Genomic DNA, 57,671 nt, shown 5'->3' with positions numbered 1-57,671 from the left:
CGGCTCATCTGGACAATTGTGAACAATGCGGCGCGACGATTTCGGCGGAAAACGGCCGTTACCTGGAAGGCCTGCTAGAAATGCCCACTGCCGGGACAGTGCGCCGCGAGCGGATTACCTGCGATGAGGAGGAGCGGCTGCGGCGCGGCTTCGACATCCAGACTTACTTCCGCTTTGCCCAGGTGCAAAATCGGCCGCGTCGGAAATTGGCCGCTGTCACCGCCGCCAATGGGGATGCTCTGCTCAGTCTGACCTATGCGCCTTCGCTAGACCTCTGGCGCATCAACCACCGCTGGAAGCGACAGGCGGAGGATATAGGCTATCGTCTAGACATGAAAACGGGACGATGGGTCAACCAGGCCGAGCCGGCTGGCGACGGCATGACACGAGAGATTAAGAGCAATGTGCGCCTGTACGTGCGAGACAATGCCAATGCGCTGCTCATACGGCCACCGTTGGAATTCAGCGAGAATGAATCTTTCCTGGCCTCGCTGCAACATGCGCTGGTAGAAGCCATCCAGGAAACGTATCAGGTTGAGGAGAGCGAGTTGGCTTCTGAGCGCCTGGGACGTGGCGGTCAACGCGCCATTCTCATTTGGGAAGCATCGGAGGGTAGTCTGGGCGTGTTGCATCACCTGGCTGAAGAGCGCACGGCCGTTGCCGCTATCGCCCGCGCAGCCTTGAAGCGGCTCCATTTTGATGCGCCGGGCAATGACTTGCGTCCTGGCGACGATGAAGCGGAAGGCTGCGCTCGCGCCTGCTATGACTGCCTGCTCTCTTATTACAATCAGATGGACCATTGGCAGTTGAACCGGCACGTTGTTCGTGACTTTTTGTTGCTGTTGGCCAACGGCCGTACCCACACCGGCAGTGACGAACGTGAACAGGAGGCGCATTACGACCACCTGCGGGGTCAGACTGATGTAGACAGTGACCTGGAGCGCCATTTCCTGGATTATCTGCAACAAACGGGGCGTCGCTTACCGGATGCCGCCCAGGTGAACCTGGCAGACGCCTACAGCGTGCCCGACTTTTTCTACGAACCCAACGTGTGCGTTTTTTGTGATGGCAGCGTCCATGATGAGCCGCAGCAAAAAGCCCATGATGAGCAAATTCGGCGGCAGTTACGCAGTCAGGGTTATCGGGTGGTGGTGTATCGTTATGACGCTGATCTGGAAGCGTTGTGCCAGCAATATGCGGATATATTTGGCTCCAGCCAACTAGGATAGAGATTCTTTATGAATGTCCAACCCGGTGCTCTGGTCAGTTACCGTGAACGGGAATGGGTGGTTCTGCCATCGGATGACGACAATTTAGTGCTGCTCCGACCGATTGGCGGCAGCAGCCGTGAGGTGTGTGGTGTTGTCAAGAGTGTTTCTGATTTAATGGGGTACAGTCTGCCTTATGAGCGGATTGCCTCTGCCTCTTTCCCCTTACCGAAGCCAGATGCCGCCCAAGACCACACGGCCGTTTCTCTTCTCCAACAAGCTGCCCGTCTGCTGCTGCGCGATGGGGCTGCCCCTTTTCGCTCATTAGGCCATCTATCCTTACGCCCGCGTCCGTATCAATACGTGCCTTTACTGATGGCGCTGCGGCTGGAGACAATCCGGCTGCTCATTGCGGACGACGTAGGTGTTGGCAAAACCATTGAAGCGGGTCTGATCGCCCGTGAATTGCTAGACCGGGGTGAAATCCGGCGTACGGCCGTTCTCTGCCCACCCTATCTCTGTGACCAATGGCAAAAGGAATTGTCGGAGAAATTCAACATTGACGCCGTTGTGGTTCGCTCGGGTACTATTGCTCGGCTGGAACGGCAGGCGCCGCAAGACACCAGCATTTTCGCCCACTATCCTCACCTGATCGCCAGCATTGATACCGTCAAAAGCGACCGCTACCGCGCCAGCTTTTTGCAGCACTGCCCGGAATTTCTCATCGTAGACGAGGTGCATGGCGCCGCTGCTCCGCCTGGCGAAAAACGCTCCCGATCACAGCAGCAGCGGCATGAACTCCTACTAGATTTGGCAGAGAAGCAAAGCCGTCACCTTGTTTTGCTCAGCGCCACGCCGCACAGCGGGATGGAAAGTTCCTTTTTATCCATTCTGGGGCTGTTGAACCCTGAATTCCGTGAACTGAATTTAACGGGGTTGACATCAGATGAGCGGATTGACCTGGCTCGCCATTTTGTACAGCGCCGCCGTGCCGATGTGCGCAGTTGGATGGGTACTGACACGCCATTCCCCGAACGAGATACCACAGGGGCCGAACAGGCGTACACTTTCTCCCGTGCCTATCGTTCGTTTTACACTGATGTCTACACCTTTGCCCGTGAGCTGGTGGAATCGGCGGAAACATTGAGCGGCACGCGGCAGCGGATGCGTTTCTGGTCGGCGCTGGCGCTGATGCGCTGCGTCACCTCTTCCCCGGCAGCAGCCGAAGTGGCCTTGCGCCGCCGCCTGGAGCGGTTGTCAGATGAGGACACGGCTGATTTACTGGATCAATCCACCAGCGACGACCTTGACGTGGCTTTTGCCCCACTCATTTATGACCCCAGTGATGCCGAAACGGCCGTTGACGCCCCACCCAGTAATATCTTTGACTTGCAAGACCAGGATCCTGATTGGAATGAACGAGATCGCCGCCGTTTGCGGGATTTTGCCCGCACGGCACGCACTCTTATGGGCAGCGAAGATGCCAAGCTAACCCGCCTGACCGAGATTGTGGGGGAGATGTTGACTAACAGCTACCAGCCTATCGTCTGGTGCCGTTATATTGCGACTGCCGATTACGTGGCCGCGGAACTACAAGCGGCGCTCAGTAAAAAACACAAGGGATTGAAGGTAACGGCCGTTACCGGCACGCTTTCTGACGATGAACGACGCTTGAAGGTAGACGAACTGGCAACCTTCTCCCAGCGCATTCTCGTGGCAACAGACTGTCTCAGCGAAGGCGTCAACTTGCAAGAGCATTTTAATGCCGTTATCCACTACGATTTACCCTGGAACCCCAACCGCCTGGAACAGCGCGAAGGGCGTGTAGACCGTTTCGGCCAACTGTCACCCACAATTAAGGCGGTGCTCATGTTTGGCCAGGATAACCCGGTAGACGGGGCGGTGCTGGACGTGCTGCTGCGCAAAGCCCGCGATATTTATCGCACTTTGGGCGTGCGCGTGCCCATTCCAGAAGAAAGCGAAAGCGTGATGAATGTGGTGCTGCATTCCCTCTTCAAGAATGTGCGTGCTGAGGATGCTGTACAGTTGAGCCTGTTCGACCAGTTTGACGACAGCGGCAAGATGATTCGCCGCGTCCATGAGGAATGGACGGCTGCGGCTGAACGGGAAAGGGAAAGCCGTACTCGCTTTGCGCAACGGGCCATTAAACCGGAAGAAGTTGAACAGGAATTGCAGGAAACAGATCGGGTGTTGGGTCATCCAGATGATGTTGCCCGCTTTCTGGTTGCGGCCAGCCAGCGGCTGGGCTTTGGCTTTCGTCAAGTGCGTTCGCCTCATGCCAGGGTGACTGTTTATCATCTGAACCCGGGCACGCTGCCGCAAACAGTGGCCCTGCGCCTGAACCACGTGCCGGATCCCTGGCCTATTACCTTTGCTTCGCCCACGCCGGAAGGATTGAGCTACATCGGCCGTAATCACCCGCTGGTGGAAGGGCTGGCTGAGTATCTGCTGGACATGGCTTTTTATCCGGTAGGTGACTCATCTCCAGCGGCGCGCACCGGCGTGATTCGCACGGATCAGGTAAGCACAATGACGACGCTTTTGCTGCTGCGACTGCGCTTTTTGCAGTACGAGCGCGGCAACGATACGCCAACATTGGCCGAAGAGACGGTGATCTGGGGCTTTACTGGCTGGTTCCCCGCCCTTGTCCCGTTATCACCTGAAGCAGCGCAGTCGCTGTTGGACACGGCCGTTCCCACTGGCAATGTCTCTCTGAACGAAAAGCAGGAAATCCTGACCGATCTATTAAACCAATGGCAGAACCTACAACCCCACTTGGACTTGCTGCTCTTTGAACGGGCTGAGGCCCTACAGGCTGCCCATCGACGGGTGCGGCGTATGGTGCAGCAAGGTACGGTGCGCATTGAACCGCAAACGCCACCAGATTTGCTTGGTGTGGTTGTGTTATTGCCGGTACCCAAAGGGGTGCGTTCGTAAGCGTACCGCAAGAAGAAACAGTATTTAAACACACGACAATATGATTTGGAGAAAGTCATGAATCAACCATTGCAAAGAAATTTAAATCTACTGCTTAACCAAGTCACCAATGAGTTGGGATTAGATCCGTTCGAAGCAAAAATATTTCTTCAGAAATACTTAATTGATATGAGTTTGCCATCCCAGAGTGGTTTTGATGAGACGGTAAAAATCGTTCGAGATTCCAAGAGCGACGTAGTGCTTGCCACATCTTTGAAAATCCCCAATCTACGTTTCAAATTAGGAGAAGTCCTTCTTGAAATATATCGTACAGGTGTATTATTTTTTGCCTCGAAAGACAATCATCATAAGCAGTTGTTAATCGGTTTGGATTTCCTTCGCAAAATTCGTCAGCTCAGCACTATCACTATCTCCGAACAGCATGCTAATCTTTTAGTCATGATTTTTAAGCTTGCGCAAACGGAAACAAAGGTAACTGTTGATGCTGTTCAAGAACTTTTGATCGATGTACAAGATGGGAGAATTGCTAGCGGTTTATCAGAACTCGAGAAGCTTGGATGCATAAATGTAACGATGGGAGAAATTAAATTAAATGAAACAATAGATGTGATTAGTCAAAGTAAGTAATTCAGTGTGAGGTATGAATTTTAAAATGGAGGATTTTGGCACCCGTCAGTATACTGAACAGACGATTGCTGCACAAGTTTGTTGCATTGAGCTTAACCTGCACCCGGATGGTATCCAACCTCAACAGGGTACAGGCTTCTTGATTGCGCCAGATTTAATTCTTACTAACTATCATGTGGTTCAGTATTTGTTTAACATCGAAGATAAGCAGGCTAAAGGCGAATCTTGGGCTTGGCCAGAGGATGTAACTATATACTTTGATCGGTTTACAAATCCAATCCAGGATAAGATATCCAATGGCCTTCCTTTCACATTAGCTAAAAATTGGGCTATTGAATGGAGCAAGCATAGCTTAATGGATACACATGGTGAATCAAAACTCAAACCCATAAGTGTCGAAGAACTAGATTATGCAATTCTTCGACTAGCGGATCCTGTCGGAATGCAAAACCTTATCATTGAAAACGAAAATAGAAGACGTGGGTGGATCGGAATATCAGAACTCAGCTATGCATATAAACAAGACGAAGAGTTATTAATATTTCAATATCCAATTGGGATGCCGTTGCAAATTGCACGCGGTAAGGTAACTCGCAGTTTGAATGAGACTCGCACCCGAATATATTACCAGGTTGATGCAAATTATGGTTCATCTGGAGCACCCTGCTTTAATTCAAATTGGGAGCTTATTGCCATTCATCGTAGGCGCATACATGAGGATGGACGTGAAAACGAACGTGAGGGAATTCCAATCAGTGCAGTTGCAAACAGACAAAAGTTGTTAGATAGACCCTTTAGGCTACTAGTTAGTGAATCAGAAAAACATGCGGCTGGTATTACTACAAAGAATCTTCTATTACCGACTACTTCTGAACTAATAGCAAAAGTTTACGATCGTTTTGAATACGTTCCACAACGGATTCTGCAAACTCTTTTGGATGAAGTAGGCCAAAGCTCTCTGGGCACAGATAAGATGGATTTTCGTATATGGCTGCAACAATTAGTACAGCTTCGTACTCAGCCCGATCGCCAAACATGGACATATATGTGTTTGGAATTTCATTTAGGAGTAAACAATATGAATTACGATTTGTCGGCTTTTAGAGATTGTTCACCTTTTCTAACGGTACGCTTTATATACAGTGTCAACGACTCTCTAATGTCTCATTTAGAGCGACTCCAAACGCTTGAGCCAGAAATCCGGTATGCACCCCCTGATGTTCAGCTCGACAGCATCAACGATGCACGGGCTACAGTGGACAGTATAAGGAAAGAGATACTACAAACCTTGGTGCTTTTCGCTAAATATGATTTGAGAATTGCAGGCAAGGTGGCTGAAAGTAACAAAGCACTTATTCAGTGTTTGAATCGACTGTCGAATGGCATGAGGAGATCGAGCAGATTCTCCTCAGGACAAAGATCTCGAGGAACCACTACCACTTTCCAGGTTTCAGACAATCTTCAACAACTAGAGATAATGATGAAGAATTATATTGATTGGCTTATAGACTTGACCTCTGAAGCTGAAATCAAGTTGCAAACAATTTTTTCGGATAACTAACGAAATCAGGAGACATTTAACGATGGTTTTTCCAAAACCAAACGATAAGAATGTTTGATTGATGATGATAAATGTGTTGTTTTAATTATGGATACCGACCAACTGCACAGTTTGAGTTTAGGAGAGCTCACCAGCAAGTTGGAAGCACAGGCAAATCGAATAGAACGTTTGTACCAAATATTGTCGTTTAGGCGGGAAGAAAAAATAACTTTAGATGATGTTGAAGAAATCTTTATTTGTTCTCAGATTCTGGGAAAAAAGCTTAAACGATTGCAAAGAAATATTTTCTCAGAGGAAGATTCAAACCTCTCTATTGATGAATTAAAAGATGTGGTTGACATATTGAGTTCCATTCAAATAAGTTGCCATACTGCCTCTGATGAATTGATTGATGAAGAAGATGAGGATAATTTACATAAATTCAACCGCACTGTGTTTAAGACGTTGAGAAAGGAATTGAAACGCTTTGTACAGTATTCTACAGATCTTAAGAAACTACCGGTCTCATGAATTTCAAATATAAAATGATAAGTACAAAAGATGAGCAATCTTGATGACTGTGATTTGAACAATAAAAGATAACCCATGAATTTGATTAGTATCCGTGTTGAAGGCGGGCTGCTCTCGCCTGATTTTTTAGAAACCATTCATGAAGCCAATGGTCAGAAACCGCAGGACTTTGGCCTGAAACCCCGTGATTCCCTGGTGGATGAAGTCTCGGCCATCTGGGGGGATGTGCTGACTTACTGGAACGCCTTCCAGCGGCGTAAAGCCCGCAGCACTGAATCTCTCACCACCATTACCCGCGAACAATGGCTGCTGCCCCTGCTGGAAGCGCTGGGTTACAACCTTGCTTTCCAGCGCAGTGCTGTTGAGCTAGACGGCCGTTCTTACCTCATCTCCCATCGTGCTGGCGCGGATGAAACAGCGCCACCCGTCCACATTGTGGCCTACGACCAGGCATTGGGCGACCGCCCGCCATCGGGCCGCGCCACTCTTTCGCCCCACGCCCTGGTGCAGGATTATCTGAACCGCACCGATGACCATTTGTGGGGCATCGTCAGCAACGGCCGTATCCTGCGCCTGCTGCGCGACTCCACCTACTTCACCCGTCCCGCCTATATCGAGTTTGATCTGGAACAGATGATTCTGGGCGAACGGCTGGACGAATTTTTCCTGCTTTACCGGCTGGCCCACCGCACGCGGCTGCCTCAGCCCGACGCTGCCCCCGCCGACTGCCTGCTGGAGCAGTACCATCTGGCGGCCATCGAACAAGGCGGGCGCATTCGGGATGGCTTACGCCAGGCGGTGGCTGAGGCCATCCTCACTTTTGGCAACAGTTTCTTACGCCACCCGCACAATGACAATTTGCGCCGCCGCCTGCATCGTGGCGACCTGACTGTTGATGCCTTCTACCAGCAGCTTCTTTATCTCATCTACCGCCTGCTGTTCCTGATGGTGGCCGAAGAGCGCAATTTATTGGCCAGTGATGGCCCCACATCGAACTACTTCCGCCACTACTTTTCTGTGACGCGGCTGCGGCAGTTGGCCGATACGCCGTTGAGCGCCCCGGAACGCTTTGACGATCTCTACCTGGGGCTGCGCACGCTGTTTTATGCTTTCCATGATGAGCAGATGGCCGCGCAGTTGGGCGTGCCGCCGCTGAACGGGGAACTTTTCAGCCAGGAGAAAGCGCCCGATCTGGATGCCGCCTATCTCAATAACCGCGATTTGCTGCACGCCATCCGCCTGTTGAGCTACTTTACCCCGCCCGATGAAAAGGTGCGCCGCCGTGTCAACTACGCCGCCCTCGATGTGGAAGAGCTGGGCAGCGTCTATGAGAGTTTGCTCGATGAACAGCCGGTTGTGGATGGGTTGCCAGTGGCAAGTGGCGAGTGGCCAGCAAACGACCAGACGCCAGCCACGAATCACCAACCGCTAACATTTTCCTTCATCAGCGGCACGACGCGCAAAACGACCGGTTCTTATTACACCCCGCGCGAACTGGTCAACGAGGTGATCAAATCCGCCCTCGTCCCCGTCATCGAAGCCCGCCTGACCGCTGCCAGCCAATCCTTCGACAAGCTCGGGACAAGTTCTCCAATCTCTAATCTCCAATCTCCCGATTCCCCATCTCCCCAAGAAGCCGCCCTGCTCTCCCTGCGCGTCTGCGACCCCGCCTGCGGCAGCGGCCATTTTTTATTGGCGGCGGCGCGGCGGCTGGGCTATGAACTGGCGAAGGTGCGCAGTGGCGCGGATGAACCATCACCCGACTTGACCCGCGAGGCGACACGGGACGCCATCACCCACTGTATTTATGGCGTGGACAGAAACCCGCTGGCGGTGGATTTGTGCAAAGTGGCGCTGTGGATTGAAGGGTTCAGCCGGGGCAAGCCGCTGACCTTCCTCGATTACCGCATCCGCTGCGGCGATTCGCTGGTGGGGGTGCAGGAGTGGGCGGTGCTGGACGACGGCATTCCCGATGCCGCCTTTGACGCGGTGAGCGGCGATGACAAGACCACAGCCAGCGGCCTGAAAAAGCAAAACAAGGAAGAACGGGCGGGACAGATGAGCCTGTTTGACCAGTTGGGCGGCACAACACGACTGCCGGACGCCGCCGACTGGCAGGCGCTGGAAGAGATGCCCGAAGATACCCCGGCGCAGGTAAACGCCAAGCAGGCGCGGCACCGTGAACTGCGGCAGCGCAGTGAGCAGGCGCGCACGGAGGCCAACCTGTGGACCAGCGCGTTTTTTAGCCAGTTGACGCCGCAGAATCTGCCCAACATACCGACTACCGATGTCTTGCGCCGCTACCGCAGCGGGCAGGCGGTGAGCGGGCAGGTGGTGGGGGCGGCCAACGGCATGGCGGCCGAAAACCGCTTTTTTCACTGGCCTTTGGAGTTTCCGCAGGTGTTCGCTACTTCTCTTGTCATTCCGAGGTCCTCCGAGGAATCCCATTCCCCTGGTCATTCCAGGCCGTCGGGATTCCTCGCTGCGAAGACTCCGCTCGGAATGACAAAGGGCACAGGCGGGTTTGACGTGGTGCTGGGCAACCCGCCGTGGGAGCGGATTAAGCTGCAAGAGCAGGAGTTTTTTGCCACCCGTGATCCAGAAATTGCCACCGCCGCCAACAAAGCGGCGCGGGAAAAGCTGATTGAACAACTGCCCCAAAACAAACCTCATTTAGCGCAAGCATTTGCCCAGGCCAAACACGATGCTGACGCCGCCAGTAAATTTTTGCGGCAAAGCGGCCGTTTTCCCCTGACGGCGCGGGGCGACATTAACACATATCCGCTCTTTACTGAACTCACTGAGAATCTGATTTCTAATCAAGGTCAAGCAGGAATCATCATTCCTACTGGACTGTCAACTGACAAAACATACGCTGATTTTTTCACCCACCTGTTGGATGCAAAAAAGCTTATAGGTCTCATAGGGTTTATAAACTCGCGCAAAATTTTCCCTGCTATCAAGGATTATATTAAGTTTGGAATCATCACTATCGGGAAAGCAGAACAATCGGAGTTTATGTTTTTATTAACTGATGTGTCTCAAATCAACGATAAACGAAAACGGTTCCAGCTATCCAAAGAGGATTTCAGCCTTCTAAATCCTAACACACAGAACTGCCCCATTTTCCGCACGAAGATGGATGCGGAACTGACAAAGAAAATTTACCGGCGCGTGCCGGTGCTGATTAACGAAAAGACGGGCGGCAATCCGTGGCAGGTGCGCTTTGCCACGATGTTCCATATGTCGAATGACAGTAATCTGTTTGTTACGGAGCCGCTGCCAGAGCATTTGCCTCTGTACGAAGCGAAGATGATATTCAATTTCGACCATCGTTTTGGTACCTATGAAAATGCCACTCAAGAAAACATCAATGAAGGTAATCTTCCTCAGTTCACCGATGAGATGCACGCCAATCCTCATCATTTTATATTACCCCGCTATTGGGTTTCTCAGGTAATTGTGGATGATCGACTTTCTGGTTTTACGACGAGAAAATGGCTGTTGGGTTTTCGCGATGTTACAGGTAATGCTGCTGAAAGAACCGCAATTTTTTCGGTCATTCCTCTGGCTGGTGTTGGCAATAGTATGCCCCTCATTTTGTTTGAAAAAAATGCTTCAAGTTGCCTCGTGCTTTGTGCCAATGCAAACTTTAGCAGCCTCGTATTTGACTTTGCGAGCAGACAAAAGGTTGGCGGAGCCCACATGAATTTCTTCATTTTGAAGCAACTTCCAGCAATTCCGCCTGAAAATTTTGGATTAACCGCTCAAAAATACATCGCACCCCGCGTCCTTGAACTTGTCTACACCGCCTGGGACATCGCCCCCTTTGCCGCCGACGTGTGGCATGAAGCCGACGAACCGCTGCGCCAGGCGCTCCGCGCCCAATGGGAAGCTAACCGCCAGGCCACCGGCGGGCATCAGTGGGCAGTGGACAATGAACCGTGGTCAGTAAACAGTGGGGAGAAGCCGCCGTTTCCGCCGTTCAAGTGGGACGATGCACGCCGCGCCCATATCCGCGCCGAACTGGACGCCTACTACGCCCGCCTCTACGGCCTCACCCGCGACGAACTGCGCTACATCCTCGACCCCGCCGACATCTACGGCCCCGATTTCCCCGGCGAAACCTTCCGCATCCTCAAAGAAAAAGAAATCAAAGCCTACGGCGAATACCGCACCCAACGCCTCGTCCTCGCCGCCTGGGATGCGCAGCAAACGGCAATAGATCGTGGCGAGTTGGTTTTTGAGGGAGTAGAGAGTAGGGAGGTAGGGAATAGGGAGGTTGCTACTCCCTACTCGCTGCTCCCTACTCCCTCTGCCAGGCTCAAAGAGGAAGCGGCGACGTTGGAGCTTAAGCCGCCGACCGCGCCGCCCAAAGCGAAGCCAAAAGAAGCGCGCAAGCCAGCGCTAGACGCGCAGCCCGCGCTCGTTACAGACTTCACCCCACTCCAGGGCAGCTACACCCAGCGCCTGAAGCGGGTCATGGCGCTCAGCCAGCCCAAAAATCAGGTCGAGCTAACCGAACTCATCGCCGCTCTGGGTGACGAAAATGACAACATCCGCTGGCTGGCCAGCTCCGCGCTGTCGCGGCTGGGCAGCCTGCCGGTGGTCAAGCTGCTCGCAGCGTATCTGCAAACCACTTCATCTCAAGCCGCCCGTCGGGAAGCGCTCAAAGTCCTAGCTTTGATTGGGGAGACGGATGAGGATACGGCCGTACGCCAAACAGCGCAAGCGTTAACCCACAAACGTTGATGAGGTAACAAACAACTGCCATGCCCAACTCAATGGCCCAACAAACTGACCTTACTTGCCCCAATTGTCAACAAACGTATACGGCTGCCATCTGGCTCATCATAGCCATGGGCGAACGGCCCAACCAACCACCAAACAGACAGGAGAGTAAGAATGGGCTTTTTTAAACGTCTTTTTGGCAAACCTTCCCAACCCGTCGACAAACCATCTCCGGCTTCCTCGTCACCCTCAACCAGCCTGCCCGCGCTAATTGACCCTATTTTGGCTCAATTACAGCAGCCACCCCGCAGCATTCTTGATATGCCCCAACGGGTTACGATGTGCAGGCAGGCATTGGCAATAATTACCAGAATGCAAAACGAGGCGTTGTGGGCCGCCCTGCAAAGTGAATTGGGCAGAAATCTGGCCTGGACACCACAAGGCGACCGGGCGGAGAACATCGAGCAGGCCATCGCTGCCTATCAAGACGCCCTCCAGGTCAGGACCCGCGCCGCCATGCCCGTCCAATGGGCGTCGACCATGAATAACCTGGCGACCGCTTACTTTTCCCGCATTCGCGGCGACCGGGCAGAGAACATCGAGCAGGCCATCGCCGCCTATCAAGAGGTCCTCCAGGTAACGACCCGCGCTGCCATGCCCGTCGAATGGGCGACGATCATGAATAACCTGGCGGCCGCTTATTCAGACCGCATTCGCGGCGACCGGGCGGAGAACATCGAGCAGTCTATCGCCGCCTATCAAGACGCTCTCCAGGTCAGGACCCGCGCCGCCATGCCCGTCGACTGGGCGCAAGCCATGAATAATCTTGCGCTCGCTTACGGCAACCGCATTCGCGGCGACCGGGCAGAGAACATCGAGCAGGCCATCGCTGCCTATCAAGACGCCCTCCAGGTCAGGACCCGCGCCACCATGCCCGTCGACTGGGCGACCACCATGAATAACCTGGCGATCGCTTACGGCAACCGCATTCGCGGCGACCGGGCGGAGAACATCGAGCAGGCCATCGCCGCCTATCAAGACGCCCTCCAGGTCATGACCCACGCCACCATGCCCGTTGACTGGGCGAACACCATGAATAACCTGGCGCTCGCTTACGCAGACCGCATTCGCGGTGACCGGGCAGAAAACATCGAGCAGGCCATCGCTGCCTATCAAGACGCCCTCCAGGTAAGGACCCGCGCCGCCATGCCCGTTGACTGGGCGATCACCATGAATAACCTGGCGCTCGCTTACGCAGACCGCATTCGCGGTGACCGGGCGAAGAACATCGAGCAGGCCATCGCCGCCTATCAAGACGCCCTCCAGGTCATGACCCGCGCCACCATGCCCGTCGACTGGGCGACAACCAGGAATAATCTGGCGCTCGCTTACGGCAACCGCATTCGCGGCGACCGGGCGGAGAACATCGAGCAGGCCATCACTGCCTATGAAGAGGTCCTTCAGGTCAGGACCCGCGCCACCATGCCCGTCGACTGGGCGACCACCATGAATAACCTGGCGATCGCTTATTCAGACCGCATTCGCGGTGATCGGGCGAAGAACATCGAGCAGGCCATCGCCGCCTATCAAGACGCCCTCCAGGTCATGACCCGCGCCACCATGCCCGTCGACTGGGCGACAACCAGGAATAATCTGGCGCTCGCTTACGGCAACCGCATTCGCGGCGACCGGGCAGAGAACATCGAGCAGGCCATCGCTGCCTATGAAGAGGTCCTTCAGGTCAGGACCCGCGCCACCATGCCCGTCGACTGGGCGACCACCATGAATAACCTGGCGATCGCTTACGGCAACCGCATTCGCGGTGACCGGGCGAAGAACATCGAGCAGGCCATCGCTGCCTATGAAGAGGCCCTCCAGGTCATGACCCGCGCCACCATGCCCGTCGAATGGGCTATGGTTACCATGGGCTTGGCGACCGCTTACGCAGACCGCATTCGCGGTGACCGGGCGAAGAACATCGAGCAGGCCATCGCTGCCTATGAAGAGGCCCTCGGCATCCAAACAGTGGAGCTGCTACCGGCCGATCATCAGAGAACGCAGCGCAATCTCGGAAATCTACTGTTTGGCGAACAACAATGGCTGGCAGCCAAAACTGCTTATGCCGGCGCGGTGCAAGCCGGGCAGTTCTTGCTAGACACTGCCTACACTGAGGCTGGCCGCCAGGCGGAAGTGCGCCAGGCAGCGCAGTTGTTTGCCCACTCCGCTTACTGTTTGTGGCAGTTGAGACAGCCCACCGCTGCCTTACAACAGTTGGAACAGGGCAAAACCCGCCTCCTCAACCAGACATTAGCTTTAGGAGATGTCAATTTGACCGACCTCTCGCCGGTCCAACAAAACACCATGCAAACCTTGCGCCAGGCTGTGCGCAATCTTGAGGGGGAGATGCGTCTACCGCCGGACACCCCGGCCCGCCGCGATGATCGCCAACTGGCCGATCTGCTCCGCGACGCCCGCGCTCGACTCAGCCAGCAGATTGAAGCCGTTCGCGCCGAGCATCCCGATTTCATGCCCACCGGTCTGGATGTGGCTGACATTTTCACCCTTATTCCCGCCAACGGCATCCTCATCGCTCCTTGTCTGACCTCTCAGGGCAGTTTTGTCTTCATTGTGCCATCTGGGGTTTGGGAACTCACTGCCGACCATATCCTGCCCTTACCAGGCTTAACCACCGATTACCTGACCGAACTGCTACAGGGGGCAGAGGATGAGGCTGCTTTGAGCGGTTGGCTGGGTGCCTATGGTGGTTTTCTGCGAAATGAGGACACCAGCGCTCAAGAAGCTTGGTTCCAGGCCATCAACGCTGTCGCCAGTCAATTATGGGATGCTTTGATGGGACCAATCCACCAACAGTTGCAAACATTGAACCCTCCTGACGGTGCGCCGATTCTGCTCATGCCCCAGGGCGGCCTGGGCTTGCTGCCCTTACACGCCGCCTGGCGTCAGGTTAGCAGCCAGCCCCGCTATTTTAGCGATGATTACACCGTTACCTACGCTCCCAGTGCCTACGCCGTACACATCAGCCGCCAGCACGCTGCCCAACCAGAACGACAAGCCCGCTCCCTCTTCGCCGCTATCAACCCTACCCGTGATTTAAAATATACCTCTATTGAAGGCGAAGCCATTTCTCAATTTTTCTCACCTACTAATCAGATAATTTTGCATGAAAACGATGCTACGGCTTCCGCTTTTCCCACAGCGGCGCAAGGCCATGCCTATATCCACTACTCTGGACACGGTTACTACCATTGGGACGACCCACAGCAATCCGGTTTGCAACTGGCCGACAAAGCGTACACCCTGGCCGATATCCTCAGCGGCCTGGACTTGAGCGCCTGTCGCCTCGTCACCCTCTCCGCTTGCGAAACGGGCATTACCGAATTCCAAAAAGCGCCGGATGAGTATGTGGGGCTGCCGGCCGGGTTCCTGCAAGCAGGCGCGCCGGCGGTGGTCAGTACACTATGGGCGGTGAATGACCTCTCGACCATGCTGCTGATGGAGCGTTTCTACCAGCTTCATTTGCAGGACGGCCTGGACTTCGCCTCAGCGCTCCGCCAGGCGCAGTTGTGGCTTCGGGACGTGACGGCCGGGGAGTTGGCGGAGCGCTTTGGCGAGGAGCGGATGAAGTTGAAGGGCAGTCGGTTGACGCTCGCGGAAGTGGGGGATTATTGGCGGCGGTTTGCGGCGGAGGAACCGGAGAGTCAACCATTTGAGCATCCTTATTATTGGGCGGCGTTCACGTTTACGGGCGCATGATGCTGGTGAACAAAATCTTGGCATGACCGATTCCTTACAAACTCTTTACGAGAAAGCCGCCAGAGCCGAGCGTGAATATCAAGCCGGTCACAATCCCGTATTGCTTGATCAAGCGCAGGAACGGTGGCAGGAGTTACTGAACCAACCTGATTTCGCCGCGCTGCCGCCAGTGACACAAGCGCATTGCCTCAACCGCCTGGGACTTGTTTGCTGGCGACAGTATTGGGATTGTGGGCAACGGGAAAGTTTACCGGCAGCATTGAGTTACTGGCACACGGCCGTGACCCTCACGCCAGCGACAACTGATGAATATCCCCTTCTTCATACCCATCTCAGCGTCGCTTATCAAGCTCGCTTTGATCAAGCGGGCGATGAAGTAGATTTAGATACGGCCGTTTTCCACGCTCAACAGGCTATCCAATCTGCTCCGCCTGAATATGTCCATCACCCGGCCATTTTTAACAACCTGGGGTCCGCGCTGCGGTCGCGTTATCAGCGAACAAACAACTTCGACGACCTCGACAACGCTTTGTCCGCCTGGACGGAGGCACTGGCATGCATTCCCGACGATCATCCCGAACGGCCGTCTATCCTGCATAATCGCTCCCTAGGACTGCTGGAACGATATGAACATACCGGCCAACTGGCTGATTTACAATCGGCCGTCACTGGTTGCCAGACGGCCGTCGCCCTCGCCGTTGCCCGGTCTAATGACAAACCCATCTATTGCAATACACTGGGAACCGCCCTCATCGCTCGTTACCGTCAGTTGGGAGAAATAGCTGACTTAGACGCCGCCTCGGCTGTCTGGCAAACGGCCGTTGATCTCACACCGCCCACATCCGCCGCTCGCCCGCAGCATCTGAACAATTTGGGCAATGGCTGGCGGGCTAAATTTGAACAGAGTGGGCAATTGAGCGATTTGGAGCAGGCATTGGTCCTGTGGCAAGAAGCTGTCGCTTTAACGCCGGCCACATCTCCAGAGCGAGCGCGTCATCTGCTTAACCTGGGCGCAGGTTACAAGATTCGGTACGGTCAAACCTACCGTCGTTCCGATTTAGATGCCGCCATTACCCATTACGAAACGGCCGTTTCACTAACGCCAGTCTCTTCACCCGCTTACTCTTTGCACCTGGCCAATTTAGCCACAAGCTACCTTACCCGTTTTGAACAGGAAGGTCAGGCAAAAGATTTGCAAGCCGCGCTGGACGCTTACGAAAAGGCCGTTGCTCGCACCCGGCCAGCGTCCCCTGAATATCCCCTGTTTCTCGCCATGCGCGGGCAGGGATTACAAAGCCGGTTCATCCACTGGGGGCGGATGGACGATCTCGATCAATCCATTGCTGATTTACAACAAGCGTGCGATTTAACGCCTACCACTGCCCTTAACCGCCCCTTATACTTGAGCAATCTGGCTGAGAGCTTACGTCGCCGCTGGCAGTTCTTAGGTAAAACGGCCGATTTGGAACGCGCTCTGTCCGCAGCGCGCGCCGCAGTCGCCCTATCCGCCGCCAAAGCGCCGCAGCGATCTGTCTACTTGAGCATCTTGGGCGCGTTATTACACGCCCAGTACCAGGAAACAGGAAACGCCGAGGAGCTACAAGCCGCTATTCACACTCTTCAAGAAGCGGTCAATCTTGCGTCGTCAGATAATTCTGACCGGGCGCGTTATCTCACCAGTTTGGGAAGTTGTTGGCAAGACCAGTACCGGCAAAGCGGCGATTTGGTGCATTTGGACACGGCCGTTGGGTTGCACCAACAAGCGATAGCTATGTTATCTCCTTCCGACATACTCTATCCCACCGTCGCCAACAACCTGGGCGCATCCCTCAATCAGCGACATCGCGCAATAGTGCAAGAGACCGGCGTCCAGAAGGGTTCCGCGCCAGATTTAGTTGCTCAAGCCGCGCGCGCCGCTTATGAAGACGCCTGCAAACGTGGCCTCGAACGAGATCCCTTCATCACATTACAATGCGCGCAAACGTGGGGCAATTGGGCCATGGAAAGAGGCACCTGGGCCGAGGCGTTAGACGCTTACGCTTATGGTGCACAAGTCATGACCGCACTCTATTCGCGCCAGACTAGCCAACAAAACCGGAACGCCTGGTTAAGGCAAGGGTGGCGCTTGTATCTGCAAATCGCCTACTCGTTGGCGCGGTGCGGCGCTTTTCAGGAAGCGGTTCTGACCCTGGAGTGGGAACGCGCCCGCTGGTTGCAAGCGGAATTGGGATCGGAAACGGCCGCCCCGGCAATGGCTGAAAGAATTAGTTGGGAGCAGATAACGGCCGTTAGCCAGGAACCGCTCATCTATTTACTGGTTAGTCACCTGGGCGGGTTGGCATTAATTGTTAATCAAGGCGCAGTCACGCCGCTCTGGTTTGCGGGCGATGAGACGACATGGAACCAACGTCTTCTGCATCGGGCAGAAGCGGATATGGCTGGCGGATATCTGGCCGCACAGTTGGGGATCATCCCACTCCAGCCCGCTTTGGACGCGCTGTGGCCATGGTTGGCGGAAACAGCGCTGCGCCCTATCCAACAAACATTACAGACTTTAGCGCCAATGCCGCCACAGACTATCACGCTCATCCCCACTGGCCGATTGGCGCTGTTGCCCTGGCACGCCGTACCGTTCCAGTCGCCTGAAAGTTGGCTTGTTGACTGCGCCATTTGTTATGCGCCATCAGCTTTGACTTTATGGCGCAGCCAGCAACGGCCGTCTCTGCCATCTCGCCCACGTCTTGTTGCGGTTGCCGCCCCCTTCATCCCCGGATTGGCCGATCTCCCCTATGCGGAATGGGAAACGGCCGCGATTGCCCCATATTTTCAACCAGACATGCAAAAATTTGCGGGTACAGAGGCGAGGAAAACGGCCGTTTTGCCCACGCTCTCTTTCGCCCACTACTTGCACTTTGCTTGTCACGGCGAATTCACCTGGCAAGACCCGCTTTTCGCTGGTCTGTATCTATCTGGAGATGAGAGGCTAACATTGGCCGACATCCAACAAGGCGGCGATTTATCTTTGACCCGACTGGTCTTTCTTTCTGCCTGTCAGACTGGGATCAACGACTTCGATCAGGCGCCTGACGAAGCGATTAGTCTGGCGGCCGGCTTTCTGCAAATAGGGGTCAAAGGCGTTATTGCCACTTTGTGGCCGACGCCAGATTTATCAACGGCACTGCTTGTACAACGCTTTTACCAGTACCATATTCAGGAAAGCCGCCCTCCATCGCGGGCCTTGCATCTGGCGCAACGGTGGCTGATGCAGGTAACGGCCGAGGAGTTAGCAATTACGTTTGCCCGCCTGCGCCAACGGAATGATGAGCGACGGCCCTTGTTTTCCACAGCCTGGCGGCGGTTTGCGGTGATGGAAGCGGGGGAACGGCCGTTTAACCATCCTTATTATTGGGCGGCGTTTACGTTTACGGGAGTATAGAGTGAATCATGTCTCACAGTCTGAGGTCGGTAATCGTTCGTATAAGAACAGCTGACGATATCATAGTCGGTGCCGGATTTCTGGTTGTCGAACGCATTGTATTGACCTGTGCCCACGTCGTTGGCGCAGCCTTGGAACGATCAATTCAAACTATACCTCCTGACATAATTCATCTCGATTTCCCCCTTTCTGCAACTAAGCAAAAAATGACAGCAAAGGCAGTTTATTGGAAACCTAAACAGCAAGATGAAACGGGAGACATTGCTAGCCTGGAGATAGTCAACCCAACACCAATGGGTGTGCAGCCTATCAATCTGGCAGTTGCTTCCGAAACTTGGGGACGCTCTTTCCGGGCTTTTGGATTCCCTCCAGGTCATGATGATGGTGTTTGGGCTTCCGGTGTGCTACGCGACAAAAAAGCGAATGGGCATATTCAAATCGAAGATGTCAAAACCCCTGGTTTCTCAATTGGGCCTGGCTTTAGCGGAACGGCCGTATGGGACGAAGAATTACAAGCGGTTGTTGGCATGATCGTCACGGCCGAGCGGAAGGCAGAAGTCAAAGCAGCGTTCATGATTCCCGGTGACCAATTGCTAGAAGTGGTTCCAGCCTCCGCTGACCAGGTAATTATTCGATCAGAACTGGCAACCCTTCAGGCAAATCTTAACCAGATTTTGCAGCAACTTCTCCAGGATAATAAGTCATTGCCTCAACTAGCCTATGAGTTGAAGGAGGCAACACGACAAGTTGAGAAAATAACGGCAATTCTAGACGAGCATTTTTCTCGGATGGAATCTGATTCTCGTCGTGTTAGTCAGCTTCAGTACTTGAGTGAAATCAAACAAGCAAATCAGGCAATTGCCCAAGTTTTGAGAAGAATACTCAACTCATTTCGCAGCGACATCCGATTTCAGTACCAGGCTAGTTTGATCACGCAATTAAATAGGTTAGTAGAGTCCTTAATGCAGCTACAAGATTTGCTAGTGTAAGATGCCAAAGCGCTAAAAAGAAACGCCCGTCCGTTTCATCTATAGAAATGGAATTCAATGAAGCTGTCAAGCAAGAAATCAAGAAACTGAAAGGAAAACCTTTCAGCAGTTATCGCTCGTTGTTCAAACAGGTTGCTGATTATTTCATTGACATCCCATCATTCATGATTGATGTAAACGTTATCATCACAACGGCCGGCCTCTTAAACGATTTATACAGCCGGGCAGTGCGTGAGAAATGGGATATAGATATTCGGGAAGTGTTACGTGAAGATGCGCTTAGCATGGCAGGGCTGTTAGTACGTATTCTTAATCGACACCCAGGCGTTACCAGAGAACAATACGAAAGTTTTGATACCTACGTAAAACGACTTGGGGAAATCTTAGATAGCATCTGGGAAAGCTACATGTAATTAGTACATATGTTCTTTTTGTTATATAATGCCCTCTGTTCAATGCTTAGGAGATAGTCATGGAAAGCACACATGGTTTAAGCAACTGGTCCCGGCCATCAACATTCTCGGTATCACGAATTAATTTAACCCAAAAATCTAACGAGCTTTCTACTTTAAGCGACTATTTCAATTCTCTTGCCATCACTCCAATCAGCTTGCGCGATCGCACATTTATTAAGTCATTACTCGAGACATTAAATCGGATTATTGAGCAAACTCAGGAGATTGCCGGTTTTCTGCGAATAAATACGGCTTATATCAATCGTGAACACCCGGCTAATTTGAAGGCCGAAAAAATGACGGCTGAAGTTGAATACTACGCCAGGGAAGCTAATCGTAGTTTGAAGCGTTTAACTGTTCGCCAGATTGGGATGGGAGAAACTTTCCAACTAGAAAATCAGATTACCATTGCTGTTGCCAGCCTAAACGTAGCCCTTTCAACACTATGCCGGGTTTTACAAGACGCCAGTTACCACGTGCTGTTCTTTGTGCAAGCAGGCACGTAACTTCATGTAGTCTGCCAACGCCTTCTTGTTTGGAAGTACTATCGGAGACTTTAACGGCTATTGCCAAAATGCTATACTACTCCCATTGATGATTCATCGTGGAGGAGTGCAGCATGACAGTCGCCTTACAATCCGCTTTAGCCCGTATTTGGAATCAAGAAAATCAAATTGTTGGTGCTGGCTTTTTGGTGACCGAGCGCCATGTGCTGACCTGCGCCCATGTGGTGAGCGACGCGCTGGATAAACCGCGCCAGGAAATGCCCACTGGCCCGGTGCAGCTTGATTTTCCTTTTGTGAAGGCAGGGGAGAAGGGAACGGCCGTTGTCACCCTCTGGCAACCCAAACGACCGGACGGCATGGGGGATATTGCCGGGTTAGAACTGCAAGTCTCCCCACCAGATGGCGCACGGCCGTTGCGCCTGGTCAATACCCCTGATACCTGGAATCATCCCTTTCGCGCATTTGGTTTTCCCATTCGTCATGATCATGGCGTATGGGCCTCCGGCGTCCTGCGCGACCGGACGGTGAATGGCCACATCCAGATAGAAGACACCAAAACGCAAGGGTATTCAGTACAACCTGGTTTCAGCGGAACGGCCGTTTGGGATGAAGCGCTGCACGGCGTCGTCGGCATAGTGGTTGCAGCCGAAAGCAAAGCGGAGACCAAAGCCGCCTTTATCATCCCCACCGATAAACTGATCGAGGCATGGCCGGATTTACGCGCCTGGGCCACGCCGCCCAACCCGTACCGGGGCTTGCAAGCGTTCCGCCAGGAAGACGCCGAACTCTTTTTTGGTCGAGAGGCGTTTGTGAGTCAGTTGGCAACGGCCGTTGCCCACAAACCCTTCGTGGCTGTCATCGGCGCGTCGGGCAGCGGCAAGTCGTCGGTGGTGTTTGCCGGGTTGCTGCCAAGAGTGGGAAGGGAAACGGCCGTTGTCTCCTTCCGCCCCGGCAGCCAGCCCTTCCGCGCCCTGGCCGACGCCCTGCTGCCCATCTGGCAGCCCGAGTTGCTGGGCAATGAACGGTTAGAAGAAGCGGGCAACCTGGCCGCAAATCTCCAGACAGGTAAGACCCAACTATCGGAAGTGGTCAACGATATTTTGCAGCGGCAGCCAATGTGGAAACGGCTGCTGTTGCTCGCCGACCAGTTTGAGGAGTTGTATACCCTTTGCCCACAAAAAAAGGGGCGGCAAGCGTTTGTGAGCTGTCTGGTAACGGCCGTGCAGGCGCAGGCCGGTCAGCATAGCCCCGCTTTTACCCTACTGCTAACGATGCGGGCTGATTTTATGGGACAGGCGACGGAGGAACGGCCGTTGGCCGACACCATGCAAAATGCCACCCACATCCTGGGGCCAATGACACGAGAAGAACTGGCGGTGGCAATTGAAAAACCGGCTCATGTTGCCAGTGTGCAGTTTGAACCAGGTTTAGTCGCCCGCATTTTGGATGACGTAGGCGAAGAGCCGGGCAATCTGCCGCTGCTGGAGTTTGCTCTGACTTTATTGTGGGAACAGCAAAGCAATGGCCTGTTAACCCACGCCGCCTATGAAGCAATAGGTGAAGTGGAAGGGGCACTGGCTCAGTACGCTGAAGATCAGTTTTGCGGTTTAAGCCAGCCAGGGCAAGATAAGGCGCAGTTCATCTTCACCCAATTGGTACAGCCGGGACGCGGCACGGAGGATACGCGCCGCCAGGCAACAATGTCAGAGATTGGCGCTAACAATTGGGGGCTGGTCAAATGGCTGGCGGATGCCCGGCTGGTGGTGACAAACCGGAATGAAGCGGGAGAGGAAACCGCCGAAGTCGTCCATGAAATAATGACGCGGCGTTGGCAGCGGTTACGCGAGTGGGTGAATGAAGACCGTCGTTTCCGTGAATGGCAGGAGCGGCTGCGGGAAGCGATGCGGCAGTGGCAAACAGTCAGCGAAGATGGATCAGCCTTACTGCGGGGTACGCTGTTGGCAGAAGCTGAAGGTTGGCTGACTGAACGGGATTCCGCCATACAACAATCAGAACGGGTTTTCATTGAGAAAAGCGTAGCGCTTCGAGAACAAACTCGCCTTGCACAGATCCGACGACGCAATGTTGTGCTGACTGTTAGTTTGCTGGTTGCCGTTTTGTTTGCTGTGTTAGGGCTGTTTTCTTATGGGCAATCGCAAGATTTGGCTGCGGAAAGTACAAGGGTAGTGGAGAGTGAGGGGACGGCCGTTGCAGAGAGTACGCGAGCTTTTGAGAATGAGGGAACGGCCGTTGCAAATTCTTCAGCATTGGCAACAGAAGTATTCATACGGCAACACGCCGTGGAGACAGCTGTTTCTGCTCAATTGGCTTCTGAAGCAGAACGCGAACGAGCTGTACAGGAATCATTATTATCTAGATCCAGAGAGTTAGCCGCGGTTTCATTATCATTATTGGAAGAAGATGCAGAACTAAGTTTGCTTTTTGCTCTCGAAGCAGTCGAAACTGCTCAAACTATGCAGGCTGAAGATGCACTACGTCAAGCACTTGTTGCTTCAAGGATCCGCTTTCATCTGCCGGGAAATTCACGCGGCCCTAAAAGCATAGCTTGGAGTCCCGATGGGCTAATGTTGGTTGTTTACGGTCCAGAGAATCACTTGACGATTTGGGACATCACCAAACAGCTAGTAGTAAATAGCATACCAGTTATAACAGATAGTCATGTAACCGAGATCGAATGGAGTCCTACAAAAGAGTACATAGCTTCGACTTTCAGCGATAATACACTTGTTGTTTGGGATTTGATGGAAGAAGACATTATATTTGAGATTCAAGGTTATACAAGCAGTAACGAAAGCCTAAGCTGGAGTCCTGAAGGGGATCGTTTGGTATTTAGCGGTTGTGCAAAAGTAACGGAAGAAGAGAATAGCTGTGTCAATAGTGACGTTTACATTTGGGAACCTAAGGAAAATGAGGAGCCCGTCTTAATTGAACGTATTGAGTGCTATGACAATCGTGGAGTTTGCAAAATCCATGATATTTCCTGGAACCCACTTGGCACGCATATTGCCGCAGGGCTGAGTGACGGCACTATGTGGTTAAAGAATACAAGCCAGAGCGATGATCCTGCTCAGCGTATAGATTTTGATGAGTTTGCTATATATAGTCTTGACTGGCATCCTGGCGGACAGCGTATCGCTTTAATGGGGTTCAATCTGTTGAAAATTTGGAACCTATCTACGAGACGCATTGAAGAAACGGCACCAACTTATGTAAGTGGCTCGTTGTCCACTGCTAATGTTGAATGGAGTTCTGATGGCCAAAGGCTTGTTTACAATAATCAAAATCACCAACTTGTAGTATGGGAACTTGATACTGGGGAAACAACCCTCTTAACTGGGCATTTAGATAATATTGAGGCAATTAAATGGCAACCAAATGGTAATTTATTGGCATCAGCATCTAAGGATGAGGATGTAATAATCTGGGATGGGAATATTGGTAAAGACGATAGTATGACTCTTCTTGAAAGAGGCTTCGCATACTGGGTTGATAGTGTCGACTGGCACCCAGATAGTCAGATATTGGCTTTCGATCATTATGGTCTTGAACTATGGAATATAAACACAAAAGAATGGCATACAATTAACAATGTCAGACCTTATGGAGCAGTTGTATGGTCTCACCAAGGTGATCGTCTGGCCTTTGGATCAATGGATGACTCAATACATATTTGGGATATGGTTAAGAAAAAAGAGATTCACGTTTTGACTGGACATACAGACAATATCCTTGATCTTGATTGGAATCCTGATGGCTCACGGCTGGTTTCTGCTTCTGGCGATCATACGATTATTGTTTGGGACACTGAATCAGGGGCACAAATTAGAGTAATAAAGCCAGATGAACAAGAAGAGCGGGGTAATGGCACAGGTTGTGTTGATTGGAGCCCCGACGGTAAATACTTGGCCTTTTCCTTATCTCAATCAAAGGTATGGATTTGGAATCTGGCACAGGACGTGGGATATGAAATTGAGGTTTCGGATCGAAATTTGGTCTCTGATGTCGCCTGGAATCCTAAAGGAGCGCAGATAGCCATCGCTTCAGGGGATTTAAATGTATGGGATGCAACAACAGGATTACTGGTTTTTACTATTCCTGGTTCCGATAAACCTTTTGATGGTATAAAAAGCGTTGTATGGCATCCAGATGGGTTCCGTTTTGCCACTGGTGATGCCAATGGAATGATCAGGTTATGGAATATTGATTCGCGTCAAAGCAGTTTATTACTAGGACATCAAGAAGAAGTTATAAGTTTGGCTTGGAGCCCAGATGGCCGCATGTTGGCTTCGGGATCGAGGGATTTTACTGCCCGCGTGTACTTAACTAATCTTCAAGATCTAATTGCTTTGGGAAGAAAAAACGTTTCATGGTATGTAAGTCCCAATGGTGAAAGATACCAAAGGGCGGTGTTGCCAGAAGAAAGACAGCAATATTTGGGTGAATCGGCATCGATAGAAACCATAAGCCCATAAATTCACTTTCTTCATCTTCACTATGCCCATGATCAACCCTTACTGGATCGCCCCGATTTACCAAGAAGAAACAGGCCAGGACTACCTGGGCTTGCGGCTGGTGCAGGAGCATATGGTGGATTTCCTGTTGCCGGGCATCATCACCATTACGCCCCGCGCCCGGTATTATGCTTTTTACGCCTGGCTGCTGGTGGAATATGCACAGGAACACCCGGCCGGCTGGTCATTCAACCACTTTATCAAGCGTCGGGAGCAGATTTTTGGCCTGGCGAGCGTAGCCTACGATAGCTCCGTTGTAGGATTGGCCGGATACCAGAAATTTGCCATTCACTGGCAGCTTTATCAGGACGCGCCGGAAGTTCCCTTGACCGTGGATGATTACCTGCAAGCCAGTCGCGGCGGCTATGACGCTTACGCCGGAGTGATGCGCACCTTGGGACTGGTGGTTGAACATGAAAACCAACGAGGTTGGGAAGTGACGCTGCCAGGGCAAGAATTGGCGACCGCCTTTGCCCAGGCGATTGCGGGTACGGGCTATTATCGGGGGCGGCGCGTTTATGATGAGGCTGAATCTATCGAAACGGCCGTTCTCCAAGAATATGGCGCTGTCTGTTCTCTCAACCTGCTGTCCCAACACCCAGATCACCTGCCTACGCTGGAACGTCTTTTCGCTTTTAAGACGCCCTTTGCGCCCGACCCCCGCCAGCCCGAGAGCGAACGGCTGGGCAATATGCGCGGGACGTTAGGGCTGCTGCTGGATATGCTGGCCCAGGCTGACCAGCCCTTGCACGACGACTTGTTTCGTCGCCACGTCGCCAACGCCTCGTGCGCAGATTATGCTGCTTATCGGCCCGCCGATCTGCTGCGCCCAATTGCCGATCAGTGGCAAATGTACCAGTGGCGGGACAGTTACAGCTATGGCCTATATGCGCTGTGGACGTATTTTCTGCATTGGCTAAAGGGGGTAGAGAAAGGCACGTTTGCGGCGTTTATCGAGCACGTCACGGCCATTCTCTCGCCAACGGCCGTTGCCACCACCCTCACCGTCCCCCTGCCAAACCACGACATCAGCCCGCTACCCTTGCAGCAGCATCTAACTGACCTGCTGGATGCAACCGGCCTACCACCGGAAAGTTGGCGTGACCGCTGCCGCGCCTTTGCCGCCCACAGCCAGACGCCCCTGAATCCGCAAACCCTGCTCGAGCGGCTGACATCTCTCAAGCCAGCTGCGCCAGAGGCAGCTTATCTATCCCATAGCTGGCTCCTGCTGGTGGCTCTGTATCTGCGGCTGTCCGGTGTGCCCCAGGATACGGCCGCCTGGCATTGGGCAGAGGAAGGTGACATGCGCCGCCGTTCGCTCGCGCTGTTCGTTGCCGGAATGGATCAACGGCGAGAGAGCGGCGCATCGGTGCAGGAAACCTGGCAATGGCTGTTCCGCGATTACGTCATCGCCCAACACACGTTGGCTAGCCTGGACAAGTGGCGACAGCGCAAGGCCAACACCTTCCATTTCCGCTATGAAGATGGCTGGTTCGAGTACGTCCGCGACGGCCGCGCTGACCTGTCCGCCTCGCGTATTCGGCAGGCGATAGACATGCTCCACGATCTGGCGCTTTTCGACATAGACCCAGAAACTAACCGACCGTTCCTGACCGACCTGGGGCAGCAGACATTGCAGCGCATCCTGGAGAGTGCCGATGACTGACCCCGTCCCGCTAAATTTGCTCGACGCACTCACCGAACACCAGGGGTATGAAACGGCCGTTTACTGCACTTATGGCGTGGACCTGGCCTTCTTTGAGGAAGCGGTGTTACGGCCGTTGCGCCACAATCGCTGCCGCCGCCACATCATTTTCGTGGACGGCCGGCGCTATGCTGAGACCATCGAACAGTGGCGCGACTGCGCCCAATTCGTCGGGCATCACTATTTGCTCGTGCCCATCCATTTACCTCCATTTCAGGCGTTTCACCCCAAACTGACGCTGCTCCTGGGGCAGCAGCGAGGACGGCTGCTGGTGGGCAGTGGCAATCTCACCTTCACTGGCTTTGGGCACAATCACGAGCTTTACACTTGCCTGGATTGGACGCCGGATAAGCCAGAGGTTCTCCCACTGTTTCAGGCGGCCTGGCAGTTTATCGAAGCTATCCAGGCCCGCTGGGGGCACAATCGGTTGGCCCACGAAACGCTGCGCAAAACCACCTACCAGGCCCCCTGGCTGCAACAGACCGAAGGTGATTCCTCCGGCCATCTCGCTTTCTGGCACAGCTTACAGTCGCCCCTGCTAGACCAGCTAGAGCAGGCTGTCGGTGAGGAACGCGTGCGGCGGGTAACGGCAGTTACCCCCTTTCTGGATCGCCAGGCTCTGGCTGTTGCTGAACTCAACCGTCGTTTTCAACCGGACGAAATCCGCCTCGTTTTACAATCAGAACAAGCGGTTGGCGATGTGATCGCGTTGACGGAACTGCAAACGCAGGGCACGCCGCTGACCCTTTATCGGTTTGGCGATAGCAGCCGCTATTTACACGCCAAACTGCTGCTGTTGGAAACGGAAACGGCCGTCTACGCTCTCAGCGGCAGCGCTAACTGTACCCGCCCCGCACTGCTGGCTACACCAGAGGCGCATGGCAACGTGGAAACGGCGCTGCTGCGCCGGGCCGAACCGGCCGGCTACTTCAATTATTTACTACCAGCCGACCTGCTGCCCGATCATCCAATCACCCCGGCAGAAATAAGCCTGCGTCTACCTGAACTGACCGCTGTATCCGAGGACCAGGAAACGGCCGTCACTCCCATACACCTACTCGATTTACGCCTGGAGTCTGGTCTTCTCCATCTGCGCATCCACTGGAACAGGACGCTGCCGCCAACCAGCAGCGAATTACAGTTACGATTGGACACTGCGCCGCCTGTTTTCCTGCCGCTCACCCTGGTAGATGGGCAGCAGGAAACGGGCGTACCCATACCAAAGGAGTCGCGTGGCTTGTTTGAGCAGCCTATCTCCGGCAAGATAGTGGTCATAGAGGCAGGCGCGGGGTGGGCAACGGCCGTCAGTAATGCATTGTGGGTGACAAATGAAGCGGCCCTCAAACAGGCATCTGCCGCCGGTTGGTATGGCGGTAGCCCGGCCGCCGACGTATTGGCAGCAATGGCCGCCGAGTCGGAAGCGGAATGGCGGGATTTGTACGCTGAAATCCAGCGTTTGGTCTTATTGGATGTGGCGCAAGTCAGCCACCAACCCATCCCGGCCGAGAACTCTTCTCGCCACGCCAAGAGAACATCGCTGCCGGCCGTAGAACGAGAAACGAACATTACCCTGGCGACAGAGGAAAGCGCTCTGGCGTTAGCTGAGGATGAAGTGGTGGCAACGGCCGTTTCTCATGAAAGTGAACTGCAAGCCTTCTTCGACCACATTCGCCAGCGCTTGCCAGGCCAGCCCCCTGCGCAATCGGCTGGTTCACCCTCTGTCAGCGTTACGCAAACCGTCACGAAGCGGAAATGGACACCAGAGCGCCATACCAAGACCCGCTTCGTCAACCTCGTCAAAAAATATATTGGCAGTCTGCGGAACCCGATTTATCGCCAGCAAACGGCCGTGCGCGACAGCCTCATCCACTACGTTGTTTTCCAGCGCATTGTCTGGCTGCTGCATACGCACCAGGGTTTAGACACGGCCGAATATCTGGGTTATTGGCGTGACATGAACGCCGGATTTTTTGGTGTGGGGTTATCAGAGTCACCGGCGAAGTCACCCCTGCTGCGGCAGCATTGCCGCTATGCCTGGCGAGAAGAGTGGATGGAAACGGCCGTTCCCCTCTGCGCCCTGACCATTTTGTGGCAAACTGATCAGATAGTGACGCAGCAGCCAGAGTTCATACCGGCAGAGGAATGGGCCGCAGAAAAATGGCACATCCTGGCCTTTTTGCGCGTGGTCGTTGATTGGGACAACCTGCGCCAAAATCTGGAATCGCTTGTCCCCCTGGCGGAAGTGGCCGACCTTTATGGGCAGCCGGTGGAGGAATTGGAGCTCGCCCTGCTGCCCTGGCTGGATACCGGTCTGGAGGAGATTGCTGATGGTTTGCAGCATTGGCTGGCTACGGCCACGTTTGACCCACAGGCAGTCACCGAGCCGCAGCAAGCCAATTTGCTGTACCAGGCCAACGTGGATTACCGGCGCGCCTTGTTCCATCTTTACCAACAAATGGGCGAAGCGGCTAAGCAGCGGCACATAGCCAATGAATTAATCTTTTGGGCGCGGCGAGCCAATGACCATGAAGAGTCGCACAAGTGGCGAGAGCTTTTGATTGCATTATATCGGGCAGAGGGGGATGAGCGGGGAACGGCCGTTGCCCTCTACCGCCAGGCGCAACAGCACCTGCGCGACCGGGAATATGCCCTGGCGGAGCAGTTGGCCCAGGAAGCGCTGGCACTGGCTAACCACCTTAGGGATGAGGGGATGAAGCAACGGTGTGAGCGTTTGCTCGCCTCCATCGAGTTTCTGACGCGATAGCTAGTTTCACTTGTCCTTTCGCTTTACAACCTGGCACTCCTCCACCATAATTGCTTCATCGTGTTCATTGTTTAACACAGGAGACGTTTCATGCCCCATTCTCTCGCTCACCAGGCCAACCTGAACTGCCCCAATTGTGGGCGCTCCTTTACCGCTGACATCTGGCTCAATGTAGATACCAATGAACGGCCAAGTTACATGCTAACCTCGCATCAGAAGGCATCAAATGAACATTCTTAGACGACTGTTTGGAAAACGGCCGCAACCTGTCGAAAAAAAAACTTCTATAAGCAACATCCTGACACTACCGCCCCAATTCCAGGCGGACTTGCAACAAGCAGAGATTGGTGAGCAGAGCTTCATGCAGCGTGGCGACCGGCGAGGCCTGAACGAAGCGGCTGCCGCCTGGGAACGTATCTTGCAGCACCCCACCTTCAACAATGCGCCAGAACGCTTTCAGTTGGCGGCCTACAATGATGGCGGCGGCGTCTTTTTACGCCGCTTCTGGGCGCAGGGGCAGATCGTCGATCTCAACCGCGCTCTGGAATTGTGGCAAACGGCCGTGCAGCGTACCCCGCCCGATTCCCCCGACCTGCCTTCTCGCCTCAACAACCTGGGGGTAGGCCTCAGCGACCGTTACGATCGCACCGGCCAGTTAGCCGACCTGGAAGAAGCCATTGGCGTCTGGGAAACTGCCGTGAGGCGCACCCATCCTGACGCCTTCGACTTGCCTATGTATCTCGGGAACCTGGGGGGTGGCCTCCGCGCCCGCTACGCCCATACCGGCCAGTTGGTCGACCTGGAAGAAGCCATCAGTGTCTATCAGACGGCGGTGCAGCGCACGCCGCCCGATTCCCCAGACCTGCCTATGTACCTCAACAACCTAGGGAATGGCCTCAGCGACCGCTACGCCCACACCGGTCAATTGACTGATCTTGAGGAAGCGATCCGCATCTCTCAGATGGCCGTGCAGCGCACTCTGCCCGATTCCCCCAATTTGCCTGCCCTCCTCAACAATCTGGGGATTGGCCTCAGTGACCGCTACGCCCGCACCGGCCAGTTGGCCGACTTGGAAGAAGCGATCCGAGTCTATCAGACGGCCTTGCAGCGCACCCTGCCCGATTCCCCTGACCTGGCTGCTCGCCTCAATAACTTGGGTGGTGGCCTAAGCAACCGCTACGCTTGCACCGGCCAGTTGGCCGACCTTGAAGATGCCATCAGCGCCTGGGAAACTGCCGTGAGGCATACCCCGCCCAATGCCCTTGTCCTGCCAGCCCTCCTCAGCAACCTGGGGGGTGGCCTCTATGACCGCTACGCCCGTACCGGCCAGTTAGCCGATCTCGAGGAAGCCATCCGCGTCTATGAGACAGCCGTGCAGCGCACGCCGCCCGATTCCCCAGACCTGCCTTCTCGCCTTAACAATCTGGGGAATGGCATCCGCGGCCGTTATGCACACACCGGCCAGTTGGCCGACCTGGAACAAGCCATCAGCGCCTATCAGACGGCCGTGCAGCGCACTCCGCCCGATTCCCCAGAGTTGCCGGCTCGCCTCAACAACCTGGGAGCTGGTCTCAGCAACCGCTACGCCCGCACCGGCCAGTTGGCCGACCTGGAAGAAGCGATCCGGGTCTATGAGACGGCGGTGCAGCGCACGCCGCCCGATTCCCCAGACCTGCCCATGTACCTCAGCAACCTTGGGGCTGGTCTCAGCGACCGCTACGCCCGCACCGGCCAGTTGGCCGACCTGGAAGAAGCGATCCGGGTCTATGAGACGGCGGTGCAGCGCATGCCGCCCGATTCCCCAGACCTGCCTTCTCGCCTCAGCAATCTGGGGACTGGCCTCCGTGACCGCTACGCCCGCACCGGCCAGTTGGTCGACCTGGAAGAAGCCATCGTCGTCCATCAGACGGCCGTGCAACGCACGACCTCGGATTCCCCTAACCTTCCTGCTCGCCTCAACAACCTGGGGAATGGCCTCCGCGGCCGTTATGCCCACACCGGCCAGTTGGCCGACTTGGAAAAGGCCATTGGCGCATGGCAGACGGTCGTGCAGTGTACCCCGCCCGATTCCCCTGACCTGCCCATGTACCTCAATAACCTTGGGACTGGCCTCTACGCCTGCTACGCCCATACCGGCCAGTTGGCTAACCTGGAAGAAGCCATCGGTAACTACGAGCAAGCATGTCAGTTGGGGCAGGAACGGCAACCGGAAGTTACCCTCGGAGCCTCTCGCAGTTGGGGCGGTTGGGCATTGGCGCGGCATACCTGGGATGAAGCCGTTCGTGCCTATCGGTACGGCCTGACAGCGCTGGATCAGCTCTACCAGACCCAACTCTTGCAGCACGAGCAGCAAAGCTGGCAGCGCGAAGGGCAGGGATTATACGCCCAGACTGCCTACGCCCTGGCCCGCACTAGGGATTTGTCCGCCGCCGCCGTCGCCCTAGAACATGGGCAGGCGCGTGGCCTCAACGACCGGCTGGCCCGCGACGAAGCCGACTTGTTGCAGATGCAGCAGCAATCGCCTGCCCTGTTCCAACAGTATCAGGCGGTGGCCGAACGCCTACGCCAGCTTGAAGCGGCCGAACGGCAAGAGCGCCTGATTAGTTCCGGCACCGCTACACTGCCGGACTGGGCAGCCCACCGCCAACAGGTACAGCAAGCCCGAACCGACCTGCAAACGGCTATCGCTGCTATTCGCCAGCTTGACTGTTACGGTGAATTCTTGCAACCGCCGGAATTTGCAGATGTGGTGACTGCCGTGCGGCCCGGCCATCCACTCGCCTACCTGGTCACCACCCCTGTTGGCAGCCTGGCCCTCCTGCTCCACCGTCCGGCCGCTAACGCGGATGTCACTATTGAACCCTGTTGGGCCGACGCCTTCACGGAGGATGACCTCAGCGCTTTCCTGGTCAAACGAGAGAACGGCGAAGAGCCAGGTGGCTATTTGCTGGGACAATTCTTCAGCGGGCCAACGCTGCAAACGGCGTTGGCCGAAGGGCTGCCGCTCCTGGGTGAAACACTGTTAGCGCCTCTGGCGCAGAGGTTAGAAGCCCTCGATCTCCAGCGCGTCACCCTCATCCCCGGCGGGCGGCTCAACCTGCTGCCGCTCCATGCAGCCACTATCGCGGTCAATGGCCAACCTGCTATCTTCAGCGACCTGTTTGCCGTCAGCTATGCTCCCTCCGCCCGCGCCCTGTCTCTCAGCTACCACCGCCGCCGGGAGTACGAGGCAACCACGCCCTGCCTGTTGGCCGTGGGCAATCCCCTGCCGCTGCCCGATGACGCATCCCCATTACCATACGCCCGTCTAGAAGCAGAAGAAATTGCTCGCCGCTTCGGTCAGGGGGCGCATCTGGTCTGTGCAGAAGCGGCAACCCACGCTGCCATCGCCGCCGCCATGCCCGGCCGTACCCATCTCCATTTTGCCTGTCACGGGCAGTTCGACCCGGAAAAGCCCCTGGAATCCGGCCTGCTCCTGGGCGGTAACACCCTCACCCTGCGCCAGATTCTCGACGACATCACCCTGCGCGGCGTCCGCCTGGCCGTCCTCTCCGCCTGCCAGACGGCCATCAGTGACTACAAAGAGCTGCCGGATGAAGTCATTGGCTTGCCCGCCGCTTTCTTGCAAGCGGGCGCGGGCGGGGTATTGGGCAGCTTGTGGCCGGTCAATGATTTGTCCACCATGCTGTTGATGGACCGTTTTTATCATCTGCACCTGGATGAAAGGGTGGAAGCGGCTATTGCTTTGCAAAGGGCGCAGAGTTGGCTGAGGGAGGTGACGGCTGGGGAATTGGCGGAGCGTTTTGGCGAAGAGCGGATGAAGTTGAAGGGTAGCCGGTTGATACTAGCGGAGGCAAGTGAGTATTGGCGGCGTTTTGCATCACTGGAACCGGAGGAACGGCCGTTTGCCGATCCCTATTACTGGGCCGCCTTCACCTTCACCGGCGCCTGAGTTAAGGAAGAAAGAGCATGAGCTACCTGAATAATATCGCGGCAATTGTCGAAGCGGTTTTGCAGCAGTGGGAAGAGATTAAAGGGCGCACTGGCGATGAATGGTCAGAGCTAGAGAGAAAACTGCTTGCCGTTCTGCGTGACCTGGTAGAGGCAACAGACGAAGCGCAGGCTAAAGAGCTGATCACCGAATTGCTGTTTCTTGGCTATTACACCCCGGCCGGTGCTATCTTTCGCCGCATCATGCAGGCGTATCCGTTGGACAGCGGGGTGGTGGAAGTCTCCAGGTTAGGCAGTCACTTTATAACCTACAAAGGTTCCTCTCTGGAGAGTGCGAGCGCAAATGAAGTCGTGACCCTGGTCTCGCTCAAAGCAGGTATTGCGGAAATAGTGGTGTTGCTACAGTCCCCAACCTTGCCGGACGTTTCTACTACCGCGGCCCGTTTCCTGAACAGCGGTTTCTTCACAGTTAAAGGACAATATGTAGAACCGGATACACCTCTTGCGCTGAATCAAGGCCCCTATCAACTGGTCGTCAACATTGGTGCATTCTGGGGATCGGGCACAGCCGATTCACCCTTCCCACAGATCCCTGATGACCTGTACGAAGATGATAATACCCTTTCCCTCAACGTGATAGCCCGCACTTCGGACAATGGGCTGCAAATCCAAAACCCACAACAAACACTTGCGCTGCCAAAAGAAGGTGATAGTTCGCCAGTAGTATTCGCCCTGCAGCTTGGCCAAACCGGCAAATTTACCATTGATGTGGGCGTGTTCTATCACGGTCATCTGCTGCAATCCCGCCGTATCGAATTCAAAGTTGTATCAAATGATATGGAACCACTGCCCCTCTCAGCCTGGCCGGTACAGGATGGCTACATCACCTTCACTCGAACTGCGCATCTCACTCGCGAGGCGCTTGCACCCCTGGCCGCCGCGCCACGCCGCCTCACCATTCTGGCGGAACGGGATGCCAGCTACCAAAATATCGCCATTCGAGTGTATGACAACAGTGGGGATGGGTTGGCATTACGGCCGTCGCTGCTCACCGACGCCAACTTGACCCCGCTGCTCAATGGGCTGCGTAACCGGCTGCTGGCAACCATGCAGGCGTATACAGGTGGTATAGGCGGTTCTGAACCGGAATTGGCAGAGCATCTGGGGCAATTAGCCAATGCCGGGTACGCTTTCTACCGCAATTTGCTGCCCGATTTACGCGACGCTAACGGGCTAACTGAACACGGTTTACGTCTACAGTCGGCGCTGCAAACGGGTAGCGTTATCCAGATTGCCCCCTTATCGGCGCAGGTGAGCGTGCCCTGGGAACTGGTCTACGAACGGCCGATTCACTCCCAACGCCTCAATCTCTGCGCCACCTTCCGCGAACATGGGCCAGACCCGGCCGACTGCCCGCACTATGGCGACGCGGCATTTGTTTGTCCGCATGGATTTTGGGGCTACCGTTACATCATCGAACAACTCCCCTGTCGCGTGGAACGGAACGCCATGCCGGGTAAACAAACGCTGCCCCTGTTTATCCCCAACGGCCGTCCCCTGCAACTGACAGCACTCACTTATGATACCGGGACTCTCTTCGCGCGCCATTGGCATAACTTGCGCAGTCTGGCCGCGCCAGCGCAGTTACAAATTCAGCAAGTCGCAGATTGGGATGGCGCCGCTCGCTTTTTTGCCAACCGGGCGTCGCCTCCTGCGCACCTCGTCTATTTCTATGCCCATGGCGGCAAGAACGACATCGGTCAGCCTTACCTGCAACTTTCCGATGAGAGCCGCATCACCAGCAACGACCTCGATGCCTGGCAGGTCAACTGGCAACAAACGCAGCCCCTGGTCATCCTCAATGCATGTGAATCGGCCGATTATGATCCCAACGATTTTGAAAACCTGATTCTCTTCTTCAGCCAGCGCGGCGCGGCGGGCGTCATCGGTACGCAGTGCGTTGTGAAAGAGAAATTGGCCGATGCCTTTATCCTGCCCTTCTTCGCCCATTTTTTGCGCCAGATGCCCGCCGGGGCGGCGCTATTCGCCGCCCGTCGTCAGCTTTTGTATGATCATCTCGATCCACGCGGTCTGGTCTACAGTCTTTTCGCCGCTGCCGAAGTGAAACTGGCCCAACCCGCCCTTGAGTAGGAGGTATACACATGAAGCAACAAAGAAAACGCTTGTGGTTTATCAGCCTGATCTTCCTGCTTCTGTTGGTCGTCATTCCCGCTGCCTTTGCCCAAGAATCTACGCCCACACTCACCCTGACTGTCGCCGGTGAAGATAATCCACTCATTATACGTGGCCGTCTGGATGGACAGACCAACAGTTTCAGTGGCAATGTGCGTCTGACGGTCAGCGGCGGCGACGCGGCCGATTTACGCCTGTTAGCATCAGATTTGCAGCACGACAGCCTGGCTGCGTTGCGCATTGACCGCAGTAACATCGCCATCCCGGCCGGGGTCAATCTCAGCGCCGGACAGCCCCGCGACGTGCGCGTTACAGTGAACAACCTCAACCGCCCCGGCGTTTACAGCGGCATCTTGAAGTTTTTGCTGCCCGGTCAACGCGAAGCCGATGCGCTCGTCATTCCCCTCGAGATTTACCTGGATGCTGTCCCCAAAGTTGTGCCAGTGACGCCCACTCTCTCCTGGCAGGTGGTGCGCTGCGACCATTGGCTGGATTGCCGCCTGGCAGCCTGGCTGTTGCCTCCCAGCGCGACGCAAGATGATTGGGAAGTGTGGCTAGATAATCAAACAGCGCAGGCGGTCGAAGTGACCGGTGGTGTGACCGTGCTGCACGGAGCCAGAGGCGGCGACACGGCTCGCGCGGATGATGTCTTGTTGGCCGTACCCCATACGCTGCCCGCCAACCAGGTAGCGCCGATTGCCGTCACCATCAACCGGCAGCAGTTAGCGCCAGACAGTTACCAGGGCACGCTGCGCTTTAAGCTGGCAACCGTAGATGAACCGGTGGCAATCCCAACCACCATAGCTGTGCGCCAGGGGCCGTTTTGGGTGCTGGTCGTTGTTTTGGTGGGTATTCTGTTGGGCCGCCTGGTACGGGATATGGAGAGGGATACGGCGCAGGCGCAGGTAAAGCTGTTGCCGGAGTATTTACGTTTGCAGGCAGAAACAAACAACCTGAAAGAGGCTGAGGCTAAAACAGATGCGCTGGCACAATTAAAGGATTTCAAGCAACGCCTGGATAAGGGAAAAGAAACGCAGGAAGTCCTGTCGCCGATTCTGGAAATGATTGCGGCGCGCATCAGATTTTATGCGGGTTTAGAAACATTGGCTGATAGCCTGGATAGTTTAGACTATACGCTGAAGGCCAAATTGGCCGAGAAATTCACTGCGGCGCGAAAGGCTGTGCGCGACGGCAAGCAAGGCGACGCCGAAAAATATTACGCGGAGATCAAACAGGAAATAGAAAAAACTGCCGAGGACAGTTCGCTAAGAGGCGATGGCAAGAATGTACGCGAAGCAATCGTCAAAGAGTTGGCGGCATTGCAAGAGAACATAGAGCGGCTGGCAACGCCTGTCATAACCAAAACGACCTCCATCTGGTTACGACTCCTGGCCTGGCTGTCCGGAATTCGTCTAAATGCTGACGTGCGCTTCTGGGTTGTTCGGCCGATTTTGTCTTTGACGCTGCTTGTTTTACTGGTCTTGTGGGGGATGCAAGCGTTATACGTAACTGCCGGAGCAACCTTTGGCGCAGCAGGAATTTATGATTATACTGCGTTACTATTGTGGGGACTGACGGCCGATGTGGTTAGTCGCAGCCTGAGTAACTTGCCAGCAAAACTGGGATAAAAAGATGCAAGAAGAACAAGAAACAAAAAACAAGGAAATTCCCCTCTTGCCCTACTGCAAAGTTGTGGAGCAAGACGACTTGAAGCTCGCTTTGGAAGTGGCCTACATTGCTGGTTCCCGCATCGGCGGCGTACTGGTCAGCGGTCATCGCGGTACGGGTAAATCTACCATGGTGCGTGCCTTTGCGCAGATGATGTACGGCAGCCTGCCGATCACGCTGCCCATTAATGCTACCGAAGATCGGGTGGTGGGTAGTTACTTTGTGGATAAACTGTTGCAAGGCAAAGGTGAATGGCAAGAGGGATTGTTGGTGCAGGCCAACAACAAAATTCTCTACATTGACGAAGTCAATCTGTTGGATGACCATATCGTCAACATCATCCTGGACACAGCCGCGACTGGGAAGCTCTCTATTCAACGACAGGGGGCAGACAAAACAGTTGATACCCGCTTTCTACTAGTGGGCACGATGAACCCGGAAGAAGGGCATTTGCGGCCACAACTGCGTGACCGTTTCGGCCTGATGGTGCAGGTGACAACGAAGCCAGCCTCTCGCGCCAAGATATTGAAAACAGTATTGGGATTTGACATCGCCCTGGCGCAGTATGAAAAGGGGGAACTGCACGAGTTTGTTGTCAACGGCCGTGCTGAAGATGCTAAAAAGAAAAACGAGTTGGAAGCAGCCAAAGCCAGAGTCCATACTCTTAATATGCCAGATGAAGTTAGCCAGCGTTGTGTTGCCATAGCCGAGAAGTTTGAAGCGGTCGGCCATCGCGGTGATTATATGATGGCTTTGGCGGCGCGCGCCCTGGCTGCCCGCGAGGGCGTGGATACCACCTCACTGGCTCACTTGCAACGAGTCGCGCCTTTTGTACTGGCGCACCGTCGCCCACGCCGTGAAGAGTGGACGGAAGAAGATGATAAACAATTACAATCGCTTTTTGAGCAGGCAGAAATCGCCTGACAAGCACCATAGTTGACTGATGAACGCGCCTTTCACTTTAGACAATCCTTTACTGCGCGGGCTAGCCTGTGCGGCGCTTGAGCCAGAACTTCGCCGAGTGCTCGTTTTTGATGCCTCGTTTGAGACATTGGAAACGGCCGTTCCTCTCTTTCAGGCCATGCTGCAAACGACGACAGGCGCGAAGGTAAAGGTCGTCAACCTGGCCGTCACGGCCCTGGATGATGCCTTGTGGGGCAGTCTGACACCTGACTTACCAGAAGCCAATAGCAAGTCCCCCTTGTCAACTGGCCTGACCGTAAACTGGCAGGATGGCTTATTGACGCAAAACCGCGCATCAGCCGATTGGCTGCTGGTGGTTATTCCCGATTTAACGCGTCTCAATCTGGCTGCTGCCCGCACCTGTATTCTGCTACTGGACACGCCCGTTGCCCATTTGCAGCGTCACGGTCAGGACGCGGCCTGGCAGCCGCGTATTTGCTGGCTAGCTGCCTGCGCCCGCGAGCACGTTGGCCGCGTTTCGCTTCACCTGCTAGACCGCTTTTCACTGCGCCTCACCCCGCCAGAAGACAATCCAGGTCGGAAACCCGCAGACATACTATCCTGGCTGCAAGACACACACGAATTTTTGCCAGAATTAGGTGATATAGGGTCAAATGAGTTGCCCCAAGAGATCAATGATGCGCTTCAAACGGCCGTGAAACAGCAGGCAGTGATGACGGATGCGGCCGTTGCCAGCATTCTGACCTACATTTCACCCAAAACAGTGGGCATTCGACGCGAACTGGCGCTGGCGCGGTTAAGCGTGGCGGAAGCTCGCCTGTCGGAGGCCAAAGAGGTGCAAGCATTGCATGTCGGCCTGGCTGCCAGGTTGATAGGCTTATCTTCACCTCTTTCTAACCAGGACTCGCCCACGGCCACTCCCCCCGCGCCAGCGGAGGATGACACTGCGCGCACACCACAGGATTTTGCCGGTGTGGATAGTTTGCCCGATAACCAACAAACCATGCCAGGCCCATCGTCTTCTACGGATTCTTCACCCGTCTATGATTCCGGTGAGCCGGAAATTCAGAAGGTCTCTCCCGCCTTGCCCCCACCACCTTATCCTGAAGATACAGCAGCAATCGAGCGCGAACTATTTGCTTTGCGCCTGCCGCTGCGCCGTTACACGGCAACGTCCGTTGATCGCGGCGTGGTGATCGGGGATCAACCAACCAACTCATTACACGACCTGGCGCTGCTACCTACCATCCTGGAAGCGGCTCTATACCAAAGGGTACGCCAGCCAGAAGGGGGAGAGGGAGACGGCCGTTTACGCATTTATCCCAGTGACTTACGTCGCCACCGCCGCACCCCGGCGGCCGAACAGATGCTCTTAATCTTGCTCGACTACACAAGCCTGCGCGACTGTCAGTGGCAGGAAGCGCTGCTGCCCCATTTGCGCTGGGCCTATGTGATGCGGGCCAGCGTGGGCATTGTGCAGGTGGGTGTAGCCGACGCTATTGACGAACTGCGGGCGCAGAAGGTCACGGCCAACAGCATCCTGACGCCGCGCATCGGCCAGGCATTAGCCGCGCCGCCAGGCCGGGCCACACCGCTGGCGCATGGGCTGGAGTTGGCTTACCAGATGTTGCAGCAGGCGCAAGAGCACGGCCGTCACCTGGTCCAACATACCCGCTTCGTGATCCTCACCGATGGGCGCGGCAATGTACCTTTAGACGCTAGTCATCGTGGCGAAATTCAGCGACCAGTGCGACGGGAAGGCATTGAAGACGCGCTGAAAGTCGCCAGAGAATTCCACAGCCTGAAACGCGTGCTGCCCATTTTGCTCGATCCGCAGCCCATTTACCATGCTGAATTACCGGGTGAACTGGCCGCCGCGTTAGCGGCCGTTCATGAAAAAATTCCGCCGGTAAAGGAGGCGGAGTTGAGGTGAGCGACGGTTTCCCCATTGCCGATGCCACGCAAGACGCTTTTCGTCACCGGCCTGATACGCCCAAAAGACCTACGTATACGGCCGTTGATTTCCGCATGCAGCTTGTGGAAATTGGTTCGGCTGATGGATCGACAAACATCATTCTTCTGGAACCGGGCAAACAGTACCGGGTAAAAGTGTGGACAGAGCCGGCGACGGCGCAACATGAGAAAAGTGTCTTCACCACCTCTCCTCGCACATTATGGCTCACCTTGAAACGCGGCAATGATCTCATTTACGAAGTCCAACCGATGCCGCAATTCCGCGAGGTGCCTGCGAATGCCACGCAATTTCAGTGCGAATTTGACCTGCTCATGCCCGACGCACTGCCAGATACAGACGCCACGCTTTGTCTTGCATACGAAAAATCTGGAGTGGCTATTCTCAAACAGCCGGTCAAGTTGGCAGGGACTTATAATCCGATAGATACGACATTGGCCGAGAAATGTCGCATCAACCCGGCTATTGAACGCCCGGAGAAAACTGCCTTCTTGTACGTGTCTAAAGCGCCGGGTGATCGAGAGATTAGCCTGGTTGGATGGGGGCACTACAAAGGGCACACCTTTACAGTCCCTACATTTGAAGTAGCATCAAATATTAGTCTTGGGAATTTCATATCAGGCAGCTTACCTGCCGATGTGAGATTTTTCGCCGGCGCCATGATTGGGCGCATCGAACATTTTTTTACCTACTCGGCAAGTGCGTTAACCCAATGGTTGGACAGGTTGTACGACCAGCATGGCAAAGAACTGGTATTGATCATCACCGATCTAACCGATTACGAAGTTCCCTGGGAACTGTATCCTTTTTCTGGCGATAGGTCTGGCAGCGACAAATATCTGGGCGCTAACATTTCTGTGGTGCGTTGGGGTGTCTTTCGTAATGTACAAACAAAAAGGGATTTCTTTGTTTCTGTATGTGAAGAACATCATGTCGGCCAGACGGTCGCCTACATTGACCCGTTTGAAAATCATCTCTACGATGAAGAAAAAAAATTGCTCCAAAGGCTGGCGAATAGACCTCTGCCCAACAACAGCGCCTTATACCAAAAACTAGAAGCGCTACATGATACGGGGATGGTTTACATCGGTTCTCATGGCACGTTTGTTCACGATGAAATTTTTCAAACGGGTTTGGGACATCGAGACAATCCCACAGGGCGAATTTTGCTTTTCAAACTCAGCGGAATACCTGCTTGCCACACAAAGCGCCCCGTGTTCTTTGTCAACGCTTGTAATTCAGCCCGCTGGCATCGCGTCAGCACCAAAGAATATCTTGGTTTGCATGAAGTGATTCTGGCGAATTTTGCCAGCGCCTACATCGGCACATCCGGCCCGGTAAACGCGAAATTCACCCTGGAAGTGGCCCAATTCATTTTGCCACAACCAGAAGAAGCAGCGGTAGGCATCTCCCTGGCCCGGCGACTGCGCGATTTTCGCGCCCAAATTGTAACCAAGTACCTGGGAGAAGAAGACGAAAAGGTTTTGTACGCGTTCATGTACGTCTACTATGGTAATCCATTGGCGTATCTGCACCTTTCCCCTGCGCAGATAGGAGAGGTTGGCGATGATTAATACCGAACAGCGCGAGGTGGCTATCAAAGCCCTCATCAGCTACCCACACGAAGCGGAAGTAGGCCAGACGTATCTGATGACAATTGACGTAGAGACCGACATAGACAAGAGCGGGAAAGACTGGCCGTATACAGAGGAGGAGTATGCCCTGTACTGCATCCTTGACACGGAACCATTATTCACACATGAAGCCTTAGGGAAGCCGGCTATCATTCTAAATCGTTTTGGCGGATCATACGCTCCGGCTACCTTCCTACTGACCGCTGCCACACAACTCCAATCTGGTGCAATGGCAGTTACTTTGATTAGCGAGCAAGGCATGCCTCTTCATCAAGTGACCTTGCCGGATATTAACATCGTTTGGGCTACTAAGGGAGGTGTAAAAGCTACTAAACTCAAACCTGAAACCGTTGTATCCACACTACCTAAACCGACTCTGCATAATTTACCTGCACGCACCGCTTTTTTCACAGGCAGGGAAGAAATACTGTTTCATCTAGAGCAACAGTTTACATTCCAAGAGGACACTACCTCTCTAGGGTGTGTTATTGGTTTAGGTGGAGTTGGTAAGTCTCAGTTAGCGTTAGAATACGCCTATCGGAATCGGGATAATTATGATTTTGTTTGGTGGTTACCGGCTGACAACCTGCAAAATCTGTTAAATTCCTATATGGAATTGGGTCGAGCATTGAATTTAGACAGTTTATCAGGTGATTTAACCGAGCAGGCAAAAACTGTTTTAAATTGGTTAAGACAAACAGATCACCAGTGGCTCTTAGTTATTGACAACGCAGACTTGACACCATCGGAAATCGCCAATTACCTGCCTTTGTCGGGGCACGGTCAAGTCTTAGTAACATCTCGTAGCCCAGTATGGCCCAGTGATTTTCATATTGCAGAGCTTGATGTGTTTACAACAGAAGAGGCTATTGAATTTCTGCAGGCAAGATTGCCGGAAGAATGCTTTGCTATCCCTGATGATTTATTGGGGTCTGTTATCAAGGATAAGAAATCAAATGAAGCAGCCGAAGAGGGCAATGCAGGTGAAATTGCTTTGGAGGAATTGGAAGCAGAAAGATCGGATTTATTAGTACAAGAGGCAATATCTGTTTTCCTGGAACATTTGGCAATCGAATTGGGTCATTTGCCTTTTGCGCTGGAATTGGCAGCAGCCTATATGTCAGCGAATCGAACGGATATTGCCACTTATTTGAATTTGCTCAAAACGCATCGCCAAGGAACCTCTGCTGCAGGCGAAGCAACAGATGCCCTCTCATCCACGTTGAATGCGATCTGGCAAATCACTTTTGAGCAGCTAAATGAAACAGAGGGAGCATCACCCCTATTGTCGTTGTGCAGTTTCCTCGCCTCAGAAAACCTACCGCTAAATGCGTTTAAAAAACTAGATTCATCTCAAATAGATGCAGCGCTAATTCCGGTTCTAACTGATGAATCCAAATGGAATGGGGCTTTGGATATCCTGATTCGAACCTCTGTCTTTGTCCAAACTGATGACGTGATATCCATTCATTCCCTTGTTCAGGCTATGTCGCGGGACAGGTTGAAATTCCAGGAAGCAGCCAGGTGGGTGCAGATTTGCGCCGATTTATTGAATGTCGTTTATGATCTGGATGTATATGATTTACGTACCTGGAGAGCAACAGGCCAACTGCTTCCCCATTTGCGTACCGTAACAGATTGGGCAGAGAAATATAAAGTAGAAGGAGAAGCAGTTGCATCATTAAGCAATACAGTAGGATTGTATTTAAGAATCGTTGTAGGCGACTATACAGGAGCACGGCCGTACTTTGAACGTGCCCTGGCTGCAGCTGAAAAGACACTAGGCTCGGAACATCCATTAACTGCTATAACCCTGAATAATCTGGGAGCTTTATTGCAGGCTACGGGGAACTACACAGCGGCACGACCGTACCTGGGGCGTGCCTTGGCCATCCGAGAAAAGGTGCTTGGTCCTGACCATCCGGATACAGCAACCGGCCTCAACAACCTGGCCAATCTCTTACAATCCATGGGTAACTACGCTGAGGCACGCCCCTATTATGAACGCGGTTTGGCAGTTCATGAAAAAGCGATTGGCCCCCATCACCCAGAAGTTGCCAGCAACCTTAACAATTTAGGTCTACTTTTGCAAAACATGGGTGACCTAGCGGGGGCACAGTCGTATTTTGAACGCGCCCTGGGCATCCGAGAGCAAGCCCTCGGCCCCACCCATCCCGACACCGCCAGCAGCGTGGGCAATCTCGGCGCACTCCTCCAGGCCATGGGCCAACTGGCCGCCGCCCGGCCCTATTTCGAACGCGCCTTGGCCATCCGCGAGCAGACCCTCGGCCCCACCCATCCCGACACCGCCCGCAGCCTCAATAATCTCGGCGCACTCCTCCAGGCCATGGGCCAACTGGCCGCCGCCCGGCCCTATTACGAACGCGCCCTGGGCATCCGAGAGCAAGCCCTCGGCCCCACCCATCCCGACACCGCCAGCAGCGTGGGCAATCTCGGCGCACTCCTCCAGGCCATGGGCCAACTGGCCGCCGCCCGGCCCTATTACGAACGCGCCCTGGGCATCCGAGAGCAAGCCCTCGGCCCCACCCATCCCGACACCGCCCGCAGCCTCAATAATCTCGGCGCACTCCTCCAGGCCATGGGCCAACTGGCCGCCGCCCGGCCCTATTACGAACGCGCCCTGGGCATCCGAGAGCAAGCCCTCGGCCCCACCCATCCCGACACCGCCAGCAGCCTCAACAATCTCGGCTACCTCCTCCAGGCCATGGGCCAACTGGCCGCCGCCCGGCCCTATTACGAACGCGCCCTGGCCATCTTTGAGCAAGCCCCTCGGCCCCACCCATCCCGACACCGCCAGCAGCCTCAACAATCTCGGCTACCTCCTCCAGGCCATGGGCCAACTGGCCGACGCCCGGCCCTATTACGAACGCGCCCTGGCCATCTTTGAGCAAGCCCTCGGCCCCACCCATCCCGACACCGCCAGCAGCCTCAACAATCTCGGCGCACTCCTCCAGGCCATGGGCCAACTGGCCGACGCCCGGCCCTATGTCGAACGCGCCCTGTCCATCCGCGAGCAAGCCCTCGGCCCCACCCATCCCGACACCGCCAGCAGCCTCAACAATCTCGGCGTCCTCCTGAGGGCCATGGGCCAACTGGCCGACGCCCGGCCCTATTACGAACGCGCGCTAGCCATCCGCGAGCAAGCCCTCGGCCCCACCCATCCCGACACCGCCCGCAGCCTCAATAATCTCGGCTACCTCCTCCAGGCCATGGGCCAACTGGCCGACGCCCGGCCCTATTACGAACGCGCGCTAGCCATCAATGAGAAAGCGTTTGGCCCTGATCACCCTTATATAGCGCTTAGTCTCAGCAATTTAGGACTTCTGTTACGGGGTATGGGGAATTATCAAGAAGCACAACCTTGTTACGAACGGGCGCTTCATATTTTTGAAAAGGCACTGGGTCCTGATCATCCTGATGTTGCTACCACTCTTAACAATCTAGGCTTATTGTTGCAAGCGATGGACAACGATGATGAAGCAAAATTCTATTACGAGCGAGCTTTTTCCATCTCTCAGAAATCACTTGGTCTAAACCACCCTAACACTAGAGCTATAAGAGAAAATATCAATTCTTTACAAATAAGTGGAAAGAAGCCAATTATCAAGGACAAGCAACGCCATTCTTTAGAAAATCGTCGGATAGAACTAGCCGAAGAATTGCACGCTGTATATAAGCAAAGAGATTTTGAGCTGAGTGCCGCAAACCGGATGCGCTTGGAGCGTCATGCTGATGAATTGAGAACGCAAATACAAGCGATACAAGACGCTATCCGCGATAAAGAAGGAGGTGTCATTGGAGATGTAGTAACTGGATCACAGTATAAGACAACCATTATAGGCTCTCAAGATTCCGCCATCGGAGATTATGCCACCACTGTACAATCGTTTCCTGGTAGAGAATCACGTCGAAAACTGGTAAATATAGCAGATTTAATTAACAAGCATTTTTCTTTATATGAATTGCAGGACTTGTGTTTTATTTTGGGGATGGACTATGAATCCCTACCAGGAGCAGGAAAAGTGGACAAGACACGAGAATTGATAATCTATATAGAACGTCAAGATCGTGTAGCAGATTTACTTGCTGTTTGTAAAGATCAACGGCCGCACGTTAGGTGGGAATAACGTAATTCACTCTTTCTCAATATCGCGGAACAACTTCAGATGATTTGCATATTCCTGCTTGAAAGTCTTGGTGATGACTTTGTATCAACTGACTCTTTTCATCAAAGACCAAAAACTGAAGCACCCACACAATTGGTTTTTGATCTATCTAAGATCGATTTTGTAAGGCCAATGGGACTTATGATGCTGGTGTTGGCGGCACGCCGCATCACCGAACAAACTAGCCGCCCAGTTCGCTTGGTCAATCTCAATCCTGATTTACTCGCCTATCTAAAGCGAGTCAACCTTTTTACTGTGGCAAAAGAATGGCTGCAACTGGGCGAAGAAGTATTAGCAGAATTTCACTGGAACCGCAATCCCCAAACGGCCAATTTGTTGGAGTTGACGCCAATCACCAACGCTGGCGACGTGGCCAAGGTCATGGAGCGGGCTGAGGCGATTTTTAGCCGCTGGCTGCAACTTCCCAACCTGGGCAGTCTGCTCAAAGTCATCAGCGAGTTGTGTAGCAATATCTATCAGCACAGCGGCGACCCCCATGGCTTCGTTCTCATCCAGCGGTATCAGTACATTTCGCGGGGCGAAGTGGAAGTGGTGCTGGCCGCCGGGGATATGGGGCGGGGCATTCGCGGCAGTCTGGCTGCCAAATATCCGGAATTGGGTGTCGAACCGGTGAAATATATTCAAGCGGCTATGGACGGCCGTACCTCACGTCATACCGGTCGCGGCGGGTTAGGTCTGCGCACAGTAGAGGAAACGGTAGCCAAAGAGGGTGGCTACGTCTGGTTACGGTCAGAAACGGCCGCTATCCGCAGCTTTGGCCCGAATCGCCGTTACCCTTTCACCGATCTGACTCCTATGCCAGGCACACAAGTCGTCGTTGAATTCCGCGCGCCATTAAAGGATTGACAGCTTGCGTCGGACATGATATATTTTTTGACATGAATTCACATACTTTTTGTGAACCCACATATAAAATGAATGAAGAGTGAAGAATGATAGTAGAGATGGACAAATTGGCGACTGAATTGAATTACCAGCCCGCTTTTGTAACCCGCGAGAAAGGAGAACAAGCGTTTGCCAGATTAACCGCGGCACTGGCAGACGTACCAGAGGAAGGATCGCTCATCCTGCAATTCCCGGCCGGTCAGGTGATGGACGTTTCCTTTGCTGACGAGGCGGTCATCCAGTTGGGGCAGGCGATAGTGGATGGTAAATACGGCCGTCGCCGCCTCTTGCTCGCCGAACTGACCCAGGACTCAGTTGATAACATCAACGCCGCTATCCGCTTGCAGCGGCTGAAGCTGGCCTTTTTGTCCATCGCCCCCGACGGGCAGTGGCAAGTGGTAGGGCATTTAGAAGACAACTTGCAAGAGACGCTAACGATGGTAGCAAAACGGCCGTCGCTCACCGCCCCTGAACTCGCCGACGAACTTGATCTGGCCCTCAACAGCGCCAACAACCGCCTCAAGCGGCTCTACGACCTGCACCTCATCCAGCGTGAATATGAGGTGTCAGAAAAAGGGCTGCTCTATATCTACTATTTCTGGCAGTGGGAGGAGACAGATTAACCGCATGAACCAAACACCCGTCCTGGCAACCCAACCAGTCGCGGCCAGCGACGCTCAACCGGAGCCAAACCAATCATCCTATCAACAATATTATCTGCGCGTTATTGACCAACAGTTGTCGGGTGACGACTTTGGCGGCCTCAAACTCGTCGTCGGGCCAACCGGCATGGGGAAAACCAGCGCCATTCCCGCCGTCATCGCCCAACTGCAAGCGCGGCAAGTAGAGAAACGCTGCATCTACACCTCGCACCGCCACCTGCTCATCGGTGAAATGGCCGACGCCCTGCAAGAGAAGGGCATCTCCTTCGTCTATCTGAAAAACAACGAGGAGGTAGTCGCCACCTTTCTCGACTGGCAGGATAAAGGCGACTTCCTGAATCGGTTGGAAGGTTGTGACTTCTTCAAGCTAGCCGGCAGCTCGCGCACGGCCGTCGAAAAGCAGATTGAGAGTCTACGCCAGGAACAAACCAATTTACGCCAACTCAAAAGCAGCAGCTTCTATGCCGCCTACGAGCAGCAGCAGTCAGCCTTTCGCGAACGTTGCGACCGACTGCTAAATCTATTCAAAGTGGGGCTGGCGCATAAGGATTTGCCGCCAGAGACTCAAAGGCGGCTGCTGGGCGACGCCGGTATCTGGCGATTGTTTCCCTATGTGGAATTCCTGTATAACCCGGCGCAACCGGTGTTGCTGGTCACGGTGCAAAAGCTGCTCTATGGCTTTTTCAACGGCCGTACCAGCGAACGCCTCCTCTCCCTGGAAGACAATATCATCTTTCTGGATGAATTCGACATGCAGGAGAAAGAGATGTTAAGCTTTCTCTGCCGCAGCCCGGAAATTCAGAACAGCTTTGAGTTTGTGCGCCTCTTTTACGAAGAAATGAGCCGGCAGCGGCAGTTGGGTCACCTGAACCCTGTTCCAGGCGAACCAGAACGCCGCGCCAAAGCCAAAGAGCGAGCCGTCCAGATCATTGACAAGCTACAGGCCGACTGCCAAAAGGAGGGCATCAGCTTCCCCCAAATTCGTCACTTTGCCCTGCGTGAAGGAGAGTTCCCCAGCAATCATCTGGCGGTGTTCCAATCAGGGGTGCAAATCATGACCAACCCCTTTTACCTGCGCGAACAAGGCCAGATTTGGGAAGTAGTGCGCCGGTCGGGATCAGATACGAAGCGCGCCCGGCCGCTGATGACCATCATCACCCAAACGGCCAACGCCATTCTCGATTTCTTCTCCGAACTGTGGGCCGATGAACTGACTCCAGAGTGGCATAGCTGGATTGACCAATGCTACGACCAGAAAAACGACAACACGCCAGGGCGATACCAGGAAATCATCAGCGATTATGGCTTTTACCGGCGGCCGTCGCGTCTGGCCACAGAACGGCACGATCCGGCCATCGCCGATAGCATCTATTATCAGGGGTACAACTTCTTTCGCCTGGTGCGCGGCGCCTACTTCACCACGCCCGACGAAATTCGCCTGGAGCAGAAGAAGCTGACGGTAACGCCGGAATATTTGCTGTGGCGGCTGAGCAACGCTAACCTGCTGTTCGCCCTCTCCGCTACTGGCGACATCAAGCGATACATTCAGTCATTTGATATGAACTGGCTGGAACGATACGGCCGTTACCTGCCTTTTGATGAGCAAGACAAAGCACTGGTGGCCGGGTTGAAACGGCAAAAGGAAGCCAGACGCAACTACCAAGTGATGTTAAGCATCGCCAACGAACTGCCCAGGTCTCACGCGCTCTCCTATGCCCTGGATCAACTGGCCCAGGAACAATTTTTTAGTCGGGAAGAGGAAGAAAACACCAGAGAAGCAGCGGTGGTGTATCGCCAGCACGCCCTCAGCCTCTTCCTGGAAACCGCTCGCTGGATTGCCCACGAAAGCAACAATCAGGCCCACCTGGTCTTTCTGAACTCGTTCACCTTTATCGAAAAGCTGTTCCGACGCGACAACGGGCTGCCGCCCTCGTTCTATGACAGTATGCGGTCGTATCTGGTTGTTGATAGGCTGGGCGACGGCCGTTCACGTGAATACAGGGTGACAATTGAAGGACGGCCGTGCCAGGTCATCTTCCTGGACGCCGCCAAAGGCCGGGAAATGGCAGACCAATCTTTCCAACAGGTCGAACCGGATGTGCCCCTGGTTGTCGTTACGACCTATCCCACGGCTGCCAACGGCGTCAATCTGAAATGGCACAGATACGGCGAAGAGACGACATACGGGTCAGGCTATGATTTAGAAGGCATCCACCTGCTGGAGGCCCCTCATTTCTATTTCAGCGGCTCAGACGGCAGTGACGACGTGGACAAAGAAAAGATGTTCATCTGGCAGGTTTGGAAGCTGTATCACAACTTCCAAATTTCCGAGAGCCATTTTGTTACGGCGCTGCGGGAATTGAACATTGCCGACGTCAACGCCCGGTATAAGTCTACTCCGGATTACCTGCTTAACCAGATTGCAGTCTTCCACCAGGCGTTAGGGCGGGTTGACCGGCAGTGGCAGCAAATGCCGCCCATTGAGATTCGCCTGGCGGCCGGGCGATCCGATGTCCTGGGTGTTTTCGAGCAATATCTGACTGCGCCTGGGGTCATTGCCGAAAATCGTCTGGCGCGGGAAGCATATACCTCATCGCTTATCCTAACCTTATATCAGGAGATTGAGAAAGCCTATCTGCGCCGGGCTGTTGTCAACCAACTGCAATATGAGTCGTTTGCCGAGCCAGAAAAGCGCGTCCGGCAAATAACTGACCGGCTGCTGCAATTGGTCAACGGCGTCCGCAGCGGTGCGTATACGCCAGGCGACGCGCAAAAAGTGATGGACCTTTGGTGGCGCATCCGTGAGGCTGTTCTGAAACAGGATTACCATTTCGAGGCGGCCATTGAGGTCGTCCACTTACCCAGCGGTCAGACCCAGCGTGTTGCCGTGGACTTTGGGCGCGAATTCGTTCTGGAAACGGCGCTGCTGCAAGATGGCGATACGCTGCTCATTGATTGGGAGGCGCAGAAGATTCATCGCCAGCCGAGCCAGGCCACAAAGCGGTACAGCCTGAACCGATATTACCGCCAATACAGGCAGAACCCGACGATTGAGTGGTTCTTCCGCACCCACAATTACCGCCTGCGTTACGAACCGGCCAATCAGAACCTCTTCTTCACACCCTACATCCAGCAAAACATCCTGGCTGGTGCGGTGGGCGAGGCGGCTTTGAAGGCAGCGCTGCTACATCACCACATCCCCGTGGCCCATGAGCGCGACTGCCCGCCAGCACTGTTTGAAATTGCCGATATGCAGTTGCAGGGTTTGCCCATTTACCTGGACGCCAAAAATTACAGCCAGTGGACCACCTTGTATCGTTTTGCTGCCGGTCCAGACGACCCGGCCTACGATGAAAAACTAAACGCGACCGCTTTCCTGGCCGCCGCCCAGAAAAAATGGGAATACCTGGCAGCCCAAACAGGTAATCGAGACGTGAAGCTGGTATTTATCAATGTGGCGGCCGGCGAAAACCATCCCAACGAAGGGTGGGATGCGCAGCTAAATCCGGTACGGCCGTATTGTTTCCGCGACAGCGCCATCACGATCATTCAAGGGGTCATTGACCACCACGATCCCCAGGCATGGCGGCCTGATTTTGTGGATTGGGTCAATGAGGTCAAAGCGGTTTACCGAGAAATGGAAGGAGCTAACGATGACAAAAAAGAGCATGGATAACGCCAGAGCGGTCCCCACAACCATTTTGACGATTAACCGGGGAGCAATAGATTGGGAGCAGTTACGCCAGAACTGTCACATTGTTCGCTACGATGTGCGTCGTAGGGAATGGGGAGAAAGTCTTTCCAAATATTACGGCAGTATGCACAACTGGTACAAGCGGGAAAGCGACCATCCCTGCTATCTACATACCTATGGCTCGCATCTGTACGTTAAATATGACAGCCCTGACGAAGTAGCCGCGCTTTCATACGAAGGGCGACCGTTGTCTTGCTCGGTTGTCAACGTGCAGGATGAGGAATTGCTGCCGCAGATTTTGAAGTTGCTTTTGGCTGATTTCTTTCAGGTAGACGGCCGTTTCGTGAGCAACGCCGACTTTTTCCTCTGGGCAACGGCCGATAAGGATTTTGTCACGGGTTTGAAAGTCAAGCTGACTCATGACTGGCAAAAAGATGAGTTTGTTTTTTTTGATCAGGCAACGCGGCTGCGAAAATTGCGATTATCTGAATTCGATGCGATTAACGACTGGAAGCGAAAGAACAGGGTTTACTACGGCCGTTTTTACAAAGACGGCATGGCCATATTCAAGCAGCTCAAGCCCGATCAACTAACGCGGGAACAACTCAGGGAAGGCATCTACGAGCTATTTGAAGGTAGCCGCACCAATCGCGCCAGCCTCACCTTCCACTCCACCAAGAACCTGCACGCTTTGCGGCAAACCAGATCCTATCTACTCAACGATTTCATCACCAAATTTGCCGCCTATCTGAACGGGTTAGGGTTGCCTTTCCAGCAAAAACGATTGTCTATGCAGCCAGTGCATACCAAATCCACGGCTGCAATGAAAGTGCGCCAGTTGCCGCCTGAGCAAAAGCCAATTTACATTGTTGATGACCGCCTGAACGCCAGACGTCAGCCCGACGACTTTGCCGCCCGTTTCTGCGCTGTTGCCAATGAAACAGTAACCGATCACGATACGCTTTTTGTAGTGAAACCGGAGGCCGATTTGCAGCCAGGCGATTGGGTACTGCGCCTTCAAGACTATGATGGTGACGAGTTTGATTCTGAAACCGGCATTTTGAAGGATTGGCAAGACAGTAAAGCCGACTTTTACGCACAGCATCCTGACGTTGTCAAACAGACGATGAATGTCAACAACAATAGCAAGATTCGGCAAAAAGAGGCCCAACGCCAAAAATCACGGCCCTGGTCAGCAGCAGAATATCTGTCTTATGGCGTGCCAACGACTGGCGACATAAAAACCCGGATTGAAGTCTGCCGCAATCAGCTTCTCCTGAAAGATGTGGCGATGTTTCCCCAGAATGTCCTACCCCGCTTGCCGCAAGTCGAGATGATGGCCGATATGGTTTTCCTCTACAAGGAAGCGCTGGTCTATTTCGACGGCCGTGATTTGCACTTTATGGCTGTCGCCAATAATCTTGAGGCAGCATCTACCTTTGTTAGGGCGTACACCGGTTGGGATTTACTGGATGATGTGTTACTCCCTTCGGCCCAAAAGCAAAAATATAAAGGCATGCCTGAACCGAAAGATATTGAAAGCGCTACAAAACGGCCGTTTATCATCAGTCGGGATTTTGTGTGGGAGATTTTGGAAGGAAACGGCCGTGTTCTAAACGAAGATGCGATCATTCAGGAACGCCTTGAGGCGTTGGAACAACCAAGATCGATCAAAGATTTTTATCCGTCCCAGTTGGATACTCCCTTATTTGATGCGACACAATTGCAGGCTTATGCAGAATTTCTAGACCAAGAAATCCGACAAGCCGCAATTTCCTACATTGATCTGAAAACGCAATACGGTAAACATATTAGAGATGAACGCGGCACAATAGTGGTCGAAAATGGCGGCTTCTTCAACGTACTGGGTATTTCCAGTGCCCAGAAATACAGAAAGTATCTGAAAGAGTGGGTTAACCTACCATTAGAAAGCGTGCGAGAAGATCATCTTTTTTCGGTGTATAAGGGCATTTGGTATGCGCCGGATTCAGGCCATTATGTCGCTGGTGTGAAAGACACTAATCCTGAAGAACAGGAGAAGGGTCATACGCCTCGATGTATCATTGTCCACCAGGGAAATCGAGAGCCGAATGGATTGCACAACCAATTGTTCGACCGATTTTTCCCACTGCTAGAGGTGAATTTTATTCGTCACCGCAACTATACCGTAGTGCCGTTTCCATTTCGTTTCATAGAAATGTGGCAGCACAAGAGTGCGAACGACATATCCTGATAATCAGAGCAGATCGCGGTAGGAAAAATAGGAGCAGCATTCTGCACCATGACCGGTTCGTGAAGCTCTGCCAACCAGTCCTCAATGCAGAATGTATAACGGCAGTTTACAACGATTAGCCACCTACTCTTTCATATGGGACAAAGTCACTCACCGTCGTCTGCAAATCCAACCCCAGATTGAGATAGTGCATCGTCGTCTCCAGGCTGGAATGACCTAACAGGGTGCTGATTTGCGTCACCGGCACGCCCGCTTCGTAGCCAAGTTGGGCATAAGTACGGCGTAAATCATGGGGCGCCAACTCCGGCTTGCCAATGTACCCACCGTATTTAGCGACGATGCAGGAAGAGGGAAACGGCCGTTAATGACTCCCCTACCGCATTTCCCCGACCCAACGAACGCAGCAGATAGCCATCCGCGCCAATCTCCTGGCCCCAGACAGCAATGTCGGCGGCCAGCGTCGCCCGAATGGGCACAGCCCGATCTTTCGCCCCTTTGCCCCGAACATTAATCACAGTCCGATACGTCTTGCCTGACGGCAGGTGTAGCAAATCAGCAAACTGCAGCGTCACCGCTTCTTCCCGGCGCAGCCCGGCGGCAACGCACAGCCCGAGAGCAATTTTATCGCGGCGACCCAGGCGTGTGCGCGTATCAGGCAGAGACAGCAAGCGTTTCACTTCGGCCTGCGACAACCAACTGTGGGCCTTCTGTCCTTTAGCGGCCGAAACCTGGATGCTGTCTTGCAGCGCTTCAAAGCGGAGCAAGGTAGCCTGAGTGACCTGGATATTGTCGGGAGTGGCCTGGCTTTTAACGGCCGTTGCCATCACCTCCGTCCATTTGCGCACGGCCGATTTGAGATGGCCACGCCGTGACCGGGAAATGGTAGCTGCAAAAGCGGCTAGAGCCGGAGCATCGGTCAGGCTGCCGCCAGTTGCCAGGTAGCTTTCGACGACCCGGATATATTTTTGGCGGGTTGATTCAGCCAGATTGGCGTTTTGCAGAACGTGCAAGATGTTTTGCGATTGGGGAGCAAGAGAGGGGGAGAGGTGACTGTTTTCCATGCCATAAGTTTACCATAATCATGTACGGAATGGCTGATTTCCGTACTGTTAAGATAGCAACGCCCTCACCAGAAAAACTGATGAGGGCATTTAGGAAAAAGATAAGCTTGAAGCAAATTGACCAGCATTGGTGGGGGGCGCGGATAGGCAGATGCCTGATCTAGTGGAACTCTAAGTTTTGTATTATTGTTCATGGTGAACCTCCAATAGATATTGAGTGTCCTTGTTTTTAGTTCTATCGTCGAAATCAACGTATAATTTCATTCTAACCGAATTGATGCGCCTGTGCCTGACAAATTGGAGACAAAAAAACGAGTTTGAACTACAAATGAGAAACATTTACCTGATAAATAAACGTTTTTTGATAGGATTGGAATGTTGCCCGCTTGATCGAAAATGGGATGCATACTTCCTTTCAAAGTAAATATGCATCACGATGGTAGTGGAATCGATGGTTGATTCGACAGTAATCGGTGAATGGCTGCAATCCCTAGGGTTCCATCATGGCAATCCTTTTGCCACCAATGAAGCAGATAGGGAACGAGCTTTGTTACCCACTTTTTTTGTAGATGTCGAGAGCTACGATCTCATTAAAGGGGAGCAAACAGCCATTGTCTTTGCTCCACGTGGGGGGGGCAAAAGCTCACTCCGAATAATGTTAGCAAGCTATGGGGCACCTTGGTCTCCCGGTGCCTCTATTTTAGCGGTAGAATGTACTGATTTTGATTTATTGATTGAGCATTGGCATAGGCAACGGCCGCTAACCATCAGCCAGTATATGCACTGGCTGCTACCTATGGGCATGAAAGCTTTGTTCGACACCATTTTTATTGAAGATAGCCTTCAATCTAGCCAGACTATATCTGCCAGCGACCTTGCTTATCGGTTCTCCCGCACTAAAGAGTTGACGCCTCCGATTAGAATACATTTTGCTCGCCTTCTCCACACATATTGCCCAGTAGTCTTAAGCGCAGAGAAAATAGGTCAGTTATTTTCCCTCTATGGTGTTGACCCCGATTCGTTTGATTGGAAGCAGTTTGATACGGCTGTTTTACAGAATCAGTTACGCCAGTTTGTTACTGATTGTCAGTTACCAGCTAATGAATTGCTGCTGCTGCTTGCAGATCTGAATGATTTTCGGAGTATTTCGGCATCGGAGTCGACGGCCAGCAGCCCTAAATCTTTGCTGGCCGATTTTACAGATCTGGTAAGGAAAGCCGGGTTTACCAGTGTTCACTTTTTATTAGACCGCTTAGATGAAACGGTCGAATTGGCCGATAACCCCGAAGCACAAGCCGATATTTTAGAGCCATTGCTAGCCCATTTGCCAGTCATGGAAATGCCAGGGACCGCATTCAAGTTTTTTCTCTCGGAAGAAACTCGTAATGTGTTGTGGAAACGGCCAACAGTACGACAAGAAGATAGGTTGGCAGAATATGCGGTCACGCTCAAATGGGATGGGGATCGTCTTAAACGATTACTTGATGAGCGGTTGAGCAGTTATAGCGCTCACCCTATCACGGGTACGCCCGAGGTTCCGGACCTGGCGGCCATATGCGTCGAAAACGGCCGCACGTCCGAGTCGGTTGGGGAGAAAATCGAAAAAGCCATGCTGTCCAAAGCGCAAAATTCACCACGTCGCTTGATTATGGCCGGCCGTTTGCTTTTTGAGGCCCATTTTCAACGTCATGGCGGTAAAGGGCGCTTAGATTTAGGCGATTGGGCAGAGGCGGAAAGGGCACTGCAAATCAAGTTTCCACTTGTCCTGCAACTCAATCTGGCCGAAAAACTGTTGCGCTTGGGACCGAAAGTTATTCCGCTAACGCCGACGGAATATAAAATAGTTGAAGCTCTGGTCAGGGGCGAAGGGAAATGTACGCGAGATGAATTAGCAACGGCCGTTTGGGGAAGTGACGATCCTGCCACAGAAGGCGCAATGGATGCGGCCGTGATTCGCTTACGCAAGAAAATAGGAGATGATACGGCTAATCCTATTTACCTAAGAACAATACGGGGACAAGGGTTCCAGTTGTTGAATCACGAAGTTGTTGAAAATTGAAGGTGCATATTGTGAGCAGCTATGAAGATGCCTACAAACGGCTTGGTTTTATCAGTGACCCATTTACTTACCCGCACGGCGAAAAAGCGCCTGATGAGTTTTTAGAAGCAACATGGGTTGATTTCCCCAATAGTGAGAAAGTGTTAAATCTCGATCAGTCAAGCATTTTGCTTGCTCCACCGGGTAGTGGCAAGACCGCTTGGCGACGCTATTTAGAAAAGAAAATCGCAAGTGAAGACCAACAATTTCTGTCTGTTGTTTACAACCAGTTTGAGATACCTAAAAACCGTAGAATACGGCTTAATGACCATAAATACCCGTTGTTACGCCAGATTGCTCGTGCAGTCATCAATTATTTGGAAAACACCTGGTCACTAGACAATAAGAATGCTTCAAGTGACTCCTGTTTTCACAACAAACTATGGTGGTATGCTTTTCTCATCCATTTTCTACCACAATACTATCAACCTAAGTTAGAACAATTATTTCCTGATCATTCTGGTGTTTTGCCACAATGGGGAAACTTGACCAATCTGCAAGAAATCATTTTGCAAGAGCTAGTGCCCCGTTTGATATCAATTGGTCTTGATCGACTCTATATCTTAGTGGATGATCTAGACGGGATATTGGAGACGCAAAATCCAGATTCATTGGCGGCGTTAATCGATCCATTGATCAATAACACGCATCTACTTTCAGATAGTAAATTAGTATGGAAATTATTTGGGCCAAAACAATTACAGGCTGATGTCCAAAAATCGCACAGTTATC

At 53.6% G+C, this 57,671-nt stretch carries 29 protein-coding genes (1 of these 29 running past the window's edge); 26 read left to right on the top strand and 3 right to left on the bottom strand.

The features are described 5' to 3' along the window. The 5 genes in view from IPM39_04570 to IPM39_04550 are tightly spaced (at most 57 nt apart) and all read left to right on the top strand, a layout consistent with a single transcriptional unit that may run on beyond the window. Nucleotides 1-1,229, top strand: the end of a protein-coding gene (locus IPM39_04570) for a DEAD/DEAH box helicase (GenBank protein ID MBK8985346.1). Its footprint begins 3,919 nt before the window's first position; only the last 1,229 of its 5,148 coding nucleotides appear in the window; its start codon lies off the left edge, out of view; the stop codon is at nt 1,227-1,229. A 9-nt stretch (nt 1,230-1,238) separates the two neighbouring features. After that, nucleotides 1,239-4,166, top strand: coding sequence for a DEAD/DEAH box helicase family protein (locus IPM39_04565; protein ID MBK8985345.1), 2,928 nt, complete (start codon nt 1,239-1,241; stop codon nt 4,164-4,166). Nucleotides 4,167-4,223: 57 nt separating this feature from the next. After that, entirely contained in the window at nt 4,224-4,793 is a 570-nt protein-coding gene (locus IPM39_04560; protein ID MBK8985344.1) for a hypothetical protein, read from the top strand. A gap of 13 nt (nt 4,794-4,806) precedes the next feature. Continuing rightward, complete coding sequence (locus IPM39_04555) at nt 4,807-6,354, top strand: trypsin-like peptidase domain-containing protein (protein MBK8985343.1); 1,548 nt, start codon at nt 4,807-4,809, stop codon at nt 6,352-6,354. Between the two features lie 54 nt (nt 6,355-6,408). Next, nucleotides 6,409-6,864: a hypothetical protein gene (locus IPM39_04550; GenBank protein ID MBK8985342.1), complete on the top strand. Its 456-nt coding sequence runs from the start codon at nt 6,409-6,411 to the stop codon at nt 6,862-6,864. Between the two features lie 834 nt (nt 6,865-7,698). Here IPM39_04550 and IPM39_04545 read toward each other — a convergent pair. Continuing rightward, nucleotides 7,699-7,830 (bottom strand): YoaH family protein, encoded by a 132-nt coding sequence (locus tag IPM39_04545; protein MBK8985341.1) that lies wholly within the window; start codon nt 7,828-7,830, stop codon nt 7,699-7,701. Nucleotides 7,831-11,769: 3,939 nt separating this feature from the next. Here IPM39_04545 and IPM39_04540 point away from each other — a divergent pair. The 19 genes from IPM39_04540 (at nt 11,770) to IPM39_04450 (ending at nt 53,780) form a co-directional block, all read left to right on the top strand. Continuing rightward, a complete protein-coding gene (locus tag IPM39_04540; protein ID MBK8985340.1) occupies nt 11,770-15,369 on the top strand; it encodes a tetratricopeptide repeat protein in 3,600 nt (1,199 codons plus the stop codon). 22 nt (nt 15,370-15,391) lie between these two features. Continuing rightward, on the top strand, nt 15,392-18,805 hold the full coding sequence (locus IPM39_04535) for a CHAT domain-containing protein (GenBank protein MBK8985339.1): 3,414 nt from the start codon (nt 15,392-15,394) through the stop codon (nt 18,803-18,805). 8 nt (nt 18,806-18,813) lie between these two features. Next, nucleotides 18,814-19,794: a trypsin-like peptidase domain-containing protein gene (locus tag IPM39_04530; GenBank protein MBK8985338.1), complete on the top strand. Its 981-nt coding sequence runs from the start codon at nt 18,814-18,816 to the stop codon at nt 19,792-19,794. Nucleotides 19,795-19,841: 47 nt separating this feature from the next. After that, nucleotides 19,842-20,207 (top strand): hypothetical protein, encoded by a 366-nt coding sequence (locus IPM39_04525; protein ID MBK8985337.1) that lies wholly within the window; start codon nt 19,842-19,844, stop codon nt 20,205-20,207. Between the two features lie 59 nt (nt 20,208-20,266). Next, a complete protein-coding gene (locus tag IPM39_04520) occupies nt 20,267-20,755 on the top strand; it encodes a hypothetical protein (protein MBK8985336.1) in 489 nt (162 codons plus the stop codon). Nucleotides 20,756-20,868: 113 nt separating this feature from the next. Beyond that, on the top strand, nt 20,869-25,248 hold the full coding sequence (locus tag IPM39_04515) for a trypsin-like peptidase domain-containing protein (GenBank protein ID MBK8985335.1): 4,380 nt from the start codon (nt 20,869-20,871) through the stop codon (nt 25,246-25,248). 22 nt (nt 25,249-25,270) lie between these two features. Then, nucleotides 25,271-26,953: a hypothetical protein gene (locus tag IPM39_04510; protein MBK8985334.1), complete on the top strand. Its 1,683-nt coding sequence runs from the start codon at nt 25,271-25,273 to the stop codon at nt 26,951-26,953. Further along, nucleotides 26,946-29,756, top strand: a complete 2,811-nt coding sequence (locus tag IPM39_04505) for a hypothetical protein (protein MBK8985333.1) — start codon at nt 26,946-26,948, stop codon at nt 29,754-29,756. Before IPM39_04510 ends, IPM39_04505 begins: the two co-directional genes overlap by 8 nt. A 226-nt stretch (nt 29,757-29,982) precedes the next feature. After that, nucleotides 29,983-33,708: a CHAT domain-containing protein gene (locus IPM39_04500; protein MBK8985332.1), complete on the top strand. Its 3,726-nt coding sequence runs from the start codon at nt 29,983-29,985 to the stop codon at nt 33,706-33,708. Nucleotides 33,709-33,725: 17 nt separating this feature from the next. Continuing rightward, the gene (locus IPM39_04495) at nt 33,726-35,858 is read left to right on the top strand and encodes a CHAT domain-containing protein (protein ID MBK8985331.1); all 2,133 of its coding nucleotides are present in this window, start codon (nt 33,726-33,728) and stop codon (nt 35,856-35,858) included. Nucleotides 35,859-35,869: 11 nt separating this feature from the next. Further along, on the top strand, nt 35,870-37,528 hold the full coding sequence (locus IPM39_04490) for a hypothetical protein (protein ID MBK8985330.1): 1,659 nt from the start codon (nt 35,870-35,872) through the stop codon (nt 37,526-37,528). Nucleotides 37,529-37,532: 4 nt separating this feature from the next. Next, nucleotides 37,533-38,492: an AAA family ATPase gene (locus IPM39_04485; GenBank protein MBK8985329.1), complete on the top strand. Its 960-nt coding sequence runs from the start codon at nt 37,533-37,535 to the stop codon at nt 38,490-38,492. A gap of 97 nt (nt 38,493-38,589) precedes the next feature. After that, nucleotides 38,590-40,425 (top strand): hypothetical protein, encoded by a 1,836-nt coding sequence (locus IPM39_04480; GenBank protein MBK8985328.1) that lies wholly within the window; start codon nt 38,590-38,592, stop codon nt 40,423-40,425. Beyond that, nucleotides 40,422-42,038 carry a hypothetical protein gene (locus IPM39_04475; protein MBK8985327.1) on the top strand — a complete coding sequence of 539 codons (1,617 nt, stop codon included), beginning with the start codon at nt 40,422-40,424 and terminating at the stop codon, nt 42,036-42,038. Before IPM39_04480 ends, IPM39_04475 begins: the two co-directional genes overlap by 4 nt. Nucleotides 42,039-44,875: 2,837 nt before the next feature. Beyond that, entirely contained in the window at nt 44,876-46,246 is a 1,371-nt protein-coding gene (locus IPM39_04470; protein MBK8985326.1) for a tetratricopeptide repeat protein, read from the top strand. 180 nt (nt 46,247-46,426) lie between these two features. Continuing rightward, the gene (locus IPM39_04465) at nt 46,427-47,152 is read left to right on the top strand and encodes a sensor histidine kinase (GenBank protein ID MBK8985325.1); all 726 of its coding nucleotides are present in this window, start codon (nt 46,427-46,429) and stop codon (nt 47,150-47,152) included. Between the two features lie 86 nt (nt 47,153-47,238). After that, nucleotides 47,239-47,814 (top strand): hypothetical protein, encoded by a 576-nt coding sequence (locus IPM39_04460; protein ID MBK8985324.1) that lies wholly within the window; start codon nt 47,239-47,241, stop codon nt 47,812-47,814. Between the two features lie 4 nt (nt 47,815-47,818). Continuing rightward, nucleotides 47,819-51,529: a hypothetical protein gene (locus tag IPM39_04455; protein MBK8985323.1), complete on the top strand. Its 3,711-nt coding sequence runs from the start codon at nt 47,819-47,821 to the stop codon at nt 51,527-51,529. Next, nucleotides 51,507-53,780 (top strand): hypothetical protein, encoded by a 2,274-nt coding sequence (locus IPM39_04450; protein ID MBK8985322.1) that lies wholly within the window; start codon nt 51,507-51,509, stop codon nt 53,778-53,780. The genes IPM39_04455 and IPM39_04450 overlap by 23 nt, the downstream gene beginning before the upstream one ends. Nucleotides 53,781-53,895: 115 nt before the next feature. Here the strand turns inward: IPM39_04450 and IPM39_04445 are convergent, their stop codons facing one another. Next, on the bottom strand, nt 53,896-54,081 hold the full coding sequence (locus tag IPM39_04445) for a site-specific integrase (GenBank protein MBK8985321.1): 186 nt from the start codon (nt 54,079-54,081) through the stop codon (nt 53,896-53,898). A 28-nt stretch (nt 54,082-54,109) separates the two neighbouring features. After that, on the bottom strand, nt 54,110-54,841 hold the full coding sequence (locus tag IPM39_04440) for a tyrosine-type recombinase/integrase (GenBank protein ID MBK8985320.1): 732 nt from the start codon (nt 54,839-54,841) through the stop codon (nt 54,110-54,112). A 451-nt stretch (nt 54,842-55,292) separates the two neighbouring features. On the opposite strand from IPM39_04440, the gene IPM39_04435 reads away from it, so the two are divergent. Both IPM39_04435 and IPM39_04430 read left to right on the top strand, forming a co-directional pair. Continuing rightward, entirely contained in the window at nt 55,293-56,900 is a 1,608-nt protein-coding gene (locus IPM39_04435) for a winged helix-turn-helix domain-containing protein (protein ID MBK8985319.1), read from the top strand. Between the two features lie 11 nt (nt 56,901-56,911). Next, nucleotides 56,912-57,671 (top strand): hypothetical protein (locus tag IPM39_04430; protein ID MBK8985318.1); only part of this gene is annotated, 760 nt, incomplete at its 3' end.

The organism is Candidatus Leptovillus gracilis, from assembly GCA_016716065.1.
GTDB lineage: Bacteria > Chloroflexota > Anaerolineae > Promineifilales > Promineifilaceae > Leptovillus > Leptovillus gracilis.
Note: the sequence above shows the minus strand (reverse complement) of the source record. Positions and strands in the feature narration are given on the sequence as shown.

Coding starts and splice junctions, on each gene's coding strand:
- IPM39_04520 (MBK8985336.1), top strand. CDS start 20,267: ATGGAAAGCACACATGGTTTAAGCAACTGGTCCCGGCCATCAACATTC.
- IPM39_04525 (MBK8985337.1), top strand. CDS start 19,842: ATGGAATTCAATGAAGCTGTCAAGCAAGAAATCAAGAAACTGAAAGGA.
- IPM39_04515 (MBK8985335.1), top strand. CDS start 20,869: ATGACAGTCGCCTTACAATCCGCTTTAGCCCGTATTTGGAATCAAGAA.
- IPM39_04485 (MBK8985329.1), top strand. CDS start 37,533: ATGCAAGAAGAACAAGAAACAAAAAACAAGGAAATTCCCCTCTTGCCC.
- IPM39_04490 (MBK8985330.1), top strand. CDS start 35,870: ATGAAGCAACAAAGAAAACGCTTGTGGTTTATCAGCCTGATCTTCCTG.
- IPM39_04460 (MBK8985324.1), top strand. CDS start 47,239: ATGATAGTAGAGATGGACAAATTGGCGACTGAATTGAATTACCAGCCC.
- IPM39_04500 (MBK8985332.1), top strand. CDS start 29,983: ATGAACATTCTTAGACGACTGTTTGGAAAACGGCCGCAACCTGTCGAA.
- IPM39_04565 (MBK8985345.1), top strand. CDS start 1,239: ATGAATGTCCAACCCGGTGCTCTGGTCAGTTACCGTGAACGGGAATGG.
- IPM39_04495 (MBK8985331.1), top strand. CDS start 33,726: ATGAGCTACCTGAATAATATCGCGGCAATTGTCGAAGCGGTTTTGCAG.
- IPM39_04530 (MBK8985338.1), top strand. CDS start 18,814: ATGTCTCACAGTCTGAGGTCGGTAATCGTTCGTATAAGAACAGCTGAC.
- IPM39_04455 (MBK8985323.1), top strand. CDS start 47,819: ATGAACCAAACACCCGTCCTGGCAACCCAACCAGTCGCGGCCAGCGAC.
- IPM39_04450 (MBK8985322.1), top strand. CDS start 51,507: ATGACAAAAAAGAGCATGGATAACGCCAGAGCGGTCCCCACAACCATT.
- IPM39_04465 (MBK8985325.1), top strand. CDS start 46,427: ATGATGCTGGTGTTGGCGGCACGCCGCATCACCGAACAAACTAGCCGC.
- IPM39_04510 (MBK8985334.1), top strand. CDS start 25,271: ATGCCCATGATCAACCCTTACTGGATCGCCCCGATTTACCAAGAAGAA.
- IPM39_04535 (MBK8985339.1), top strand. CDS start 15,392: ATGACCGATTCCTTACAAACTCTTTACGAGAAAGCCGCCAGAGCCGAG.
- IPM39_04505 (MBK8985333.1), top strand. CDS start 26,946: ATGACTGACCCCGTCCCGCTAAATTTGCTCGACGCACTCACCGAACAC.
- IPM39_04555 (MBK8985343.1), top strand. CDS start 4,807: ATGAATTTTAAAATGGAGGATTTTGGCACCCGTCAGTATACTGAACAG.
- IPM39_04440 (MBK8985320.1), bottom strand. CDS start 54,841: ATGGAAAACAGTCACCTCTCCCCCTCTCTTGCTCCCCAATCGCAAAAC.
- IPM39_04540 (MBK8985340.1), top strand. CDS start 11,770: ATGGGCTTTTTTAAACGTCTTTTTGGCAAACCTTCCCAACCCGTCGAC.
- IPM39_04435 (MBK8985319.1), top strand. CDS start 55,293: ATGGTTGATTCGACAGTAATCGGTGAATGGCTGCAATCCCTAGGGTTC.
- IPM39_04560 (MBK8985344.1), top strand. CDS start 4,224: ATGAATCAACCATTGCAAAGAAATTTAAATCTACTGCTTAACCAAGTC.